Consider the following 44,072-nt stretch of genomic DNA (forward strand, 5'->3'; position numbering starts at 1 on the left):
AAGTACATCTCCGACGATGGCAAAAAGATCGACGGCTACATGAACAGCGATGCGGCCGCGCAAGTGCTCGACATGTTCGCCGACATGGCCAAGACGCAGGAAGCGATCACGCTGAACCTCGGCGACGACACGTCGGGCAGCACGCTCTTCAAGGGCGGCAAGATCGCCATGTTCCAGAGCGCCATGTGGTCGAAGTCGGGCATCGACGCATCCGGGATCAAGTATGGTGTCGCACCGCTGCCGAAGTTCGGCGACAAGACCGCCCATTCGGCACTTGGCGTCTCGGCGATTTCGATCGCCAAGGATGCGGCCCACCCGGATCTCGCCTGGGAGTTCGTCAAGTTCTTCTCCTCGCCCGAAGCCGTCGCCATGCGCATCAACGATCTGCCGGTACGCACCAGCGTCGCGGAAGAAAAGGGCATGACCAAGGACCCGATCTACAAGCCCTTCTTCGACATTCTCGCGACCTCCAACACCGAGACCCACGCGTTCCTGAAGAACGCCAACTGGGGCAAGGTCCAAGACAATCTCGCCCGCGCCATCGAGGCGACGATGATCGACCAGGGCAATGCCAAGCAGCATCTCGACGATGCGGTCAACCGCTCCAAGCGTCTGATCAAGTAAGAAAAGGGAGTACGGGGAGATGGATATGACCTATGCCGGTGCAGAGCCAAAGGTGGCAAAGCGCAAGCGCTCCGCCATCGCGCGCTATGCAGCGCCCTATCTGTTCATCTCCCCGTGGATCCTCGGGTTCCTGTTCTTCACGCTCGGCCCGCTCGTCTTTTCCTTGACGATGAGCTTCTACGACTGGCCTGTTGTCGGTGAACGCACCTTCGTCGGGCTCGAGAACTATCGTTCCATGCTGTTTGAGGACCCGCAGTTCTGGGAGAGCCTCTGGATCACGGTGAAGTTTGCGGCAATCTATGTGCCGTTCAACATCGTCATGTCGTTCCTCCTGGCGCTGATGCTGCATCACATCACCTTTGCGAGCGGCTTCTTCCGCACGGCCTTCTATCTGCCGAGCGTGATTTCCGGCGTCGCACTCGTGACGATCTGGAGCTGGATCTACAGCCGCGAATACGGCCTTTTGAACTTCATGCTCTCCTTCATCGGCATCGACGGACCGAACTGGCTCGGCGATCCGAACCTGGCGATCGTCGCGATCATCATCGCCAGCCTCTGGGGCCTTGGCGGCACCATGCTGATCCTCTTGACCGGGCTGAAGGCGATCCCGAAGGAACTTTACGAGGCGGCGACAGTCTCGGGCGTTCCCGGCTGGGCGCAGATGGTGTTCATCACCCTGCCGATGCTGGGGCCGATGCTGCTCTTCACCTTCATCACCTCGATCATCTCCGCCTTCCAGCAGCTGACGATCGCGCTGCTTCTGACCAAGGGCGGGCCGCTCGGTTCCACCTATTTCTTCGCCATGTACATCTACGACAACGCATTCAAATATTTCGACATGGGTTATGCCGCCGCCGGCTCCTGGGTGATGTTCATCATCGTGCTTCTGCTCAGCCTTGGCGTCATGCGCTGGTCTGCCGCCTGGGTCTATTACGAAGGCGAAGTCCGCGAGAATGATGGAGACCGCAATGCGTAAGACGCTGCTCTATTCCGCGCTCATCCTGCTGTCGGCGCTGTTCATCGCGCCGTTCTACTGGACCTTCATGACGGCGATCAAAAGCTCGGCCGAGCTTTACCAGTTCCCGCCGGTCTTCTGGCCGTCGGAATGGCACTGGGAGAATTTTGCCGCCGCCTGGAACAAGCAGCCGTTCGGCACCTACCTGACCAATTCGCTGATCGTGGTGGCGCTGTCGACCATCGGCCAGCTGATCTCCTCGTCGCTGGTTGCCTATGGCTTTGCCCGCTTCCGCTTTCCCGGCCGCGACCCGCTGTTCATCCTGCTGCTCGCCACCATGATGATCCCGTGGGACGTGAAGATGATCCCGCTCTACATGGAGTTCAACCTGCTCGGCTGGATCAACACGCTGAAGCCGTTGATCGTGCCCGCCTACTTCGCCGATGCGTTCTTCGTCTTCCTGCTTCGCCAGTACATCATGACCGTGCCGATGGAGATCGACGAGGCGGCCCGCATGGACGGCGCCAACGCCTTCGACATCTACTGGCGCATCCATCTGCCGCTGATGATGCCGGCGCTGGTTCTGGTCGGTACCTTCCACTTCATGAACGCCTGGAACGACTATCTCGGCCCGTTGATCTTCCTCAACGACCAGTCGAAGTACACGCTCACGCTCGGCCTCTCGATGTTCAAGGGCCTGCACGAGGTGGACGTGACTTCGATCGCGGCGATCACCGTCATCCTCTGCCTGCCGCCGCTCGCCCTCTTCTTCGTCGCCCAGCGCTACATCATGGATGGCGCGGTCGGCTCGTCGGTGAAGGGATAACGGCATGCTGTTTGACATCGACACCGTGCCCTTCAGCCGCAGGGGCCGCTTCCTGACGCTCTCGATGATGCGCGTACCCGGCCGTGACGGCGAGCGTGCGCTCTATCTTCGCCACGTCGCCGGCGGCGACGAGCGGCCGTCGCTCGGACGCCTCTGCCGTGTCGAGTTCCTTGACGCGGATGGAAGCACCGCGACACCCGTGCTCGTGCTTTCGCCGGAACGGCTCGACGCCCGCATAGGCGAGGGCGAAGTCACCTTCGTCATCGGCGAAGGGGAGCGACTGCACGTATCCGGCAATCGCGCCGGCGTGCGCTTGCATCTCGAAGGCTCGCGCTACGATTACGTCTACCGCACGCCGACTGGCGAGGATTGCCTTGTCGCGGCGGTCGAAAACGTCAAGTTCGTCCCGCGGGCGATCACCGGCGACCTGAAGGTCACCGGCGCGTGGCAGCGAGACCATTCCGAAGACGTGTCCTTCGCGTTCTCGGGGACCGGTGCCTTCGAGGGCAATGTCGATTTCTTCCGCACCGTGCCGCCGGTGGATCGTCCCGGTGACTTCGCTGCGGCGCTCTCTGGTTCGTCAGCCGAATTTGCCGAATGGCACGCACGTGTTCCCAGGGGTGTCGAAGGCCAGGACGAGGCGCATCGGCTGGCGAGCTATCTGCTCTGGGCGAACGGCGTTCCCGCCGGTGGCGCGCTGACGCGGCCAGCGATCTACATGTCCAAGAACCACATGATCAACATCTGGAGCTGGGACAACGCCTTCTCGGCGCTTGGCGTCGCCGCTTTCGACCAGGACCTGGCCTTCGACCAGTTCGCCGCGATCTTCGACCATCAGGACGCGTCAGGCCTGCTGCCGGATTACATCAACGACCGCGACGTGCTGTTCGCCTTCACCAAGCCGCCGGTGCATGGCTGGGCGATTTCGCTGATCGCAGCTGCCGATCCGGGCTTCCTGACCGCGGAGCGCAAGTCTTACCTGCGCGATGCCATCGGCAAACAGGTCGATTACTGGCTGACCCATGGCCGCAAGGATGCGGCGAGCCTGCCCTCCTACTTTCACGGCAACGACAGCGGCTGGGACAACGCCACCTTCTTTGCAGAGGGCGGCCCGGTCATCTCGCCTGATCTGCCCGTGTTCCTGATCCTTGCCTGTGAGGCGCTGGCGGAATTGCTGGAAGACGACGCGGATCGCCGGGCGATGTGGCGGCAGAAGGCCGACGACCTGCAAGCCCTGCTGTTCGAGCGACTCTGGACCGGCGAAACTTTTGGCGCGCGGTTGGCCGCGGATCCGCAGCGCGTGCTGCCCGGCGACAACCTCATCCAGTTCATGCCGCTGCTTTTGGGTGCGCGGCTGACGACTGGGATGCGCGAGAAACTTGTGGCGCGGCTTGCCGCCGGCGGCTTTGTCACCGAATGGGGTCCGGCAACCGAAAGCCCGAAGAGTTCCTTCTACGAGGACGACGGTTACTGGCGCGGGCCGATCTGGGCGCCGACGACGATGCTGCTGTGGGACGGCCTTCGCCGGCAAGGGCAGATTGAACTGGCCAATGAGGTCGCGGAAAAGTTCTGTTCACTTGCCAGCAAAAGCGGTATGGCCGAAAACTTCGATGCGCGCTCGGGGAGGGGGCTTCGCGACCGCGCATTCGCCTGGACATCCGCAGTCTATCTTCAGCTGGCGGCATCGCTCAGCCGACCCAAATCTTCGTGATCTAGCAACCCGTGACGAACCGAGACGCCATGCAGAGACCGACGATCAAGACCATCGCGCAGGAGACGGGGCTTTCCATCGCCACCGTGTCCAAGGCCCTGAAGCATTCGCCTCAGGTCCGCCCGGAAACGCGCGCGATCGTGATCGAGGCGGCGGAGCGTGTCGGCTACGAGCTCAACATGCACGGCGTGCAGTTGCGTACCGGCAAGACCTACCAGGTCGCCGCGATCATGACCGCGCCGGGCCCGAAGCAGAACGAATGGGAAGGCGTTGAATACGCCCAGCTCCTGAGCGGCATTTCCTGGGCACTCGAAGACAGCCCCTATCGCGTTTCGCTCTATGCGGTGCGCAACTTCGAGGAAAGCCAGGCGGTCATCAAGCAGATCGTGTCGCTGAAGAAGGCAGACGGCATCATCATCTCGGGCACCCGCGCCGACGACCCGCGCATCCGCACCATGCAGGCGGCGGATTTCCCTTTCGTGACCTATGGCACCAGCATCCACAACGCGCCGCACGCCTATGTCGATGCCGACAACGAGCAGATGATCCGGGTGTCGATGGCGCGGCTGGTCGAGCGCGGCCATCGTCGGATCGCGCTGCTCAACCCGTTGTCCGATTTGAGCTACGGCATCACCCGGCTCGAAGCCTACAAGCATGCCCTCGAAGTGGCAGGCCTTCCCTACGATCCGGCGCTTGTCGCCCACGGCCGGCTGACGCCGGCCTTCGGCCGCGAAAACGTCCTGACGATGTCCGAGCTCGGCAATCCGCCGACCGCCTATATCTGCGCCAACGAAGCCTCGGCGCTCGGCGCCTTCTCGGGTTTTCACGAGCGCGGGCTGGTGCATGGGCGCGACGCTGTCATCAACGCCACCGACGATCTCAACGTCAGCCAGTATTTCGCGCCGCCGATCACCACCTACTATTTGCCGATCAGCGAGCCGAGCAGCCTGCTCGGCGCCTATATCCTCAGGCGCATGGAGGGTGAGCCGCCGGAGGCGCTGCAGGCGCTTTTGATGCCGAACCTCGTCGAGCGCTGCGACGACCGCCTGAACCCGAACCGTTGACGATATCTCGCCCAATCTGGGCGCCCTTTTCATGCCTTTGGATATAAACGTTTATATTCGAGGCGACGCCGATAAAACCCGAGGCCGAAACCAACCGGCTGACAGAATGACGAAGGACCGGACCCGTGCACATGCCCATGACCAGAACGAACCGCTTCAACGCTAGAGAACAGCAGACCGACATGCTGGAACTTGGCGTCTGCTACTATCCGGAGCAGTGGCCGCGCTCGAAATGGGAAGAGGATGCGGGCCGCATGGTCGAGCTCGGCCTTGCCTGGGTGCGCATCGGCGAATTCGCCTGGGCGAAGATCGAGCCACGGCCCGGTGAATTTCACTGGGAGTGGCTGGATGAGGCGATCGAGGTGCTTGGCAATGCCGGCCTCAAAGTGATCCTGGGCACCCCGACCGCCGCACCGCCGAAATGGCTGATCGATCGCCACCCAGACATTCTGCCCGTCGACGTCAAGGGCGTGGTGCGCAAGTTCGGCGCGCGCCGCCATTACTGCTTCTCTAGCCGTCGCTACCGCATCGAGGCGGCGCGGATTTCCGAGGCCATGGCCGAGCGCTACGGCAACAACATCTTCGTGCATGCCTGGCAGACCGACAACGAGTACGGCGACCACGACACGATCTACAGCTATTCCGACGAGGCCCTGCGCGCCTTCCGCGAATGGCTTGAGGCACGCTATGGCACCGTCGAGGAACTCAACCGCGCCTGGGGCACCGCCTTCTGGGCGATGAACTACCTGGGCTTCGATGAGATTGAGCTTCCGAACAATCTCGTCGAGGAGCCGAGCCCGACCCATATCGTCGACTACATCCGCTTCTCGTCGGATCAGGTGAAGAGCTTCAACAAGGCGCAGGTCGACATCATCCGCAAGCACTCGCCGGGCCGCCCGGTGACGCACAACTTCATGTCGCAGAACACTGACTTCGACCACTACAAGGTCGGCGAGGACATCGATATCGCCTCCTGGGACGTCTATCCGATGGGCGGGCTGCTGAACGGCCGGCTCTCCTCGGAGGACAAGGGGCGCTACCTGCGCGTCGGCGACCCGGATCAGCCGGCCTTCAACCACGACCTCTACCGCGCCGTTGGCAACGGTCGCGTCTGGGTGATGGAACAGCAGCCGGGGCCGGTCAACTGGGCTTCGCACAACCAGTCGCCTGCCGACGGCATGGTGCGGCTCTGGACCTGGCTCGCCTATGCCCATGGCGTCGACATGGTCTCCTATTTCCGCTGGCGCCAGGTGCCGTTTGCGCAGGAGCAGTTCCATGCGGGTCTCCTGTTGCCGAACAGCGAGGCCGACCAGGGCTATCTCGAAGTGGCGCAGGTGGCCGAGGAAATGAAGCGGCTGCCGAAGGGCGAGCACCGCGAAAAGGCGAAAGTCGCGATCCTGCTCGACTACAATTCGCGCTGGGCCACCCGGGCTCTGCCGCAGGGCCGCACCTATCTGGCGTCACAGATCGCGCTCGACTGGTATTCGACCGTTGCCCGTTTCGGTGTCGATGTCGATATCATCGGTCAGCACTCAGACCTTGAGGGCTACCAGCTGGTGCTCGCGCCCGATCTCGTCATTCCGGATCAGGCCTTCGTCGAAAAGCTTGCAGCGTCGGGCGCCAAGGTGCTGTTCGGACCGCGCAGCGGCAGCAAGACCGAAGACATGCACATTCCCGAAGGCCTGCCGCCGGGTCCGCTCGCCGCGCTGATCGACGTCAGCGTCGCGCGCGTCGAATCCCTGCCGGAGTTCCATGCCGAAAGCGTGCTCTATGGCAACGAGACCTATTCGGCTGGCGTCTGGCGCGAGACGGTTCGCAGCAGCGAAACCGTGCTTGCGACCTTCGAGGGCGACTATCGCAACGGCGCCCCGGCGCTCGTCGGCAACGACAAGGCGCGCTATCTGGCAACCGGCGCGCGTGGCGGCTTGCTCGACAAGGTGATCGGCGATGCATTGGGCTGGGCTTCGGTCGAGGCACTGGCGGATCTCGGCGATCTGCGCATCACCCGCCGCGGCAAGCTCGCCTTTGCCTTCAACTACGGCAAGACGGCTGTCGACCTGCCGGCACCCGCCGGCGCGACCTTCCTTGTCGGCGGCCGCAAGCTCGGTGCCGTCGATGTGGCGATCTGGACCGAATGACGACAGTGCCGTGGGCGGAGCTCTCCGCCCACGGCCCTTCCATGATCATTTCGCGAATTCAGAAGCAAGCATGCCTTCGAGGCGGTCGTAGCCGATCGCGATACCGCTCTCCATTGGCGACTTCAGCACCGCGTCGCGCGTCTCGGTCGAAGAGTAGATGACCGTAGTCGTGACCGTGGTGCGCCCGCCAGCCTCGACGAAAAGCGTCGTCACCTCGGTCTGGCCGCCCGTCCAGTCCTCGTCGAACAGTTCTTCATGGACGATCCGGTCCGGCGCGTCGATCTCGCGATAGGTGCCGCCCATGCCCATCTCGGTGCCCTCGGTGTTTTTCCAGACATAGCGAAACGTTCCGCCGGGCCTCAGGTCGATCTCGCAGACGGGCAACGACCAGCCGTCCGGCCCGGTCAGCCAGCGCCTGACAAGCGCCGGCTGGGTGAAAGCGTCGAATACCAGCCGGCGCGGCGCGTCGAAGGTCCTGACGATGCGAACCTCGCGATCGCCATGGGCCGTCACCAGAAGTTTGTTCGATGGGGTGTTCATGTCAGTCCTCCTTTGTCGTCAAATCGGTGGGATGGGTGGTCGACGGCTGTGTCGCGGCATCGGCCTTCAGCTCCTCAAGCAAGGTATCGAGCCGCGCGAAATTGGCTTCCCAGAGCTTGCGGTAGTCCTTCAGCCAGTCAGTTGCCTCGGCGAGCGGATCGAGTTCGATGCGGCACGGCCGGCGTTGCGCGTCGCGGCTGCGAGACACCAGCCCGGCGCGCTCCAGTACCTTCAGGTGTTTTGACACCGCCGGCTGGCTCATGGCGAAGGGTTCTGCGAGTTCGAGAACCGATGCCTCGCCGAGAGCAAGGCGAGCGAGGATGGCCCGCCGTGTCGGATCGGCGAGGGCTGCAAAGGTGGCGTCGAGGCGTTCGGATGGCGTCATTTATATAACCAAGTAGTTCTAGAACTTGTTGGTTATCTTATGGCGCGCGGGAAGAGTCAAGTCGGCTGCGTCCGACGTGAACATGAGCATCCTTTAAGTTGTGGAGGAGGCATGTTAGCGCCCCGTTTGCCTTCCAGGCGGGCTATGGCTGGATCGGCGCCGGCGGCCCGGATTTTGGCCGGCCGGCAGCGGACAGGAGTACCAGACCATGAAAATCATTCGCATTGCCAAAACTGCAGCCGTCGCTGCCATCGCCTTGTTCTCGACCCTCGTCGCCTTTGGCAACATCACCGACTACGCAACGAACTTCGCCTTCGTCCAACATGTGATGATGATGGATACGATCTTTCCCGATGCGGCGATCAAGTATCGCGCGATCACCAGTCCGGCACTGCACAACCTGTTCTATATCGCGATCATCGCGGCCGAGACGCTGACGGCGCTGCTCTGCTGGCTTGGCGCCTACAGGCTGGCCACGAATCTCAACGGTGGCGCGCGCGAATTCAATCGGGCGAAAACCGTGGCGATCGCCGGCCTGACGCTCGGCTTCCTCGTCTGGCAGGTCGGCTTCATGTCGGTCGGCGGCGAATGGTTCGGCATGTGGATGTCGAAGCAGTGGAACGGCGTTCCCGACGCCTTCCGCTTTTTCATCACCATTCTGCTGGTGTTGATCTTCGTGGCGCAGCGCGACGAAGAAACCGCGTGACGAGAAAGGGGAGCCGTCCCAAGACGGCTCCCGATCTGCTTCGGTTGGTGCCTGGCGTTATGCAGAACCGGCCAGGCCCCGTTGCCTCAGAGGCTTCAGACCCTCTCAAGCGCGATGGCGATGCCCTGGCCAACGCCAATGCACATGGTCGAGAGCGAATAGCGTCCGCCCGTCTCGTGCAGTTCGAGCGCCGCCGTGCCGGTGATGCGGGCGCCGGACATGCCGAGAGGATGACCGAGCGCGATCGCGCCGCCATTGCGGTTGACGCGCGCATCATCGTCGGCAATGCCGAGATCGCGCAGCACCGCGAGCCCTTGAGAAGCGAAGGCCTCGTTGAGTTCGATCACATCGAACTGCGACTGCTTGAGACCCAGTCGCGCCATCAGCTTCTTCGATGCCGGCGCCGGCCCCATGCCCATGATGCGCGGCGGTACGCCGGCGGTGGCACCACCGAGGATGCGGGCAATCGGCCGCAGGCCGTATTTCTTGATGGCCGCTTCTGAGGCGATAACCAGCGCCGTTGCGCCGTCGTTGACGCCCGACGCGTTGCCGGCTGTGACTGAGCCGCCATCCTTCTTGAACGGCGTTCCGAGCTTGGCGAGCGCTTCCATGGTTGTTGCGCGCGGATGCTCGTCGCGCTCGACGATGACGGGCTCGCCCTTGCGCTGCGGGATCGTCACCGAAACGATCTCCTTGGCCAGCCGGCCATTGCCTTGCGCTGCGGCCGCCTTCGCCTGGCTGCGGACGGCAAAGGCGTCCTGGTCTTCGCGGCTGACATGAAAGTCGGCGGCGACGTTTTCGCCCGTCTCCGGCATGGAATCGACGCCGTACTGGTTTTTCATCAGCGGATTGACGAAGCGCCAGCCGATGGTGGTGTCATAGATCTCGGCATTGCGCGAAAACGCGGTGTCGGCTTTCGGCATCACGAACGGCGCGCGCGACATGCTCTCGACGCCGCCTGCGATCATCAGCTCGGCTTCGCCGGACTTGATGGCCCGCGCCGCGGCGATCACCGCGTCCATGCCGGAACCGCAGAGGCGGTTGATCGTGGTGCCGGACACGCCGACCGGCAGGCCCGCCAAGAGCGCCGACATGCGCGCGACGTTGCGGTTGTCCTCGCCCGCCTGGTTGGCGCAGCCGAAGATCACGTCGTCGACCGCGTCCCAGTCGACATCGGCATTGCGTTCGATGAGCGCCTTCAATGGGATCGCGCCGAGATCGTCCGCCCGGACGGAGGAGAGCGAGCCGCCGAAGCGGCCGATCGGGGTGCGGATGTAGTCGCAGATGAAAGCTTCGGCCATTATGCAGCCTCCTTGTCGCCCTGGTGCGCCTTCTTGGTGCGGGCATTGATATCGCGAAGGGTCGCAAGTTCAAGCTCTGTCGGCGCCGGCGTCTCGATCACCTGATCGGCGAACCGGATGGCCCAGCCGCAGTTCTCGACGATCTGGTCGCGGGTCACGCCCGGGTGGATCGAAACCACGGTCAGTTCCTTGGTCTCAGGATCCGGTTCCAGGATGCAGAGGTCAGTGATGACGCGGGTCGGCCCCTTGGTCTTCATGCCCAGCCGTTCGCGGTGGTTTCCGCCTTCGCCGTGACCCATGGAGGTGATGAAGGGCAGCTTTTCGACGAAACCGCGTTTCGACAGCGCCATGGTGATGAAGATGCGGCCGCAATTGGAGGCGATCTCGGGCGCGCCGCCGCCGCCGGGCAGGCGGACCTTCGGATGGTCGTAGGGGCCGACGACGGTGGTGTTGAGGTTGGCGAATTTGTCGATCTGGGCGCCACCAAGAAAGCCGGTGGTGATGCGCCCACCCTGCAGCCAGTAGCGAAACATTTCGGGCACGGGGACCGTGAAAAGGGCGGTGTCGCAGAGTTCGCCGTCGCCGATCGACAGCGGCAGCACGTCCGGCTTGGTGCCGACGGTGCCGCTCTCGTAGATGAGCGTGATGTCCGGCGCGTGGGTCAGTCGGGCGACGTTGCAGGCGGCGGAAGGTGCGCCAATGCCGACGAAGCAGACGTCGTCGTTGGAAAGCGCCCGCGCAGCGGCGATCGTCATCATTTCGGTGGGGGTAAAGTCGCTCATTCCTATCCTCCTCAGGCCGCTTTTGCCGACTGCTTCCCGGCATGCTTGGCGAAATCGTCAGGCGTGGCGTCAAGTACGTTGGCCTTGATCCAGGCGGTAAAGCTGTCGCGGTCGCGGGCGATCTCGTCCCAGCCGATGTAGAAGGCGTTGGAGCGCGGATAATAGCCGTGCGCATAGGACGGGAAGGCGCCGCCCGGAACCTGGGCAACAGCGGTCACAGCCCAGCTCGGCAAAACGAGCGAATTCGGCGACGGTGGGTTGAGCTCGTCGACGATTTCCTCGACAGTCACGATCGAGCGCCTGGCTGCAAGCACCGCTTCCTTCTGCACCCCGACGATGCCTTCGATCAGCACATTGCCCTTTTTGTCGGCGCGCTGCGCGTGGATGATCGTAACGTCAGGGCGGATCGCCGGAACGGCGGCGAGCACTTCGCCGGTAAACGGGCAAGTGACCGACTTGATGTTGGGGTTCACCTTCGGCAGGTCGGCGCCGATATAGCCGCGCAAGGTCGCAAACGGCAGGTTGGCAGCGCCCGCCTCATAGGCGTTGGCCATGGCCGCGTGCGAGTGCTCCTCGATCTCGAGCGGCCGCGGCCACTGGTTTTCGACCGCATCGCGGAAGCGGTGCAGCGAGCCGACGCCGGGATTGCCGCCCCAGGAGAATTTCATGCCGCGCGCCGCACCCACACCGATCAACTGGTCATAGAGAATGTCGGGCGTCATGCGCACGAGATAGAGATCCTTGCGGCCCTGGCGGATCACTTCGTGACCGGCAGCATAGGGTATCAGGTGGGTAAAGCCTTCCATGGCGACGGTGTCGCCATCCCGGACATTCTCGCCGACGGCCTCGGCGAGCGAAACGATCTTCGCCATGTTTCCTCTCTTGGTCGTTGTTGTCGGCACCTGCAGTCCCGGTGAGGCGGCGGGCACCCGTTCTTTCGCGGGCCAGTAAGCGCCGATCGGTCGAGCGGGTCAAATATTTTGTGCGATATTTGACTTTTGTTCTTATATCGCACAAAATGGCGGCTGATATCGAAAGGGAGTGGCGATGCGTGAGACCGATTTCGTCAGTGGATTTGCGCGCGGGCTGACGGTGATCGAAGCCTTCGATGAAGAGCGGCCGAAGCTGTCGATCGCCGAGGCGTCGAAGATCACCGGCCTCGATCGGGCGACGGTGCGACGCTCGCTTCTCACCTTGTCGGAGCTTGGTTATGCCGATTACGACGGCAAGTTCTTCGCGCTGACGCCGAAGATCCTGAGACTCGGTCACGCCTATCTCTCGGCAACGCCGCTGCCGACGATCGTCCAGCCCTATCTCGATCAACTCTCTGACCGCGCCGGCCAGAGCGCTTCGGCCTCGGTGCTCGATGGCACTGAGATCGTCTATATCGCGCGCGCCTCCCAGAAGCGGGTGATGTCGATCAATCTGACGACCGGCTCTCGTCTGCCCGCCTACTGCGCCTCCATGGGTCGCGTCTGGCTGGCCGCACTGCCGGAGCAGGAGGCCCGCGCGATCCTGTCCCGCTCGAACCTGAAGGCGAACACGCCCTTCACGAAAACCGACCCCGAGGATCTGACCGCCGAGTTCGGTCGGATACGCGCGCAGGGCTATGCGCTCATCGACCAGGAACTGGAGCTCGGCCTCTGCTCGATCGCCGTGCCGCTTGAAAACGATCGTGGCCGGATCGTTGCTGCGCTCAACATCGGCGCGCCGGCGGCGCATGTACCGGCGACGGAGATGGTCGAGCGCTATCTGCCGCTGCTCAAGGAAACGCAAGCGGCGCTGCGGCTGGTGCTGAGATAACAGCCTTCTGCGTCGGCGCCCGGTACCGCAAGAACTGGAACATCTTGGTCGGCGCTGATTTCCCGTACTCGAACGACTGGCGACGGACGAGGATGGTCAGCGCCGGCGCGCCCTTGGCCGGCGCGCTGTCTCCCGGCAGGCAGCTCCACGTGTGCAAGCCGGTCTTTCTGCTCTGATCCATTGGTCCGCAGCGCGTCCACAGCTGCGGCGGCCGAAGGTCGGTCACTGACCCAAAAATGGGTCTCGAGTTGATGCAGTTTGCACTTGCATTCTTTCTACCTACAAATTCTAGTGGTCCACGCGAGCGGATGCTGGCGGCGAAAAGAAGCGCCGGCTGACGACGATGGAGGGGGCCATCGCACCGCAAGAGCCAGTTATTTTGTCAAATTTTGCCCGGCGCGGCCTCCCGGCGACGTCTGGGCGTTGCTGCCGTTTTACGACCCGGACTTCCGGGAACCCGAATTTTCACAGACCGATTTTCATTTTCCTGTTTCGATATTGTGACCGTAATGAATGAGCGATTGCACCCGTCCGACCATTCCGCCAGCTTGCCCCCTTACGAACTGATCGCGACGACCGAGCCGCCTTGCATGGCCGCGGGGGCACACGACTGGGCCTATCTGGCCGCCACCCACCTTATCGGAATGCCGGCCAAAGCGGCGATCACCGCGATCCTGGAGGAAACCGGCAAGCTTGCCGGCGCGGATCGGGCGTGGATGTTCGAGTACAGCGACGATCTTCTGCGCTTCCGCAACACGGAAGAATGGGTGCGGGGCGATGTGTCGTCGCATGTCGACGACCTGCAGCAGACGCCGGTGACGATGATCGGCTGGCTGCATCAGTGGCTTGTCGCCGGCAAGGCTGTGATGATCAACGATGTCGCCAGGCTGCCGCGTCCGGCACGCGCATTACAGGCGGAGATGCTTCGCCAGAACGACAAGAGCGTGCTCTGCGTGCCGGTCTTTCACGAGGGCAGGCTGCGTGGCTGCATCGGTTTCGATACGACGATAAGAATGCGTCGATGGCCGGTCGAGGAAATCCACGAACTTGCCCGCTGCGCGACGCTGATCGCGATCGCGCGCTATGGGCGCACGCAGGCCCGCGGCGAGCGGGATCGGGGTGACGCCGCGACACCGTCCACCGGGGGCGACCCGCTCGTCCATCTGCATATGCCGGGGCGCACTCGCGGTGTGCCACTATCAGCAATCCTTGGGCTTCGTTCCGCCAAGGACTACACCCAGATCTGGCTGAAGGACGAGGTCGCGGTTCTGGATCTGCGCCCGCTGTCATTCTGGATCGGCCTGCTGCCGAAGTCGAACTTCCTGCGCATTCACCGGACCGCGGTGATCAACCTGTCGCACGTGACCGAACTCGACCGGCATTCCGGTCCGACGAAACAGGCCTGGGCCGTGCGTCTTCGCAAAACAGACGAATCCTGGACCGTATCTCGCCCCTACAGGCAGGAATTGCGCAGCCGTCTCGGCATCTGAGATTTTCCACAGAAGGCCAATATCGCGCTTTGTCGCTTCGTCGAACCCGTAGGTTGTTTCGTCGATCAGACGTTGCCGCTTTAGAGTTGCTATGCGAGCGAGCTTCCTGGGACACTTTTTAGACGATGGCGGGGGGCAAGCCTTTGAAAAAAATCAATTGTCAGAATCAGGGCTTGGCCGGGGGCTTTTACAGCGACGCGCTTCCGCTGCGTAGGCGTCGGCCTCTGCTCTTGAGCGGCACGGCGCTGTGGATGTTTGCCGCATCCGGTCTTGCGCTCGGCATGGTTGCTTCCGCACCGGTCGCGCAGGCGGGCGGAAAGGGCGGCAACGGCGGTGGCACGGTCAACAGCGGCGGTGGTGTCGACGGAAACCTGCAAGGTACGCCGGGCGCCACGTCGTTCGCTCTCGGCAACGGCGGCGGCGGCGGTGGGCCGGGCGCAGCCGGTGGTGCGGGCAGCCAGAGCGGCGCCGGGGTTGCCGGCAATGGCGGCGCCGGCGGCACGAGTGTCAGCCCGAACGGGACGTCGGGCAGCGCCGGCAGTGGCGGCGGTGCAGACTTTGGCGGTGGCGGCGGCGGGGGTGGCGGTGCGCACGGCAGCGTCGGCATTGCCGCCGGTCGCGGTGGTGACGGCGGCGCCTCGTCGAACGGCGACGGCGGCGGCGGCGGTGCCGGCGGCTACGGCCGGATTGTTGCCGCTGGCGGCACGGACACCATTAGCGGCTCCAATATCTCCGGCGGCGCCGGTGGACATGGCGGGGCCGGATCCGGCGGCATCGGACTGGGCGGCAGCGGCGGTGACGGCGGTGATGGCGCGGCACTCGTCAATGGTGGAACATTGACGGTGAATGCAGACGTCACGGGCGGCGCTGGTGGCAACGGCGGCGTCGGTGGCAGCTCGACGCGCGGTGGCGACGGCGGTCACGGCATCAGCGCGCTGAGCGGCGGTACGGTGATCGTCAACGGCAATGTCAGGGGCGGGTCGGGAGGGACCGGTAGCACCAACGGCGCCAGCGGAGCCGGGATCTTCGGACGAGATCTGGACATCACTCTCGGCGCGACAGGATCGCTCAACGGTGCCGGTGTCGGTGCGAACGCCATGATTTTCGATGGCGGCGTCAACACCTTCCGCTTCGTGACAGCGACCCCGGCTCTGTTCGGCAACGTTGCACTCAACAATTCCGCCGGCCTGACGATTGACCAGGCCGCCAACGGGCGGTTCACCAACGCGATTACGGGCAACGGTTCGCTGACCAAGACCGGCAGCGGCACGCTGACGCTCGAGGGGATGAACACCTATACCGGCGCGACGAGCATCGCGGCGGGCGGTACGCTCGCCCTCGTCGGCCAGGGCCGGATCAACGCCTCGAGCGGGTTGACGGCCAACGGCATCTTCGACGTCTCTGGTGCGGCCGCGCCGTCGGTCAACTCGCTTGTCGGTAACGGTCAGGTGGTGCTCGGCACCAAGTCACTGAGCATCAGCAACGCCACCGGCACGTTTTCCGGTGTTATCAGCGGCACGGGCAGCATTTCCGTCGGTGCCGGCACCCAGGTTCTGACCGGTCCCAACACCTTTTCCGGTCAGGCTGGGATCAATACCGGCGCGACGCTGCAGATCGGCGATGGCGGCGCGGGTGGCTCGCTCGTCTCGAACATTCTCAACAGCGGCGCAGTGGTCTTCAACAGTTCCAGCAATGCGACCTACGGCGGCTCGATCACCGGCAACGGAACGTTTTCGCAGGTGGGCAGCGGCACGCTGACGCTGACGGCCAACAACAGCACGGCCGGTGCGGTGACGATCGGCACGGGTAGCACGCTGCAGCTCGGCAATGGCGGCACCACCGGCTGGATCGGCGGGTCCAGCAATTTCCTCGGCCCGATCACCAACAACGGCACGCTCGTCTACAACCGCTCGAACGATATCAGCCATGCTGGCACGATCAGCGGAACCGGCACGATCACGCAGGCGGGAACGGGCAAGCTGACGCTGACGGGCAACAATTCGCTGTTCGCTGGCTCAACGTCGGTGACGTCGGGTACGGCGTACATCAACGGTCAGCTTGGCGGCAACGTCAGTGTCGGCAGCGGCGGTACGCTTGGCGGATCGGGCCGGATCGGCGGCGACGTCGCCGTTAACGGCACACTTGCTGCCGGCACCAGCCCGGGCACCCTGACGATTGGCGGTGACCTGACGCTCAATGCCGGCTCCACTTCGGTGTTCGAGCTGAACGCACGCGGCCTCGTCGGCAGTGCTGGCAACAACGATCTGGTGAAGGTCGGCGGCGACCTGACGCTCGGCGGCGTGCTGAATGCTCAGGTGGCGCAGGCCGGTTATTACCGGCTGTTCGATTATGCCGGTTCGCTCACGGGCATTTTTGCGACGACGACTGCCACATCGACGGCGCCGAGCTTCACGGTTGCCAGCCATCTGGTCGAGACAGGCATTGACAAGCAGGTCAATCTCTCCGTGCTCGGCACCGGCCAGACGATGCACTTCTGGGATGGCACCGACACGACCGGCATCAACGGTGTCAGTGGCGGCGCTGGCACCTGGTCTTCGACAGGGACCAACTGGACCGGCCCGGCGGCGCGTTCCGATATCAACGGCCGTTTCGGCGGATCGGTCGGCGTGTTTGCCGGTGCAAACGGCGGTGTTGTCACCGTCGACGGCACGCAGAGCTTCGATACGCTGCAGTTTTCTGCCACGACCGGTGGCACCGGTTACACCCTCAATGGCGGCGTGCTTGCCTTCAACCCGGCTAGCGGCACGGCGGCAACGATCAATGTCGATAGCGGCGTTTCAACCACGATCGGTTCGGTGCTGCAGGATGGCGGCACCGGTAGCGGGCTCACAAAGGCCGGCAACGGCACGCTGACGCTGACGGGCGTGAACACCTATACCGGCGCGACGACCATCAACGGGGGCGGTACGCTGGCCCTGTCCGGCGCAGGCAGCATCGCCACGTCGAGCGGCGTGATGGGTGACGGTACCTTCGACGTCTCCGCGGCGACAGCGGCGAATGTCAAGTCGCTGACCGGCGGCGGCCGGGTGGTGCTCGGCAGCAATAATTTGAACATCAACAACGCCACGGGCACGTTCTCGGGTGTGATCAGCGGTGCCGGCGGCGTCAGTATCGCGGCCGGCACGCAGGTTCTGACCGCCACCAGCAACTATACCGGCGCGACGACGGTTGCAGCGGGCGGTACGCTCTCGCTTTCCGGCCAGGGGAGGATCACCACTTCGAGCGGTCTGACGGCCAACGGCACGGTGGACGTCTCTGCAGCGGGCGCGCCGATTATCAATTCGCTTGTCGGCAGCGGTCAGGTGTTGCTGGGTGGCAAGACGCTGGTCATCAACAACGCCGCAGGTACGTTCTCCGGTGCGATCAACGGCACCGGCGGCGTTCTTGTCAGTGGCGGCACCCAGGTCCTTTCCGGCGCCAACACCTTTACCGGCACTGCGGTCACCAATACCGGCGCGACCTTGCAAATTGGCGACGGCGGTGCGGGTGGCTCGATCGTATCGGATATCAACAACCACGGCGCGTTGGTCTTCAATCGCGCCGGTAATTTGACCTATAGCGGGGAGATCAGCGGCGACGGTGCGGTCTCGCAGGTAGGCAACGGCACGCTGACGCTGACGACAGACCACAGCACGGCCGCCGCGGTCACGATCGGCACGGGCAGCACCTTGCAGCTCGGCAACGGCGGCACGACCGGCTGGATCGGCGGCACCGTCGGTTATCTCGGATCGATCGCCAACAACGGCGCGCTCGTCTATAACCGCTCGAACGATGTGACCTATGCCGGTGTGGTCTCGGGCAACGGCACACTGACCCAGGCAGGCACGGGCAAGCTGACGCTCACGGGCGACAATTCGCAGTTCAGCGGCGCGACGTCTGTGACGTCGGGTACGACCTACGTCAACGGCCAGCTTGGCGGCAACGTTAATGTCGGCACCGGTGGTACGCTCGGCGGATCGGGCGAAATCGGTGGCGACGTCACGGTCGATGGCACGCTCTCGGCCGGCAACAGCCCGGGCACGCTGACGATCGCCGGCGATCTGACGCTCGGCGCCGGCTCCACTTCGGTGTTCGAGCTGAACACGCCCGGCCTCGTCGGCAGCACGGACAACGATCTGGTGAAGGTCGGCGGCAACCTGACGCTCGGCGGTGCGCTGGACGCTCGGGTGGCGTCGGCGGGCTATTACCGGCTGTTCGAATATGACGGTTCGCTGTCGGGCAACTTTGCAACGACCACGGCGACATCGACGGCTCCTGGCTTCACGGTTGCCAGCCACCAGGTCCAGACCGGCATCGCCAAGCAGGTTAACCTGTCCGTGCTCGGCACCGGCCAGACGATGCAGTTCTGGGACGGTGCGGACACAACCGGCAACGGAGCGGTCAACGGCGGCGCCGGCACCTGGACGTCTGCCGGCACCAACTGGACCGGCGACCCGCTGAATGCCGGCGTCAACGGCAGCTTCGGTGGATCTGTCGGCGTGTTTGCCGGCGCCAGCGGCGGCACCGTCAATGTCGTCGGCACGCAGAGTTTCGACACGCTGCAGTTTTCCGCCACGACCGATGGCAGCGGCTACACCATCGTCGGCGGTGTGCTCGCCTTCAATCCGGCAAGCGGCACAGCGGCGACGATCAATGTCGGCAGCGACCTTTCAACCACGATCGGCTCGGTGCTGCAGAACGGCACGACCGGAACCGGCCTCAACAAGGTCGGCAACGGCACGCTGACCTTGACGGGCATGAACACCTATACCGGTGCGACCAGCATCGGTGCCGGCGGCACGCTTGCGCTGTCCGGCCAGGGGCGGATCAACGCCTCGAGCGGCCTGACGGCCAACGGCACCTTCGACGTTTCGGCGGCGGCCTCCGCACAGATCAAGTCGCTCGCCGGTAGCGGCCAGGTGGTGCTCGGCAGCAACACGCTGCTTATCAACAACGCCACGGGCACGTTCTCAGGTGCGATCACAGGCGCCGGCGGCATTTCCGTCAACGCCGGCACCCAGGTCCTGACCGGCACCAACACCTTTACCGGCGGTGCGGGCATCTCATCCGGCGCGACGCTGCAGATCGGCAATGGCGGTGCGGGCGGAAGCCTGGCATCCAGCGTCACCAATTTCGGTGCGCTCGTCTTCAACAGCTCGGGCAACTTGACCTACGGCGGTTCGATCACAGGTCCGGGCTCGTTCTCGCAGATCGGCACGGGCACCCTCACCCTGACGGCCGACAGCAGCACGCGCGGTGCGGTGACGATCGGCGCGGGCAGCACGCTGCAACTCGGCAATGGCGGCACCACCGGCTGGATCGGCGGCACCGGCAGCTTCGTCGGTTCGATCGCCAACAACGGCGCGCTCGTCTACAACCGCTCGAACGACGTGACCTATGCCGGCGCGGTCTCGGGCAACGGCACGCTGACCCAGGCAGGCAAGGGCAAGCTGACGCTCACGGGCGCAAACACCTTTACCGGTGCGACCGACATCACCTCGGGCGAGCTGATCGTCAATGGTTCGCTTGCGAACTCCAGCCTGACCACCATTCGGCGCGGCGCACGTCTCGGCGGCACCGGCACGCTCGGCAACACGACCGTCCAGGCGGGCGGCGTCCATGCGCCGGGCAATTCGATCGGGACGCAGACGATCATCGGCAATTACACCAACAACGGCGTTCTGCAGATCGAAGGCACACCCACGAGCACCGACAAGCTGATCGTATCGGGCAACGTCAATATCTCCGGCGCGACCCTTGATCTCCTGCTTTCACCCGCCACGGCGGCGAGCTGGAATCCGATCAACGGCCCGTTCATTCTCATCGACAAGACGAGTTCCGGCGCGATCACCGGCACCTTTGCGTCGATCGTCGATAACCTGGTGTTCCTCGATCCGACGGTCGACTATAGCGGCGGCGACGGAAACGACCTGTCGCTCAAGCTGACCCGCAACGACATCAGCTTTGCCAGCATCGGCCAGACCCGCAACCAGAAGGCCGCCAGCGCCGGTGTCGATGGGCTCGGCCTCGCCAACCCGATCTTCAATGCAGTGGCGTTTTCGGCAACGCCCGAGGCGGCGCGCAGGGCCTTCGATCTGCTTTCCGGCGAAGTGCACAGCTCGTTCCAGTCGATCCTGATCGAGGACAGCCGGTTCCTGCGCGATGCCGCAAACGATCGTCTGCGCACGGTGCTCGGCACGGTGGCGGCGAAGCAATCGAGCGAGATCACCGGCGCGATCGACAGCGGCGAACTTGCCCTCTGGAGCCAGGGTTTCGGTTCCTGGGGACGGATCGATGGTGACGGCAATGCCGCCAAGGCGGACCGCTCGATCGGCGGCTTCTTCGTCGGTGCCGACACGCAGGTGGACGAGTGGACCGTCGGCGCGCTTGCCGGCTACTCGCGTTCCTCGATGGACATCGACGCGCGGTTCTCTTCGGCAACCTCCGACAACTATCATCTGGGGCTCTATGCCGGCGGGCGCTGGGGCGATGCATCGCTCCGAACCGGCGCTGCGTTTAGCTGGCACGACATCGAGACGACGCGCTCCGTTTCCTTCCCCGGCTTCTCGGACAGCCTCAATGCCGACTATGACGCAGGGACAGGCCAGGTCTTCGGCGAGTTCGCCTATGCCTTCCAGGCCGGCGCAGTCGACCTGGAGCCCTTTGCCAACCTTGCCTATGTGCACCTCAACCGCGATGGCTTTGTCGAGCGGGGTGAGGCCGCCGCGCTCTTCGGCAAGGACGCGTCGCAGGACACGACGTTCACGACCCTCGGCCTGCGCGCGGCGTCCAGCTTCGACCTTGGCGGCGTGCTGGCGACAGCTCGCGGCACCGTCGGCTGGAGGCATGCCTTTGGCGACACGCTGCCGTTGTCCTCGAACGGGTTCTCTCCGGCGAGCACGTTCGTCATCGCCGGTGTGCCGATTGCCGAGAACGCAGCGCTGATCGAAGCCGGCCTCGATTTCGCCGTCGCACCGGAGGCGACCCTCGGCCTGACCTACACGGGTCAGTTCGGCGGCGGTGTCAGCGACCAGAGCGTCAAGGCCAATCTGAGAGTCAAGTTCTGATTGAACGCAGTCGATGCGAACAGCCGTCCGCCGGGGTCCTCCAAGGCCCCGGCGGGCGGCTGTTTCGCTTTCAGCGCTGGTTGGAGCAGCGAGCCCCAGTGCCGAGACCATGCGCTCGACGAGCCCCGGCGGTCCCTCAGCGCCGCGTATCGGTGCTTGACGTTCTGCCGTTGCGCGCCTCTTATTTCCGCTTGGCGTACGAATTCGGGCTGGGGAGTAAAGGGTCATGACCGACGAGACGCATCCGCCGGAAATCAAGTTGACCAAAACCAAGCGGCGCTGGGCCGCCGATGGCAAGTTCCTGACCGGCAGGATCACGCGGCCTGAACAAGAGCGCCTGCCGCCGGGGCAGCATCTCGTCAAGGACTGGCCGGTCCTCGATCTCGGTCAGCAGCCGGTGATCCGCCCGGAGACCTGGCGGCTGGATATCACCGGCCATATCGAACATCCCCTGTCGCTCGACTGGTCAGGCTTCAAGGCGCTGCCGCAGAGCGACCGTCTCTCCGACATGCATTGCGTCACCACCTGGTCGCGCTATGACAATCGCTGGCAGGGCGTGGCGACGCGCGACCTTCTCGATCAGGTGATGCCGAAACCCGAGGTGAGCCACGTGTTCCTGACGAGCTACGACGGTTACACCACCAACATGCCGCTGGCGGATTTCGCCGCCGAGGATGCGATCCTTGCGACCGACTGGGAGGGCCAGCCGATCAGCCGCACCCATGGCGGGCCGATGCGGCTGGTCGTCCCGCATCTTTACCTCTGGAAAAGCGCCAAGTGGTTGACGCGCATCGATTTTCGCGAAGGCGACATGGCCGGGTTCTGGGAACGCAACGGCTACCACATGCGCGGCGACCCGTGGCGCGAGGAGCGTTATTCGGACGATTGACCGGGGCCGGCGGTTGAAACGCCGCCTTGCTGCTGTTGCGGGTTCAGCAGCGACTGCAGCCCTGCAAGCTGGTAGCGCCAGAAGAGCGATATGGCCGCCTGAATGGACGCGGCGTCCCGATATTCGGCAAGCGTGTCGGCGATGGTGTCCATCGTCCGGGTGAAGGTTCGCGCGAGCATGAAGCGCAACAGGGGCGTGAGTGCCTCCGGGCCCTGACGTTCAGCCACGTAACGCGCGGCGAGCCGCAGCATCTCCCCGATCATCAGGCCCCTGACATGGGCGTAGCGTGTGCCTTCGGCGCCGCGAAGGAGGATCAGCACCACGTGTCGCTGCTCGATCCAGAAAGACAGCTGCGCGCGGGCGTGACTGGATCCGGCGGCGTCGGCTTCGAGCCAATTGCCGATCGACTGCAGTTCGCGCACCCGCGCCCGCAACAGGCGCAGCAGCTGGCCTGCAAGCGCCGGCGTCACGATCTCGTGGAAAAGCGCTTCCTTATCAGTGAAGTACTTGTAGATATTGCTTGTGCTTGTCCCCGCCAGCTCTGCCATGTCGGCAAGTTTTGCCTTCTCGAAGCCTTGCACGGCAAAGACTGCGGCCGCCGCTGCAAGCAGCCGTTCGCGCAATTCTTCCTTCAGGCGCTGAGGCATGACAGACCTTCTGCAAGTTCGCTCAAGCGAGGCAACCAGGGGGCAGCTTCTTCCAGCTGGAAGGCCAGCGAGAACAGCAGGGCGTCCTCACCCGTTGCCGCCGCGAAGTGGCATCCGACCGGCAAGCCATCCTCCGTCCAGTAAAGCGGCACCGACATCGCGGGCCACCCGGCGAAGGATGCGACATTGGTGAAGCCTGCGAGGCGTTGCGTGAAGGCGATGAGCTGATCCGGATCCTCCGTCGGACCTCTCTGGCAAAGGGGAAAGGCGGGAAAGGGTACGGTTGGCGAAAGAAGCACGTCATGGTCGACGATCGTGCGGTTCGCGGCCGCTTCACCCGCATGCATCGCCCGGATCGCCCCGGCGACGGCGGCCCCCGGCATGCGCCGGGCACGACGGACAAGCTCGACCGTGTAGGGCTCGAAAAGGGTCTCATCAAAGGCGGGGCCCATCATGGTCGCGACGTGATCGAACAGGCCGCTGAGAGCAATCCCGGTCAGCGCGAAAAAGGCATCGCTGGTGTCCTCGGCGTTGACACCCGGTCCGTCACATTCGACCACGTGGTGTCCCAGCGCCTCGCAGAGGGCGATGGCGGTGTTCAAGGCTTCCTCGGCCGGCGCCGTGACGCCATTTCCAAACGCGTCGCGACGGTAAACGCCGATGCGCAGGCGCCGCTTCAGCCCTTGCCTCAGGACATCGATTGCAGGAAGCGCGCGCTGCAGATTTTTTTTCTCGGTCACGGCAAGCCATGTCGCGCTGTCGCGCACCGACCGGCTGACGCAATGGTCGCTGATCAGCCGCGCCGTGGGCATCGTCGGCGGCAGACCGGCGGAAACGGTGCGGTCGCGGCTCGGCTTGAAGCCGAAAAGCCCCGAGAATGACGACGGCCCGCGGATCGAACCGCCGCCGTCGGAGGCGTGGGCGATCGGCACCATGCCGGAGGCGACAGCCGCGACCGCTCCGCCGGAAGAGCCGCCGGTCGAAAGGGTGGGGCTCCACGGATTTCTCGTCGGCCCATGGGCCAGCGTCTCGGTCGTCCCGAGCAGGCCGAATTCCGATGTCGTCGTTTTCCCAAGCACGATCAAGCCGGCGGCGTCGATCGCCGCCGCATAGTCCGATCCACCTTGGGCGGGTTGTCCCTTGAACATGCGCGAGCCGAAGCCTGTCGGGTGGCCGGGATAATTGAACAGATCCTTGACGAGGGTCGGGACACCGGCAAAGGGCATCGCAGCCTTCCGCTCGCTATCCCTTGCGCGTGCGCGGGCCAGATCGAAATCGACGGATGCCACGGCGTTGAGGTGCGGATTGAGCCGCTCGCCGCGCGTTATCGCGGCGTCAACGAGTTCGAGCGGCGAGATCTCGCCGGCTGAAACGAGCTGCGCCTGCGCGGTTGCGTCGAGGGTCAACAGGCTGCTTGTTTCGCGCGCCGAGGTCTTCCTGTCCTTAACGTCCATCGTCGGGCCTCCTTGACGTTGAAAAGAGAATTACAGATTCTTTTTTTACGATATCAAGGAAAGGTTGCGTCGCCGGATGCCCAGTTGCAGCCTCCTGCCTCCTGCAATGCTCGTGCAACCAACTCACCGCAAATCTCGTCGCAACGCTTCAAACGAGGAGGCTGTCGATGCGATTGGCCGTTTTGCCGATGTGGCTGGTGCTGTTTGGGGTGAGCCCAGCCCGTGCCGATGATCAAGGACTGTGGATTGCGGACAATCCGCAGCCGAGCGTCCGACAGCTGTACGATCCCTGTCGTGATGGTCGGATAAGTGATGGTGAGCCGCATAGCTGCGCTGAAATAAGACGCAGACATATGCGGGAACGTTGGGGCGCCTGGTCCGAGCCGGATAATCGTGCGTCCGTGGAGGCGTGCTCCGACGGACGGGTCAGCGACGGCCGTCCGCGGACATGTCGCGAACTGCTTGAATGGATGGAGCATCGTTGATGGTTGCAGACGGCAAGAGCGGCAATGGGGGAAGGGGAAACACGCTGAAACGGGTACTGGAAGGAACAGCCTGGCCGCTGGTGTTTTTCTGCGGGCTGCTGGGTTCGTCTTTTGCGTTTTCGAGCGCGCATCCCGTGAGCGTCTTTGCGGGCGTGTATGCCGTTGCGGTGCTCGTTCTGTTTTTCCTCGAGCGTTACATACCCTATGAAAAAAGCTGGCTTGTTTCCGATGGCGAGACGGTGAACGATATCGGACACACGCTTGCGACAAAGGGATTGTTGCAACTGGCCGGCCTGGTCGCCGTTGTCTTTCCAATGTACGCGGCCAACATCCTGCAGCCGCTCGCGGCCCTGAAGTTCGGGCTCTGGCCTTCGGATTGGCCGATGCTGCTGCAGGTCGCGCTCGCCGTCATCATCGCCGAATTCGGCCTCTACTGGTCGCATCGCATCGCCCATGAAAAGCTGTTCTTCTGGCGCTTTCACGCCCTGCACCACAGCGTCACCCGACTTTGGGTCATCAACACCGGCCGGTTTCACGTCGCCGATTCGCTGTTCAAGGTGGTGATGAGCCAGATCCCGCTCTACTGCCTCGGCGCGCCGCTACCGGTCTTCTGGTGGCTTGGCGCGGTCACGGCCTTTATCGGCATCCTCACCCATTGCAATGTCGACATGCGCACCGGCGTCTTCGACTTCGTCTTCAGCACGCCGAGGCTCCACCGCTGGCACCATTCGAAGGATCTTCGCGAAGGCAACATGAATTACGGCGAGAACGTCGTCGTCTGGGATCTCCTGTTCGGGACCTACTACAATCCGGACCGTAGGTCCTCCACGGACATCGGCATCAAGGGCCAGATCGCCAAGGGCTTCCTGCGGCAGCTGACCCAGCCTTTCACCAAACAAGGGGTTCGCGAAATCCTCGGACGCACCAACCGAGGCTCGTGACAGCAATGGCATGCGGAAAACTGCTAGATTTCGGCCAGTCCCCATTGTTCGAGCCACAGGCAAAAGCCCTCGGGCGCCCCGGTCGCACCCCGCCTTGTGATTTCATAGGCGCCGACAACGGGTGATACCGAGGGGAGAAGGGCGATCAGCTGGCCGCTTCGCAATTCCCGTTCGATGAAGGCGGGGCTTGCCTGGGCGATGCCGAGGCCGGAAATGCAGGCGTCGATCGCCGCTTCGTCGGTGTCGAAGCAGATGCTTCCGCCTTTCGGCGAAAAACCGGTGCCCGCCGCTTCGCACCAGCGTCTCCATGACCAGGCGTCGGCGGTGTCGAGCAGGATCGGCAATCCCAGGATATCGCCGGGCCCGATCCCGTTTTCCGATCTCGAGAAGAAGCGCGGCGAGCAGACAGCGACGGTTCTGTCGACCAGAAAGGCTGAGCCATGGTCGTCCGCATCGCCGCAGCGACGGTAGGAAATGGTGATATCGGCCGCCTCGCCGGCTCCGAGTGCCAGCGACTGGATGACGAGATCTTCGCTCGGATGCTCCTGACGGTAGGAGCCGATGCGCGGGATCAGCCATCGCCGCGCAAGGGTTATCGGCGCCTGGATAACCAGCCGGGATCGCTGCGGCCCGATGGCGCGGGCGCCCGTCTCAAGCGTTGCAAGCGCGCCGTTCACATGAGTCAGGAATTGTCGGCCGGCGGTGGTGAGCGTGATGGCGTTGTGGGTCCGGTGAAACAGGGCCGTCCCGAGCGCGTCCTCGAGCGCCTTGATCTGGCGGCTGACGGCGCCCGGCGTCAGGTGCATTTCGTTGGCCGCCAGCGTCAGGCTGCCAGTGCGGGCTGCTGCGGAAAAGGCTGGCAGAACGCTCAAGGGCGGCAGTTTGGGACGTTTGGATTGCGAATTTTTCATGCCGGTTTGAGAACCTTTCGCTTGCAAATAACTTGAGCATAAATATCAACAATCCTCCATATTGGAAGGCGAAACCGCCGTCATCGGGAGGTTTGTTCATGGCTGTCGAGAGATTTTTCCGACCGGTGACGCGTGGTCGCGGTGTCCGGTCGTGGCGGTCACTGCGCCATCGGGCGTGCACGGTCTTCAATCAGAACGATACGGTTTACCGCGCCGAAATTTGCGTCCAGCCAATCCACCTCTTCATCGCCCAAGGAGCTCCCATGTCTCGCCCACTCATACCAACGGCGCGTCGCCGGATGATCGGCGCTGTCGTTCTTGCCGGCTGCCTGCTGGGTCAGGCGATCGGCGCGCGCGCCGACGACGGCATGACCTTCAACGTGATCGATGATCGTGGTGTTGCGGTCGCCATCCCGGCCAAGCCGCAGAAGATCGCGGCGGTCTCCTACTTCGCCGCCGACGTCGCTTTGGCGCTCGGCCTGAAGCCGATCGCCACCACCTATATGGTCGAGGGACGTCATCCCGATTTCCTTGGCGGTCATCTCGATGACGTCAAGCAGATCGGTCAGCGGGCGACGCCCAACGTCGAACTGCTCGCCGAAGCAAGGCCCGACCTGACGGTTGCCATCCGGCGCTACACGGAAGGCAATGCACAGCAGTACGAAAAGGTCGCGCCGTATCTGGCCTACGATCTCGAGCTTTATGCCGACAGCGATCGCACCATCGCGCAGCTTGCGACCATCCTCGGCCAGCCCAAGCGCGGACCCGAGCTCAACGCCCAGTTCAAGCAGGACCTCGAAAGTTTCGCCGCCAAGGCGCCGAAAAATACCCATCCGCGCTTCGTGGTGATGTGGGGCGGGGACATTCCCTGGGTCTTCCGGTCGGAAAACATGACAGCCGCGATCCTGGTCGCGCTTGGCGGCGACAACATTGCCGGGCAAAATCCGACGCCTTCGGTCCCTGGAAACTGGGGCATGGAGATGAGCCTCGAGACCATGCTGGAGAAGGATCCTGAGGTCATCTTCGTCTACGACTACGGTCCGGAGCGGCCGCAGGAGAGCAATCCGATCTGGCAGCAGCTCTCGGCGGTGAAGAACGGACGCGTTCACTATGTCGGCGACCATTGGGTCGAGGCGCATGGCCCGATCGCCCGTGAGATGGTGCTGCGCGAGGCCGCCCATCTGCTCTATCCGCAGACCTTCCCCGCCGTCGATGTGAAGGCGGAAGCACGCAAGTTCATTCCCGCAGCCATTCAGTAGCAGGTGAGCCGGCCCCTCCCCAAGTGCGGCCGGCGAATGTCATGTCCGGATCAAACATCGAAGTTTCCGAAGCACGCCGTATCGTGGAGTTGGCGACGCCGCTCGCCCTGGTGCAGCTTGCCCAGGTGGCGATCTCCACCACGGACATGGTGATGCTCGGCTGGGCCGGCGGCATCGCACTGGCCGGCGGCGCCCTCGGTCTTGCCGTGTTCAACCTCATGCGCACGATCGGCTTTGGCCTCATCGTCGGCACCTCGAACCTTGTCGCCGCGGCGCCGGGCGACAAGGTGCCGGCCTCGCACCTGCTCGCAGCGCTCCTCGTTGCTGCCGGGGCGGGGGCGTTGGCATGGATTGCGATGGTCGCCGGCAGTTCCGGGCTTCGGCTGCTCGGCCAGGATGCCGGTGTCGCCGAACTTGCCCGGGATTATCTCATCCATCTCGCGCCCGGCATCCTCCCGCTCTTCGGATTTTACGCCTATCGCGGCGTCGTCGTCGGCCGGCGCCGGGCGCGTTTTCTGCTCGCAATCACGATTGCGACCATCTTCGTCAATGCCGTGCTCGATTACGGTCTGCTGTTTGGCGCCTTCGGCCTGCCGAAGCTCGGGGTTTCGGGCGTGGCTGCCGCAAGCTCCCTTGCGTATCTCGCGCAGTTCGCGGCGATTGTTCTGGCAACGCACCGCACCATCGCATTTTCGCCCGTTTCAGCGGCGGCGGAGATTGTTGCCACCATCCGCCGGTTGCTGGCCATCGGCTTGCCCACGGCCGGGTCCTACGGGTCCGAGGCCGCCTTCACGGCGCTGATGACACTGATGATCGGCACCCTGGGCGCCGCGGCATTGGCGGCGCAGGCCGTCGTCAGCCAGATCACCTACGTCGTTTTCGTGCTTTCAGTCGGGCTTTCGCATGCGACGTCCGTTGGCGTCAGCGAGGCGCTGGGCGCTGGCGATCCCGGGCGCGCCCGGCGTGTGGGCGTGACCGGCCTGGCACTCGGGGCAATCGTCGCCTCTGCATTCGCCGTGTTCTTTCTGTTGTATGCAAGCGCGATCCTGTCGCTGTTTTCCCTGTCGGCAAGCGGGAACGAACGCGAGATCCATCTCACCGCCCAGACCCTGCTTGTTGTCGCGGCTTTCGTGCAACTGCCGGATTTCGCCCAGAACATCGGCATCGGCGCCCTTCGCGGAGCCGGCCATGCGCAAACGGGCTTCTGGATCACTCTCCTCAGCTATTGGGCCGTCGGGGCGCCGTCCGCCTGGCTCTTCGGCATGGTCCTGATCCCTGGCGCGTCTGGCATCTGGCTCGGCATGGGCTTGGGCTTCGCTGCCGCAGCGATCGGTCTCTATTCGGCGTTTTTTCGCGCGACCTCCAACTCACCGGTCGATCTCGGCCGTTCGGAGCAACGGGCATGAGCGCGCATGCGCGATCGGCGTCCTGGTTTGGTGTCCTCCTGGCGCTCGCAGCGGCCGTCAGCATCGCGGCGTTGATCTTTGGCGCCAAGCCGATGACGATCTCGCAGGCGTTGAACGCGCTTTTGTCGCCGCGCGGCGGCACCGACGCAATCATCGTCTGGACGCTGCGCATGCCGCGAAGCATCGCTGCCTACCTGGCCGGCGCGGCGCTGGCGGTCGCCGGCTATCTCCTGCAGTCGATCACCCGCAATCCGCTCGCAGCACCGGACTTGACCGGCGTCACCGCCGGTTCCGTGACATTCATCGTTGCGAGCTTCGTCTTTTTTCCCACTGTTTCGTCGGCCCTCTATCCCGTCATCGGCATGACCGGCGGGCTTGCCGCTGCCCTGTTGACACTCTGGGCGGTCCGCGGCGGTCAGGCGCCGCCGCTGCATCTGGCGCTCGGCGGCATCACGGTGGCGCTTTTCCTCAACGCGATCACGACCTACGTGCTCGTCCGGGGTGGGCCGCAATCGCCATCGCTGCTGTTCTGGCTCTCCGGCGGCTTTCAGGGCAGGTCCTGGTCGCAGGTTGCCTACATGCTGCCCTGGACGATTCTTGGCATTGGTCTCGCGCTCCTTTGCCACCGCGCCATCTCCCTGTTGTCGCTCGGCGATGATGCCGCGGCCGGTATGGGGGCGAACCCGGGGCTGTGGAAGCTTCTCTTGCTGATGGCCGCCATTTGCCTCGTGGCCGGCGTCACGCCCGTGTCCGGTCCTGTCGCCTTCGTCGGACTGGCGGCGCCGCATCTCGTTCGGCTTCTGCGCCCGGAAAGCGCGCGATGGTCCATCCTTCTGAACATTGCGCTCGGCGGATGCCTGCTTCTGGCCGCCGATGCGCTCGCGCGCTCGGTCGCGGCCCCGAGGGAAATCCCGGTCAGCATCTTCACGGCGCTGATCGGCGGGCCGTTGTTCATCTACCTGACGCAGCGCGGCGCCGGTGCGGGAACCGGAGGCCGGAACCGATGAGAACTGCCCCTGTGTCGCCTGTCCTGAGCACTGTCTTTCTTGCCGTTCTCTTCCCTGTCCTGCTGCTCGTCGCGATCCTCCTGGGCGTCGCCGACCTGCCGGTTGCGGACGTCCTCGACGTGCTTCTCGGTCGCGGCTCGGACAATGCCCAACTGATCATCGGCACGATCCGCATCCCGCGTATCCTCACCGGCATCCTCGCCGGGATCCATTTCGCCGTCGCAGGTGCTCTCTTGCAGACGGTCATGCGCAATCCGCTGGCTGACCCGACGGTCATGGGCATCTCGCAGGGGGCGACATTGGCGGTCACCGTGTTCCTCTTTTTCGCCGTTTATGGGGTCAGTGCGGATGCCAACACGCTCTATGCGCTGCCGGTCGCCTGGTTGCCGCTCGCCGGCGCCGCGGGCGGGCTCGCGGCCGGCGCCGCGATCTACGGCCTTTCCGTCAGCAGGGGCTTGAACCCCTTGCGCATGACGCTCTGCGGCATCGCTATCGGCGCGTTCCTGCATGCGCTTGCGATGGGCCTTATCGCCGGCTGGGGGAGTGCACGCTTCGAGATTGTCCTGCAATGGCTTTCGGGCAGCCTTTATGCCCGCGGCTGGGAACACGTGCTGTTCCTGCTGCCGTTCACGGCCGCGGGTCTCATGGCGCTGCCGTTCCTCCATCGATCGCTCGGTCTGTTGCGTTTCGAGGCGGACGTCTCTCGGTCCTTCGGGCTTAACTACAGCCGCCAGTTCACGCTTGCGCTCGTGATCGCCTGCGTGCTGGCCGCAAGCGCCGTCGGCGTGGTCGGTCCGCTGATTTTCGTCGGGCTGATCGTGCCGCACCTCGCGAAAGTGCTGGCCGGCCGGCATTTCCGAGCGGTGCTGCCGCTGACCGCGCTCATCGGCGCGACGCTCGTCACCGGGGCGGATCTTGCGGGCCGGTTGCTCGGCGGCGCCGAGGAGATACCGATCGGGGTCGTCACCGCTTTCGGCGGGGCACCGTTCCTGCTTTTCCTCCTTCGCCGCTACCGATGAGGCTACGATGCTTTTGAAAGCCGATGATGTGACCGTCCGCTACGCCGGGCACTGCGCGCTCAAGACCTTTTCGCTCGGTCTCGGCCAGGGTGAGATCGTCGCCCTGATCGGTCCGAACGGTTCCGGCAAGAGCACGGCGCTGCATGCGCTTGCCGGCCTTACCAGGCCCGACACCGGTGACGTGAGACTCGACGGCCGGTCCGTCCGGGCCTGGAAGCGCCGGCATCTGGCGCGCCGGCTCTCGTTCCTGCCGCAGGCGCCGCTTGCGCCCGAGGGGCTGACGGTGGCGCAACTGGTCCGGCACGGCCGCTTCGCCCATGTGGGGCTCTTCGGCAGCTTTACAGCTGAGGACCGGCGGGCGGTCGAGTGGGCGCTGGAAAGCACCGATCTCGTCGACCTCGCCGACCGTGACTTGAGAGCGCTCTCCGGCGGCGAGCGCCAGAGGGCCTGGATCGCCGCGGCGCTGGCCCAGGAAGCCGCCTTTCTCCTGCTCGACGAGCCGACCTCCTTTCTCGACATCGGCCATCAGGTGGAAGTGCTGGAATTGCTTTGCCGGCTGCGGCGGGAGCGGCAGATGACGGTCGTCGTCGCCATCCATGATCTCAACCAGGCGATGGCGATCGCCGACCAAATCATGCTGCTTGCCAGAGGCGAAACGGTCTTTTGTGGCGGAGCGCGTGCTCTCTCCGGCAGCGGGCTGATCGAGGCAACCTTTGGCGTGAACGGGGCGTTCGAGCATAGGCAAGACGGAGCGGGGCGCGTCTCTTTCAACGCGCATATCGCCATCTAGTTTTTGGCAACGGCCGGGTTTCGGTCGTCAAGTTGCCTGTGCCCGGTTGCGGCCTTGCACAGGCACGGATCAAGGCGCAAAGGCCGGCTTGCGGGCGCCGATTCGAAGGACATAGTAGATGGCGCCGCCGATCGCCACGCCGAAGAACCAGCCGTAAATCCCCCACCAAGCGGGCAGGATGTTGGTAAAGGTCGGCAGGATCGACGAAAACAGCGCCCCGATCGCAAAGGCGATGAAGGCGTTGCCGTGCCATCCGCCCTGGAAGCGGAACTCGCCATCCTCGTGATAAAGCGCCTCGACGTTCAGCTGTGCCTTTCGGATCAGATAGTAGTCGACCATCATCACCCCGAAGATCGGCCCCATGGTCGAACCGATGAAGTTGACGAAATGGGCGGCTCCCGTTTCCCAGGGCGCGAAGGGGTAGAGGATGAGCGCGATCAGGGCGGCGATGTACCCGCCGCGCTTGAAGTTGATCTGCCGCGGAAAGACGTTGGCGAAGTCGAAGGCCGGTGAAACGAAATTGGCGACAACGTTGATGCCGAGCGTTGCCACCGCGAAGGTCAGCGCCGCTAGAAGCGCGAGGAACCAGCTGTCGAATTTCGCCGAGATCTGGTCCGGGTGCAGAAGCACTTCGCCATAGACGGCAAAGGCGGCCGTCGTCGTCACGCCGGCAACGAGGCAGAAGGCCAGAAGGTTGATCGGCAGGCCCCACAGGTTGCCCTTGCGCAGCGTCTTTTCGTCTGTCGCGTAACGCGAGAAGTCGCAGAAGTTCAGATAGAGTGCTGCAAAATAGGTGATCCAGGTGGCGGCGACCGCGGCAAGTGCCGGGAAGGTGCCCGGTTCCCAGGGAACGCCGGCGTCCCTGGTCTTTTCGATCAGCACGTCGCGCGGGATCTCCGAGCCGAAGGAAAAGGTTCCCGATTTCACGATCAGGTAGACGGCCAGGATCAGCATCATGATCCAGACGGCCGGACCCGCCCAGTCCTGGAACTTGCGCACGGTCTCCATGCCGCGCTGGATGATGAGCAGTTGCAGCGACCAGACGATCACGTAGCAGATGACTTCGAGCGTCGAGTGGCCGAGCATGTGGCTGTTCTGGTGGAAGGCAAGCAGGCTGTCGTTCCGGATGAGCAGCGCGACGATGGCGCCGGAGGCGGCTGCCGTCTGTGCGCCGTACCAGAAGCAGGCGACGACGGCGCGCACCAGTGCCGGGACGTTGGCGCCGAACGTGCCGAAGGAGGCGCGGGCGAGCACGGGAAAGGGCACCCCGGTGCGCACGCCGGCATTGCCGACCATGCTCATCAGCACGAAGATCACCAGCGAGCCGATGCCGATGGCGATGACGAAGTTGATGAAGCTGCCGCAAAGCAGGAAAAGGCTGGCTGCGAGGTAATAGCCCCACAGGCTGTGCACGTCGGATGTCCACACATTGAAGATGCTGAAAGCGCCCCACCGGCGCTCCTCGGCCGGTGCCAGATCCTCGTTGTACAACGAGGGCGACGGATCGCGTACTGCCATGTCTTCCTCCGTATTTCCTGCGGGCCCCCCTCGGACCCGCAGCCTTGATTCTGCTCCCGTTTTGAGTCGTTTCCAAAAGCTTTCTGGATTGTATGCAATCGCTCGCGGGCCGGTCGCCGATAGCTCCTAGGCGCCGAGCCGCGCACGCTCGGCCAACCGCCAGGCGCGGGGCGTCATGCCGGTCTGGCGCAGGAAGAACCGCGAGAAATAGGCGGGATCGGCGAAGCCGAGGCGAAAGCAGATTTCCTGGACGCTCGCCCGCGTAAACACCAGGTCTCGTCCGGCCTCCGCGACGAGCTTTCGCGTGATCATCTCGTGGGCGCTGAGGCCGGTTGCCGTCCGGGTGATCCGGTTGAGATGGGTCAGCGAGAGATGAAGTTCCCGGGCGTAGGCCGCAGCCGGCCAATGCGAGCGGTAATGCTTCTGCAACAGCGCCTCGAAGCGCTGCACCCTGTCGTCGTTTTCACTCGCGTCGGGGTCGTCATCGTCACGATCCGCTTCGCCCAGACGTGCAGTCAGCGTCAGGGCGGTGGTGAGGTAGGCGTCCAGCAGATCGGTGCGATGGCTGCGGCTGGTTTCCCATTCCGCGGCAAGGCGGACGAGGGTGCCGGCGACGTAGGTGGCGTGCGCGCTGCCGTCGAGCCGCGTCAGTCGCGGCGTTGCGATCCATGCGCCGAGCCGGCTGCGCTCGCCCGGGGACACCTTCAAATGCGAGGCCAGGATGGTGAAGACGAAGCCGTCGATATCGCGGGAAAAGCGGAACCCGTGATCGTGCGCCGGCGGAACGGTGATGACGACAGGCGGCTCGATCGTGTGGACCGCACTGCCGAAGACGGCATCGCCAGAGCCGCCGGCAATGTACAAAATCTGAAAGAAGCTCTCGTGCCGATGCAGCCCGATTTCCCAGTGGTAGAGGCTGCTTCGCGAGGGGATCGTCTCGCAATGAAGCCAGAAATCCGGCCGTTCCCCGGTTTTCTCGCCATAGAGCTCGTAGGTCGGAACCGTCTTCTTCATGTCGCGTGTCCTGAAGCAATGTTCGATTTGTGCAATTTCATGGCGGATTTGTCCATTGAGGGCGAGGCCGGTCCGGCGCAGATTTTGCCAAAAGGCAGGTCTGGAGGAGAGCATGCGCACCAAGGTCGCGATCATCGGTTCGGGCCCGTCAGGGCTTTTGCTCGGGCAATTGTTGAGCGAGGCCGGGATCGACAACATCGTTCTCGACCGGGTCAGCCGCGACTACATCCTTGGTCGCGTGCGCGCCGGCGTGCTGGAGGAAGGCACCGTCGGGTTGATGGACCGCGCCATGGCGGGCGCGCGGATGCACAGGGAGGGGCTGCCGCATAACGGTTTCTCGCTTGCCTTCGACGGCCGCGACCATCGCATCGATCTCATGCATCTGACCGGCGGCAAGCGCGTCATGGTCTATGGCCAGACCGAGCTGACGCGCGACCTGATGGAGCATCGGGAGCGCTCCGGCGCGACGACGATCTACGAAGCCGGCGATGTCGAGCCGCATGATTTCGATGGCCGGCAGCCCTATGTGACCTACAGCAAGGATGGCGCCGGCCACCGCATCGATTGCGACTTCATCGCCGGTTGCGACGGCTTTCACGGCGTCAGCCGCAAGTCCGTGCCCGAAAAAGCGCTCAAGACATTCGAGAAGGTCTATCCCTTCGGCTGGCTCGGTATTCTCGCCGACGTACCGCCGGTCGATCACGAGCTGATCTATGCCAACCATCCGCGGGGGTTCGCGCTCTGCTCGATGCGTTCAGCGACCCGCAGTCGCTACTACATCCAGTGCGCCTCCAACGAGAGGATCGAGGACTGGTCCGATCAGCGCTTCTGGGACGAATTGCGCAGGCGGCTGCCTGAACACCATGCCGAGGCGATGGTGACGGGGCCCTCCTTCGAAAAATCGATCGCGCCGCTTCGTTCCTTCGTCACCGAGCCGATGCGGTTCGGCCGCCTGTTCCTTGTCGGCGATGCCGCCCATATCGTGCCGCCGACCGGCGCGAAAGGGCTCAATCTGGCGGCCAGCGACGTGCACTATCTGTTCGAGGGGCTGCTCGAGCACTACCAGGATCGCTCGGATGCCGGCGTCGACGCCTATTCGCAACGGGCGCTCGGCCGCGTCTGGAAAGCGGTGCGTTTTTCCTGGTGGATGACGACGATGCTGCATCGCTTTCCCGACACCGGCGATTTCGACCAGCGCATCCAGGAAGCCGAACTCGACTATCTCACCCACTCGATCGCCGCCGAGACGGCGCTGGCGGAAAACTATGTCGGGCTACCGTTTTGATGCCTTGGCTTGGCGTCAGGTCCATTCGGTCCTGAGCAGCCCGTAAAGTGCCGTGTCCCACCTGGCGTCGCCGACCTTGACGGAGGAGCGCCGCACGCCTTCCTCGCGAAAACCGAGGCCGTTATAGGTGCGGATCGCCGTCTCGTTGAACGTATAGACATTGAGTTCCAGCCGTTCGAAGGCCGAATTGGCGAAGAACCGGGTGGTGACTTCACGCAGGAACGGCTGAGCGAGACCCTGGCCGCGCATCGAGGGATTGATGGCGACGCGGGCGAGGCGTCCGACGCCGTTTCGCCAGTCGAGCGCGACTTGAACATGACCGGCGAGCCTGTCTCCGACGAGGCCGGCGAACATCCAGCGCGACGGTTCGGCTCCGGCCGTCTCGGCCAACATCGCCTCGATCTGCGCCGTGTCCAGCGGATAGGACAGATCAGGGCCGCCCCACTGAATGAGGGCTTCGCGGCTCGCAAACCAGTCGAGCATCGCGGCGGCGTGTTTCCGGGTAAAGGTCTCGACGGTCAGGGCAGAGGGGTCTGGCATCGGGTCACCGGTCTGTTGGAGCGGCAATCTCGGTCGCGGGCTTGCGCTTGTAAAGCCTTTAATCGCCGCACGGTTTCGTCAGGCTTGAGCTGCAACCTCGGCTGCGGCCTCCCGAATGGTCTGTATCAGGATCGAGAGCGCTGCCGAGGGTGCCGCGTCGGCGCGCATCGTCAGGCCAACGGGTCCCTTCGTTTCACTGGTGTCGATTGGCAGGATGGCGATTGTTCCGTCTCCGACGTCGCGGGCAACGACGCCGGCCGAAATGATCCAGATCGCATCGCTTGCCCGCACGAAGGCGCGGCCGAAGGCATCCGAGACCGTTTCGATCTGGTTCGGCAGGCTGGCAATGCCGCTGGTGATCAGGAAACGCTCGACGAAGGGACGGATGATCGAGGCGCGTGTCGGCATCAGCACCGGAAATTCGGCAAGGCGCGCGAAGACCGAACGATCGCCTGAAAGTAGCGGGTGGCCCGCCCTGACGGCAAACACCACCTGTTCCGAATAGAGGTGCTCGAAGGAAAAACCGGTCATCTTGTCCGGCGCCGCCAGCCGGCCGACGACGAGGTCAAGGTCGCCGACCCGCAACTGTTCGAGCAGCACGGCATTTTCGCCGGTGACGATCTTGATCCGCGCGCCAGTGTCTTCCTGCAAAAAGAGCGTCATGGCGTGCGGCATGATCCGGGTCGAGACCGTCGGCAGGGCACCGACACGCACGGGAACGCCGTCGCCATCGCGTTCCTGCGACACGGAATCGAGCCCCTGCCGGAGCGCCGTCAAGGCCGCGCCGGCGTGGCGCAGGAAAACCTCGCCGTAACGGGTGATCTTGATGCCGCGACCGTCGCGCTCGAAGACGGCGACGCCCAGAACCTCCTCGAGCTCGCGGATCGTCTTGGTCACGGCCGGCTGGCTGACATGAAGCAGCTCGGCAGCCTTCATCACGCTCTTCTGCCGGGAGACCTCGACAAAAGTCTGCAGATGGCGAAACTTGACCCGGGAGTCGATCATCGAATTCATAACCCTCAAGTTAATGAAAGCCTGTGAAATATCATTTTACCTAACCAGATTAAATATCCAATTTGAGGACGGAGGAGAGAGCCCGTGCAGTTTGCCCGCATCAACGACATCACCATCCATTATCAGGTCATCGGCGCCACGGCCGAACGGCCGGTGCTGGTCTTTGCCAATTCTCTCGGCACCGACTTCCGGATCTGGCGGGATGTCATCGTGCGCCTTGCCGGGGACTACGCGATTGTTCTCTACGACAAGCGCGGCCACGGCCTCTCCGACATCGGCCCAGTTCCCTATGCGATCGAAGATCACGCCAATGACCTGGCGGGACTGCTCGACATGCTCTCGGTCAGCCAAGCGATCATCTGCGGCCTTTCGGTCGGCGGGTTGATCGCCCAGTCGCTTTACCAGCGCCGCCCCGACCTCGTGCGGGCACTGGTACTTTGCGACACGGCCCACAAGATCGGCACACCGGAATTGTGGGCGACGCGCATTGCGGCGATCGAGGAACGCGGCATCGAGGCGATCGCCGACGGCATCCTCGAGCGTTGGTTCACGCCGGCCTTCCGGCGCCCCGAGAACGCGGCCCTCGTCGGCTACCGCAACATGCTGATCCGCCAGTCGGCAACGGGCTATGCCGCCACCTGCGGCGCGATCCGCGATGCCGATTACACCGAGGCTGCCGCCCGGATCGCGGTGCCGACGCTGTGTGTCGTCGGCGATCAGGACGGTTCGACGCCGCCGGATGTCGTGCTGACAACAGCGCGGCTCATTCCCGGCGCCCGCTATGAAGTCATTGCCGACGCCGGCCACATCCCTTGTGTGGAAAAGCCGGAGGCGCTGACGGCGGTGCTTCGGGCCTTCTTCGAAATCGTTATGCAGGGAGACAAAGCCCATGGATGAAGCTTCCGCGCCCTCCGACCGCCATCGCCAGGGCATGGCCACCCGGCGGGCCGTGCTTGGCGACGACCACGTGGACCGGGCGCAGTCGGTGATGACCGATTTCGATCGACCGTTTCAGGACCTGATCACCGAGGCGGCCTGGAGCCATGTCTGGTCGCGGCCGACGTGGACGAAACGGGAGCGCTCGATCGTGACGATCGCGCTGCTTGCTGCCCTTGGCCAGGACGATGAAGTGGCGATGCACGTGCGCGCGACCCGAAACACCGGCGCGAGCCGCGACGACATCTGCGAGGCGCTGCTGCATGTGGCGATCTATGCCGGCGTGCCGGCGGCCAACCATGCGATCAAGATCGCCAAGCGGGTCTTTGCCGAAATCGATGCCGGCACGGCGACCTGATGGGAAAGGATGACGGGAGAGGATGATGTCGGACAGAACCAACGGAAAGCCGGAGACCGGTGCGTTTTTCCCGCGCGACCGCGCGTGGCACGCACCGGCGCTGACGCCGGGCTACAAGACCTCGGTGCTCCGCTCGCCGCAAAAGGCGCTGCTCTCGCTTGACGGCACCATCTCGGAAATCACCGGACCGGTGTTCGGCCATTCGCTGCTCGGCGAACTGGACAATGATCTCATCCACAATTTCGCCCGTCCCGGGGAGAGCGCCATCGGCGAACGCATCATCGTGCACGGGCGCGTGCTCGACGAGCGGGGTCGCGCAGTGCCGGGCGCGCTGCTCGAATTCTGGCAGGCCAACGCCGGCGGCCGCTATCGCCACAAGAAGGAAAGCTATCTCGCGCCGCTCGATCCGAATTTCGGCGGCTGTGGCCGAACCATCACCGACGAGGACGGCGGCTACGCCTTCCGCACCATCAAGCCCGGCCCCTATCCCTGGCCGAACGGCGTCAACGACTGGCGCCCGGCCCATATCCACTTCTCGGTTTTCGGCCACGGCTTTGCGCAGCGCCTGATCACCCAGATGTATTTCGAGGGCGATCCGATGATCTGGAAGTGTCCGATCGTCAACACGATCCCCGATCGCCAGGCGGTCGAACAACTGATCGCGCCGCTCGACTGGGCAAACACGATCCCGTTCGATGCGCGTGCCTACAAGTTCGACATCGTGCTGCGCGGTCGCCGCTCGACCCTTTTCGAGAACCGGCTGGAGGGCAACTGATGGTACAGCCGTTGAACTATCTCAAGGAAACGCCGTCGCAGACAGCCGGCCCCTATGTGCATATCGGCCTGACGCCGAATTTCTGCGGCATCGGCGGCGTATACGAGGTCGACCTCGGATCGCGCATGGTCAACGACCAGACCCGCGGAGAGCGCATCACTGTAACCGGCCGCGTCATCGACGGCGCCGGCATGCCGCTCAAGGATGCGCTGGTCGAGATCTGGCAGGCGGATGCGAGCGGCCTCTACAATTCGCCGACCGAGATCCGCGGCGCCGCTGACCCGAACTTCTCCGGCTGGGGGCGCTGTTCGACCGGTGCCGAAGACGGTGTCTACCGCTTCGAGACGGTAAAGCCCGGGATCGTGCCTTTCAGCCGTGACAGGCAGATGGCGCCGCACATCACGTTCTGGATCGTCGCGCGCGGCATCAATGTCGGGCTGCACACCCGCATGTATTTTCCCGACGAGGCTGAAGCCAATGCCGCCGACCCGCTGCTTATGCGGATCGAGCACCGCCATCGCGTGGCGACGCTTGTCGCTGCTGGTGCCGCGCCTAATTATGTCTTCGACATTCACCTGCAGGGTGAGAAGGAAACGGTTTTCCTCGACATCTGAACAGGAATGTCACGCCTGGACATCGCGGGCCGCTTGAGGCGGCCCGGTGCAGCAGGTGGCATTTCGTTCGGGAAAGCCGGCATCGGCGACAACAAGCGGGGCAACCATGACCTATTCCGCCTTTGACCATCCCTATCTCTCCGGGCTTCTGGGAGACGAAGCCGTTGCTGCCGAATTTTCGACCGCCGCCGATATTCACGCCATGCTTGCCTTCGAGGCGGCGTTGGCTCGCGCGGAGGCCGTGCACGGGATCATCCCGGGCGGGGCTGCCGACAGGATCAACGAGGCCTGTCGCGCCTTCTCTCCCGACGTCATCGCGCTCAAGCGCGCCATGGGGGTGGACGGCGTCGTCGTCCCGGAATTTGTCCGGCAATTGCGTGCGTCCGTCGGCGGCGGTGCAGCCGAATACGTGCATTACGGCGCCACCAGCCAGGATGTCGTCGACACCAGCCTGATGCTTCGCATGAAGGCCGTTGCCGAGCTTTTCGCCGTCCGTCTCGGCAACATCGTCTCGGTGCTCGAAGAATGCGACGGCGCGTGGGGGAATCGCGCCCTGATGGGCCGCACCCGCATGCAGGCGGCGATCCCGATCACCGTCTCCGACCGGCTGCGCAGCTGGATCGAGCCGTTGCTCGACCACAAGGATCGGCTGGAGGCGATGGACCGCGATCTCTTCGCCGTCCAGTTTGGCGGTGCGGCCGGTACGCTTGAAAAGCTGAAGGACCGTGCCGACGAGGTGCGCGCGACGCTCGCCGAAGAGCTCGGCCTTGCGGACTTTCCGCAATGGCACAGCCAGCGCTCGGAGGTGGCGGACTTCGCCAATGCGCTGTCGCTGGTGACCGGCAGCCTTGGCAAGTTCGGTCAGGATATCGCGCTGATGGCGCAGCTGGGCGACGAGATCGAGCTTGCCGGTGGTGGCGGATCCTCGGCCATGCCGCACAAGCACAATCCGGTGGCGGCCGAGACACTGGTGTCGCTGGCCCGCTTCAACGCAACCCAGCTTTCAGGCATGCATCACGCCCTGGTGCATGAGCAGGAGCGCTCCGGCGCCGCCTGGACGCTCGAATGGCTGATCATGCCGCAGATGGCCGGAGCGACTGCGGCGTCCCTTCGCCTCGCCGCCGAGCTTGCGAGCAACATTCGCCGGCTTGGCAGCGACTGAAAACCTTGCGCGTGTCAACGCGCGGCGCGCAGCATCGACCGGTAGCGCAGCTGACTGTTCTTCAGGTGCTGACGCATTGCCATGCGGGCCTGGTCTTCGTTTCCATCCTGAATCGCGACCAGGATCGCTTCGTGCTCGGAGACGAGCCGTGTCAGGTCGGCGGCGGAAAGCGCTGCCTCTTCCTCTGTCTGTGAAACCGCCCGGCGCGGAATGAGGGCGGGGCCGAGCACCTGCAGGAATTCGCTGAAGCGCGGGTTGTTGGTGGCCTGCGCGATCGCCAGGTGGAAGTTGAAATCGGCCTCGGCGCTCGGGCGACCCTCGGCGGCGCTGGCGCAAAAGGCATCGAAGGCTTCGGCGATCTTTTCCTCCTGCGCCGGCGAGCGGCGAAGGGCGGCAAGAGCGGCAGCGTCGCCTTCGACGGCGGTCCTCAGTTCCAGCATTTCGATCAGCGACGAGACGCGGGCGAGATCGACGCCGTGGAACGGGAGCGGTGCAGATGGCGCCGGCTCCAGCACGAAAACCCCAATGCCGTGCCGGGCCTCGACGAGGCCGCCGGAGCGCAAGGCCGCGATCGCTTCGCGCACGACCGTGCGGGAGACGCCGAATTCCTGCGTGAGCTGCGCTTCGGAGGGCAGCCGGTCCCCGGGTCGGTAATGACCGCCTGCAATCTGCGCCGTCAACGCATCCGTCATCTTGGCGACCAGCGTCTTGGCCGGCGGAGCGATGTTGTCGGGTGCGGTTGCGTTGGTCATGATGATGGCCGTTCCAGGACTTCGTTTGACCTTCTCGATACGCCATCGGCAAACTCTGGCGCAATCCGTTGCTGGTTGCGATCGGCGCGAGGGCGCTCCATGATGCTAGTCCTTGTGGATCGGGTCGTCGACGAAAGCGCCACCCTGAAAGCGGACGAGCGAGTCCGTCGGGTTTGGCTTCGGCGTGTTAGCAAGGATCTTTTCGCGGTAAACCTCCGCATTGTCCTTCGGGTGCCAGCCGAGCCAGCCGATGTGGGAATTGTCCCACCAGCCGGCGTCGTTGGCCGACGCACCCCAGACGACCGGGCAGCCAAGCACCGGTGCGCGAAAGACCGCCTCGACCAGCGAGACGAAATCGTCATGGGACAGCCAGGTCGAAAGCATGCGGTAGTTGAGCGGTTCGGTCATGCAGGAGCCGATTCGCACCAGCGCCGTCTCCTGGCCGAATTTTTCGAAATACATGCGCGCCAGCGCTTCCCCGAAGCATTTCGAGACGCCGTAGAGCCCGTCAGGCCGATAGGGGACGCCGGCTGTCAGCCGCTCGTCCTGCGGATAATAGCCGATGGTGTGGTTGGTGCTGGCAAACAGGATACGTGGCTGCCCGTTGGCGCGGGCTGCTTCATAGAGATTGTAGAGGCCGAGGATATTGCCGTCGAGGATTTCCGAAAACGGCCGTTCAACGGATATGCCGCCGAGGTGCACGATTGCGTCGCAGCCCTTCACCAGTTCGTGCACGGCGGCAGCATCCGCGAGGTCGCACTCGACGCACTCCTCGTTGGGGGCCGGCGGATCGAGGGGCGCGCGATCCGAAAGCCGGATTACGGGCGCAAGGCTTGTGAGTTTCTTGCGCATGACGCTGCCCAGCTGGCCCGCAGCACCGGTAATCAGAAGCCGTTCCATCGCTCGTCCTTTTCCGAAGGCGAAACGTGCCTGGCACGGCTCTCGCCAAAGAGATCATACAATAGCAGCTAACATATATTATGTGTTCCTCGCAATATGAATGCTCGTGCGGCAGCGGAACATTAAGAGGGGCGCAGCGTATGGCCTCGATCTTATATGATAACTTGTATTATGACGTGTTGACATGTGTGTGATGACTTGCTTAGCTAGGCCTGTCGAGATTGAGGGAGGATCCGCACGACATGACCCCAGAACAGATCAAGGCCGCGCTTGGATCGGGCCTGCTTTCCTTCCCGGTGACGCATTTCGACAAGGAGGGCCGCTTTGCGCCCGACAGTTACAAAGCCCATGTAGAATGGCTCGCTGGTTACAAGGCACCGGTACTGTTTGCCGCCGGCGGCACGGGCGAGTTCTTCTCGCTGAAGCCGGATGAAATTCCCGGCATCGTCGCCGCCGCCAAGGAAGTGTCCGGCGAGACCGCGATCGTATCCGGGTGCGGCTACGGCACCGAGATCGCCATCGACATCGCCCGCTCCGTCGAAAAAGTTGGCGCGGACGGCATCCTGCTTCTACCGCACTACCTGATCGATGCGCCGCAGGAAGGCCTCTACGCCCACGTGAAGAAGATCTGCCAGTCGGTCGGCATCGGCGTCATGGTCTATAACCGCGACAATTCCGTTCTGCAGGCTGACACGCTCGCAAGGCTCTGCGACGAATGCCCGAACCTCATCGGCTTCAAGGATGGCACCGGCGATATCGGCCTGGTACGCCAGGTCACCGCCAAGATGGGCGACCGGCTGATGTATCTCGGCGGCATGCCGACAGCCGAGCTTTTTGCCGAAGCCTATCTCGGGGCGGGCTTTACCACCTATTCCTCGGCCGTCTTCAACTTCGTGCCGGCGCTCGCCAACGAATTCTATGCAGCGCTGCGCAGTGGCGACCGCGCCACCTGCGAACGCATCCTCAACGACTTCTTCTATCCGTTCATGGCGATCCGCAACCGT

Annotated in this window: 38 protein-coding genes; 24 read left to right on the forward strand and 14 right to left on the reverse strand. The window is 64.0% G+C overall.

What is annotated here, in order from left to right:
* The 6 genes from VGO12_RS29680 to VGO12_RS29705 all read left to right on the forward strand — a co-directional run.
* The coding region (locus VGO12_RS29680) for an extracellular solute-binding protein (protein WP_327516326.1) at window positions 1-624 on the forward strand (624 nt) is incomplete at its 5' end.
* Between the two features lie 19 nt (window positions 625-643).
* Window positions 644-1,600 (forward strand): sugar ABC transporter permease, encoded by a 957-nt coding sequence (locus tag VGO12_RS29685; protein WP_327516327.1) that lies wholly within the window; start codon window positions 644-646, stop codon window positions 1,598-1,600.
* Window positions 1,593-2,405 carry a carbohydrate ABC transporter permease gene (locus VGO12_RS29690; RefSeq protein WP_327516328.1) on the forward strand — a complete coding sequence of 271 codons (813 nt, stop codon included), beginning with the start codon at window positions 1,593-1,595 and terminating at the stop codon, window positions 2,403-2,405. The genes VGO12_RS29685 and VGO12_RS29690 overlap by 8 nt, the downstream gene beginning before the upstream one ends.
* 4 nt (window positions 2,406-2,409) lie before the next feature.
* On the forward strand, window positions 2,410-4,116 hold the full coding sequence (locus tag VGO12_RS29695) for an amylo-alpha-1,6-glucosidase (protein WP_327516329.1): 1,707 nt from the start codon (window positions 2,410-2,412) through the stop codon (window positions 4,114-4,116).
* Between the two features lie 29 nt (window positions 4,117-4,145).
* The gene (locus tag VGO12_RS29700) at window positions 4,146-5,180 is read left to right on the forward strand and encodes a LacI family DNA-binding transcriptional regulator (protein ID WP_327516330.1); all 1,035 of its coding nucleotides are present in this window, start codon (window positions 4,146-4,148) and stop codon (window positions 5,178-5,180) included.
* 125 nt (window positions 5,181-5,305) lie between these two features.
* Entirely contained in the window at window positions 5,306-7,318 is a 2,013-nt protein-coding gene (locus tag VGO12_RS29705) for a beta-galactosidase (RefSeq protein ID WP_327516331.1), read from the forward strand.
* Between the two features lie 45 nt (window positions 7,319-7,363).
* Here VGO12_RS29705 and VGO12_RS29710 read toward each other — a convergent pair whose 3' ends face one another.
* Together VGO12_RS29710 and VGO12_RS29715 are read right to left on the reverse strand one after the other, a co-directional pair.
* A complete protein-coding gene (locus VGO12_RS29710) occupies window positions 7,364-7,858 on the reverse strand; it encodes an SRPBCC family protein (RefSeq protein ID WP_327516332.1) in 495 nt (164 codons plus the stop codon).
* A 1-nt stretch (window position 7,859) separates the two neighbouring features.
* On the reverse strand, window positions 7,860-8,243 hold the full coding sequence (locus VGO12_RS29715) for a metalloregulator ArsR/SmtB family transcription factor (RefSeq protein ID WP_327516333.1): 384 nt from the start codon (window positions 8,241-8,243) through the stop codon (window positions 7,860-7,862).
* A gap of 208 nt (window positions 8,244-8,451) precedes the next feature.
* Between VGO12_RS29715 and VGO12_RS29720 the strand changes: the two genes are divergently transcribed.
* Window positions 8,452-8,949: a DUF2165 domain-containing protein gene (locus VGO12_RS29720; RefSeq protein WP_327516334.1), complete on the forward strand. Its 498-nt coding sequence runs from the start codon at window positions 8,452-8,454 to the stop codon at window positions 8,947-8,949.
* A 95-nt stretch (window positions 8,950-9,044) separates the two neighbouring features.
* Here VGO12_RS29720 and pcaF read toward each other — a convergent pair whose 3' ends face one another.
* The 3 genes from pcaF to VGO12_RS29735 are packed head-to-tail and all read right to left on the reverse strand — an operon-like array spanning window position 9,045 to window position 11,904.
* Entirely contained in the window at window positions 9,045-10,250 is a 1,206-nt protein-coding gene (gene pcaF / locus VGO12_RS29725; RefSeq protein ID WP_327516335.1) for a 3-oxoadipyl-CoA thiolase, read from the reverse strand.
* Window positions 10,250-11,032 (reverse strand): CoA-transferase subunit beta, encoded by a 783-nt coding sequence (locus VGO12_RS29730; RefSeq protein ID WP_327516336.1) that lies wholly within the window; start codon window positions 11,030-11,032, stop codon window positions 10,250-10,252. Before VGO12_RS29730 ends, pcaF begins: the two co-directional genes overlap by 1 nt.
* An 11-nt stretch (window positions 11,033-11,043) precedes the next feature.
* Window positions 11,044-11,904 carry a CoA transferase subunit A gene (locus tag VGO12_RS29735; RefSeq protein ID WP_327516337.1) on the reverse strand — a complete coding sequence of 287 codons (861 nt, stop codon included), beginning with the start codon at window positions 11,902-11,904 and terminating at the stop codon, window positions 11,044-11,046.
* Window positions 11,905-12,079: 175 nt separating this feature from the next.
* Here VGO12_RS29735 and VGO12_RS29740 point away from each other — a divergent pair, with 175 nt between their 5' ends.
* The 4 genes from VGO12_RS29740 (at window position 12,080) to VGO12_RS29755 (ending at window position 22,281) form a co-directional block, all read left to right on the forward strand.
* Window positions 12,080-12,835, forward strand: coding sequence for an IclR family transcriptional regulator (locus VGO12_RS29740; protein ID WP_327516338.1), 756 nt, complete (start codon window positions 12,080-12,082; stop codon window positions 12,833-12,835).
* A 590-nt stretch (window positions 12,836-13,425) separates the two neighbouring features.
* Entirely contained in the window at window positions 13,426-14,325 is a 900-nt protein-coding gene (locus VGO12_RS29745; protein WP_327516339.1) for a GAF domain-containing DNA-binding protein, read from the forward strand.
* A gap of 251 nt (window positions 14,326-14,576) precedes the next feature.
* A complete protein-coding gene (locus tag VGO12_RS29750; protein WP_327516340.1) occupies window positions 14,577-21,392 on the forward strand; it encodes an autotransporter domain-containing protein in 6,816 nt (2,271 codons plus the stop codon).
* A 226-nt stretch (window positions 21,393-21,618) separates the two neighbouring features.
* On the forward strand, window positions 21,619-22,281 hold the full coding sequence (locus VGO12_RS29755; protein WP_327516341.1) for a sulfite oxidase-like oxidoreductase: 663 nt from the start codon (window positions 21,619-21,621) through the stop codon (window positions 22,279-22,281).
* Here VGO12_RS29755 and VGO12_RS29760 read toward each other — a convergent pair.
* Both VGO12_RS29760 and VGO12_RS29765 read right to left on the reverse strand, forming a co-directional pair.
* Entirely contained in the window at window positions 22,266-22,928 is a 663-nt protein-coding gene (locus VGO12_RS29760; RefSeq protein ID WP_327516342.1) for a helix-turn-helix domain-containing protein, read from the reverse strand. The two genes, VGO12_RS29755 and VGO12_RS29760, sit on opposite strands and share 16 nt — an antisense overlap.
* The gene (locus tag VGO12_RS29765; RefSeq protein WP_327516343.1) at window positions 22,913-24,382 is read right to left on the reverse strand and encodes an amidase; all 1,470 of its coding nucleotides are present in this window, start codon (window positions 24,380-24,382) and stop codon (window positions 22,913-22,915) included. The genes VGO12_RS29760 and VGO12_RS29765 overlap by 16 nt, the downstream gene beginning before the upstream one ends.
* 484 nt (window positions 24,383-24,866) lie before the next feature.
* Here VGO12_RS29765 and VGO12_RS29770 point away from each other — a divergent pair, with 484 nt between their 5' ends.
* Window positions 24,867-25,808: a sterol desaturase family protein gene (locus VGO12_RS29770; RefSeq protein ID WP_327516344.1), complete on the forward strand. Its 942-nt coding sequence runs from the start codon at window positions 24,867-24,869 to the stop codon at window positions 25,806-25,808.
* Between the two features lie 23 nt (window positions 25,809-25,831).
* On the opposite strand, the gene VGO12_RS29775 is transcribed toward VGO12_RS29770, so the two are convergent.
* The gene (locus VGO12_RS29775; RefSeq protein WP_327516345.1) at window positions 25,832-26,680 is read right to left on the reverse strand and encodes a LysR substrate-binding domain-containing protein; all 849 of its coding nucleotides are present in this window, start codon (window positions 26,678-26,680) and stop codon (window positions 25,832-25,834) included.
* A 338-nt stretch (window positions 26,681-27,018) separates the two neighbouring features.
* Here VGO12_RS29775 and VGO12_RS29780 point away from each other — a divergent pair, with 338 nt between their 5' ends.
* Genes VGO12_RS29780 through VGO12_RS29800 form a run of 5 tightly spaced genes read left to right on the forward strand, consistent with a single transcriptional unit; the run spans window position 27,019 to window position 32,200 of the window.
* Window positions 27,019-27,978: an ABC transporter substrate-binding protein gene (locus tag VGO12_RS29780; RefSeq protein WP_414650798.1), complete on the forward strand. Its 960-nt coding sequence runs from the start codon at window positions 27,019-27,021 to the stop codon at window positions 27,976-27,978.
* A gap of 41 nt (window positions 27,979-28,019) precedes the next feature.
* Window positions 28,020-29,384, forward strand: a complete 1,365-nt coding sequence (locus VGO12_RS29785; protein WP_327516347.1) for an MATE family efflux transporter — start codon at window positions 28,020-28,022, stop codon at window positions 29,382-29,384.
* The gene (locus VGO12_RS29790) at window positions 29,381-30,391 is read left to right on the forward strand and encodes an iron ABC transporter permease (RefSeq protein ID WP_327516348.1); all 1,011 of its coding nucleotides are present in this window, start codon (window positions 29,381-29,383) and stop codon (window positions 30,389-30,391) included. Before VGO12_RS29785 ends, VGO12_RS29790 begins: the two co-directional genes overlap by 4 nt.
* Window positions 30,388-31,410, forward strand: a complete 1,023-nt coding sequence (locus tag VGO12_RS29795; RefSeq protein ID WP_327516349.1) for an iron ABC transporter permease — start codon at window positions 30,388-30,390, stop codon at window positions 31,408-31,410. Before VGO12_RS29790 ends, VGO12_RS29795 begins: the two co-directional genes overlap by 4 nt.
* A gap of 7 nt (window positions 31,411-31,417) precedes the next feature.
* Window positions 31,418-32,200 carry an ABC transporter ATP-binding protein gene (locus tag VGO12_RS29800; protein ID WP_327516350.1) on the forward strand — a complete coding sequence of 261 codons (783 nt, stop codon included), beginning with the start codon at window positions 31,418-31,420 and terminating at the stop codon, window positions 32,198-32,200.
* Between the two features lie 69 nt (window positions 32,201-32,269).
* Here VGO12_RS29800 and VGO12_RS29805 read toward each other — a convergent pair whose 3' ends face one another.
* Window positions 32,270-33,718, reverse strand: a complete 1,449-nt coding sequence (locus tag VGO12_RS29805; RefSeq protein ID WP_327516351.1) for an NCS1 family nucleobase:cation symporter-1 — start codon at window positions 33,716-33,718, stop codon at window positions 32,270-32,272.
* 126 nt (window positions 33,719-33,844) lie between these two features.
* Window positions 33,845-34,732: a helix-turn-helix domain-containing protein gene (locus VGO12_RS29810; protein WP_327516352.1), complete on the reverse strand. Its 888-nt coding sequence runs from the start codon at window positions 34,730-34,732 to the stop codon at window positions 33,845-33,847.
* Between the two features lie 112 nt (window positions 34,733-34,844).
* On the opposite strand from VGO12_RS29810, the gene pobA reads away from it, so the two are divergent.
* On the forward strand, window positions 34,845-36,017 hold the full coding sequence (gene pobA / locus VGO12_RS29815) for a 4-hydroxybenzoate 3-monooxygenase (protein ID WP_327516353.1): 1,173 nt from the start codon (window positions 34,845-34,847) through the stop codon (window positions 36,015-36,017).
* 15 nt (window positions 36,018-36,032) lie between these two features.
* Here pobA and VGO12_RS29820 read toward each other — a convergent pair whose 3' ends face one another.
* Window positions 36,033-36,557, reverse strand: coding sequence for a GNAT family protein (locus VGO12_RS29820; RefSeq protein ID WP_327516354.1), 525 nt, complete (start codon window positions 36,555-36,557; stop codon window positions 36,033-36,035).
* A 78-nt stretch (window positions 36,558-36,635) separates the two neighbouring features.
* Window positions 36,636-37,562 (reverse strand): pca operon transcription factor PcaQ, encoded by a 927-nt coding sequence (pcaQ, locus tag VGO12_RS29825; protein WP_327516355.1) that lies wholly within the window; start codon window positions 37,560-37,562, stop codon window positions 36,636-36,638.
* A 93-nt stretch (window positions 37,563-37,655) separates the two neighbouring features.
* Between pcaQ and pcaD the strand changes: the two genes are divergently transcribed.
* The 5 genes from pcaD to VGO12_RS29850 all read left to right on the forward strand — a co-directional run bounded on the left by pcaD (window position 37,656) and on the right by VGO12_RS29850 (window position 41,416).
* A complete protein-coding gene (gene pcaD, locus VGO12_RS29830; protein ID WP_327516356.1) occupies window positions 37,656-38,468 on the forward strand; it encodes a 3-oxoadipate enol-lactonase in 813 nt (270 codons plus the stop codon).
* On the forward strand, window positions 38,461-38,865 hold the full coding sequence (gene pcaC / locus VGO12_RS29835; RefSeq protein ID WP_327516357.1) for a 4-carboxymuconolactone decarboxylase: 405 nt from the start codon (window positions 38,461-38,463) through the stop codon (window positions 38,863-38,865). The genes pcaD and pcaC overlap by 8 nt, the downstream gene beginning before the upstream one ends.
* 25 nt (window positions 38,866-38,890) lie before the next feature.
* Window positions 38,891-39,640: a protocatechuate 3,4-dioxygenase subunit beta gene (pcaH, locus tag VGO12_RS29840; RefSeq protein WP_327516358.1), complete on the forward strand. Its 750-nt coding sequence runs from the start codon at window positions 38,891-38,893 to the stop codon at window positions 39,638-39,640.
* Entirely contained in the window at window positions 39,640-40,254 is a 615-nt protein-coding gene (gene pcaG / locus VGO12_RS29845; protein WP_327516359.1) for a protocatechuate 3,4-dioxygenase subunit alpha, read from the forward strand. The genes pcaH and pcaG overlap by 1 nt, the downstream gene beginning before the upstream one ends.
* Window positions 40,255-40,360: 106 nt before the next feature.
* Window positions 40,361-41,416: a 3-carboxy-cis,cis-muconate cycloisomerase gene (locus VGO12_RS29850; RefSeq protein WP_327516360.1), complete on the forward strand. Its 1,056-nt coding sequence runs from the start codon at window positions 40,361-40,363 to the stop codon at window positions 41,414-41,416.
* Window positions 41,417-41,430: 14 nt separating this feature from the next.
* Here the strand turns inward: VGO12_RS29850 and VGO12_RS29855 are convergent, their stop codons facing one another.
* A complete protein-coding gene (locus tag VGO12_RS29855) occupies window positions 41,431-42,168 on the reverse strand; it encodes a FadR/GntR family transcriptional regulator (protein ID WP_327516361.1) in 738 nt (245 codons plus the stop codon).
* Between the two features lie 105 nt (window positions 42,169-42,273).
* Window positions 42,274-43,068, reverse strand: coding sequence for an NAD(P)-dependent oxidoreductase (locus VGO12_RS29860; RefSeq protein WP_327516362.1), 795 nt, complete (start codon window positions 43,066-43,068; stop codon window positions 42,274-42,276).
* Window positions 43,069-43,310: 242 nt separating this feature from the next.
* Between VGO12_RS29860 and VGO12_RS29865 the strand changes: the two genes are divergently transcribed.
* A partial coding sequence (locus VGO12_RS29865) for a 5-dehydro-4-deoxyglucarate dehydratase (protein WP_327516363.1) occupies window positions 43,311-44,072 on the forward strand: 762 nt, incomplete at its 3' end.

Origin of the sequence: Ensifer sp. (assembly GCF_035999135.1) — a bacterium.
In the GTDB taxonomy this organism is placed as follows: Bacteria; Pseudomonadota; Alphaproteobacteria; order Rhizobiales; family Rhizobiaceae; genus Ensifer.

What these genes read in the sequence shown, in the direction of transcription:
- VGO12_RS29685 (WP_327516327.1), top strand. Translation starts at nt 644, where the DNA reads ATGGATATGACCTATGCCGGTGCAGAGCCAAAGGTGGCAAAGCGCAAG.
- VGO12_RS29690 (WP_327516328.1), top strand. Translation starts at nt 1,593, where the DNA reads ATGCGTAAGACGCTGCTCTATTCCGCGCTCATCCTGCTGTCGGCGCTG.
- VGO12_RS29695 (WP_327516329.1), top strand. Translation starts at nt 2,410, where the DNA reads ATGCTGTTTGACATCGACACCGTGCCCTTCAGCCGCAGGGGCCGCTTC.
- VGO12_RS29700 (WP_327516330.1), top strand. Translation starts at nt 4,146, where the DNA reads ATGCAGAGACCGACGATCAAGACCATCGCGCAGGAGACGGGGCTTTCC.
- VGO12_RS29710 (WP_327516332.1), bottom strand. Translation starts at nt 7,858, where the DNA reads ATGAACACCCCATCGAACAAACTTCTGGTGACGGCCCATGGCGATCGC.
- VGO12_RS29715 (WP_327516333.1), bottom strand. Translation starts at nt 8,243, where the DNA reads ATGACGCCATCCGAACGCCTCGACGCCACCTTTGCAGCCCTCGCCGAT.
- VGO12_RS29720 (WP_327516334.1), top strand. Translation starts at nt 8,452, where the DNA reads ATGAAAATCATTCGCATTGCCAAAACTGCAGCCGTCGCTGCCATCGCC.
- pcaF (WP_327516335.1), bottom strand. Translation starts at nt 10,250, where the DNA reads ATGGCCGAAGCTTTCATCTGCGACTACATCCGCACCCCGATCGGCCGC.
- VGO12_RS29730 (WP_327516336.1), bottom strand. Translation starts at nt 11,032, where the DNA reads ATGAGCGACTTTACCCCCACCGAAATGATGACGATCGCCGCTGCGCGG.
- VGO12_RS29735 (WP_327516337.1), bottom strand. Translation starts at nt 11,904, where the DNA reads ATGGCGAAGATCGTTTCGCTCGCCGAGGCCGTCGGCGAGAATGTCCGG.
- VGO12_RS29740 (WP_327516338.1), top strand. Translation starts at nt 12,080, where the DNA reads ATGCGTGAGACCGATTTCGTCAGTGGATTTGCGCGCGGGCTGACGGTG.
- VGO12_RS29745 (WP_327516339.1), top strand. Translation starts at nt 13,426, where the DNA reads ATGGCCGCGGGGGCACACGACTGGGCCTATCTGGCCGCCACCCACCTT.
- VGO12_RS29750 (WP_327516340.1), top strand. Translation starts at nt 14,577, where the DNA reads ATGTTTGCCGCATCCGGTCTTGCGCTCGGCATGGTTGCTTCCGCACCG.
- VGO12_RS29755 (WP_327516341.1), top strand. Translation starts at nt 21,619, where the DNA reads ATGACCGACGAGACGCATCCGCCGGAAATCAAGTTGACCAAAACCAAG.
- VGO12_RS29760 (WP_327516342.1), bottom strand. Translation starts at nt 22,928, where the DNA reads ATGCCTCAGCGCCTGAAGGAAGAATTGCGCGAACGGCTGCTTGCAGCG.
- VGO12_RS29765 (WP_327516343.1), bottom strand. Translation starts at nt 24,382, where the DNA reads ATGGACGTTAAGGACAGGAAGACCTCGGCGCGCGAAACAAGCAGCCTG.
- VGO12_RS29770 (WP_327516344.1), top strand. Translation starts at nt 24,867, where the DNA reads ATGGTTGCAGACGGCAAGAGCGGCAATGGGGGAAGGGGAAACACGCTG.
- VGO12_RS29780 (WP_414650798.1), top strand. Translation starts at nt 27,019, where the DNA reads ATGATCGGCGCTGTCGTTCTTGCCGGCTGCCTGCTGGGTCAGGCGATC.
- VGO12_RS29785 (WP_327516347.1), top strand. Translation starts at nt 28,020, where the DNA reads ATGTCCGGATCAAACATCGAAGTTTCCGAAGCACGCCGTATCGTGGAG.
- VGO12_RS29790 (WP_327516348.1), top strand. Translation starts at nt 29,381, where the DNA reads ATGAGCGCGCATGCGCGATCGGCGTCCTGGTTTGGTGTCCTCCTGGCG.
- VGO12_RS29795 (WP_327516349.1), top strand. Translation starts at nt 30,388, where the DNA reads ATGAGAACTGCCCCTGTGTCGCCTGTCCTGAGCACTGTCTTTCTTGCC.
- VGO12_RS29800 (WP_327516350.1), top strand. Translation starts at nt 31,418, where the DNA reads ATGCTTTTGAAAGCCGATGATGTGACCGTCCGCTACGCCGGGCACTGC.
- VGO12_RS29805 (WP_327516351.1), bottom strand. Translation starts at nt 33,718, where the DNA reads ATGGCAGTACGCGATCCGTCGCCCTCGTTGTACAACGAGGATCTGGCA.
- VGO12_RS29810 (WP_327516352.1), bottom strand. Translation starts at nt 34,732, where the DNA reads ATGAAGAAGACGGTTCCGACCTACGAGCTCTATGGCGAGAAAACCGGG.
- pobA (WP_327516353.1), top strand. Translation starts at nt 34,845, where the DNA reads ATGCGCACCAAGGTCGCGATCATCGGTTCGGGCCCGTCAGGGCTTTTG.
- VGO12_RS29820 (WP_327516354.1), bottom strand. Translation starts at nt 36,557, where the DNA reads ATGCCAGACCCCTCTGCCCTGACCGTCGAGACCTTTACCCGGAAACAC.
- pcaQ (WP_327516355.1), bottom strand. Translation starts at nt 37,562, where the DNA reads ATGATCGACTCCCGGGTCAAGTTTCGCCATCTGCAGACTTTTGTCGAG.
- pcaC (WP_327516357.1), top strand. Translation starts at nt 38,461, where the DNA reads ATGGATGAAGCTTCCGCGCCCTCCGACCGCCATCGCCAGGGCATGGCC.
- pcaH (WP_327516358.1), top strand. Translation starts at nt 38,891, where the DNA reads ATGTCGGACAGAACCAACGGAAAGCCGGAGACCGGTGCGTTTTTCCCG.
- pcaG (WP_327516359.1), top strand. Translation starts at nt 39,640, where the DNA reads ATGGTACAGCCGTTGAACTATCTCAAGGAAACGCCGTCGCAGACAGCC.
- VGO12_RS29850 (WP_327516360.1), top strand. Translation starts at nt 40,361, where the DNA reads ATGACCTATTCCGCCTTTGACCATCCCTATCTCTCCGGGCTTCTGGGA.
- VGO12_RS29855 (WP_327516361.1), bottom strand. Translation starts at nt 42,168, where the DNA reads ATGACCAACGCAACCGCACCCGACAACATCGCTCCGCCGGCCAAGACG.
- VGO12_RS29860 (WP_327516362.1), bottom strand. Translation starts at nt 43,068, where the DNA reads ATGGAACGGCTTCTGATTACCGGTGCTGCGGGCCAGCTGGGCAGCGTC.